This is a genomic window from Absicoccus sp. (assembly GCF_034090965.1).
Classification (GTDB): Bacteria; Bacillota_I; Bacilli_A; order Erysipelotrichales; family Erysipelotrichaceae; genus Absicoccus; species Absicoccus intestinalis.
Map to the genome: position 1 here is coordinate 1 of NZ_JAXDRQ010000034.1, position 43113 is coordinate 43113.

The 43113-nt window shown below is 38.7% G+C and carries 43 protein-coding genes, 1 rRNA gene and 1 pseudogene; 33 read left to right on the forward strand and 12 right to left on the reverse strand.

What is annotated here, in order from left to right:
• From rrf to hcp, 5 genes are all read left to right on the forward strand, one after another.
• A 5S ribosomal RNA gene (gene rrf, locus SOS22_RS04730) occupies positions 1-110 on the forward strand; the annotation flags it as partial.
• A gap of 94 nt (positions 111-204) precedes the next feature.
• Positions 205-2037: a 1,4-alpha-glucan branching protein GlgB gene (gene glgB / locus SOS22_RS04735; RefSeq protein WP_320596491.1), complete on the forward strand. Its 1833-nt coding sequence runs from the start codon at positions 205-207 to the stop codon at positions 2035-2037.
• 144 nt (positions 2038-2181) lie between these two features.
• Entirely contained in the window at positions 2182-2769 is a 588-nt protein-coding gene (locus SOS22_RS04740; RefSeq protein WP_320326352.1) for a class I SAM-dependent methyltransferase, read from the forward strand.
• On the forward strand, positions 2766-3446 hold the full coding sequence (locus SOS22_RS04745) for a YwaF family protein (protein ID WP_320326353.1): 681 nt from the start codon (positions 2766-2768) through the stop codon (positions 3444-3446). Before SOS22_RS04740 ends, SOS22_RS04745 begins: the two co-directional genes overlap by 4 nt.
• 89 nt (positions 3447-3535) lie before the next feature.
• On the forward strand, positions 3536-5077 hold the full coding sequence (gene hcp, locus SOS22_RS04750) for a hydroxylamine reductase (protein WP_320596492.1): 1542 nt from the start codon (positions 3536-3538) through the stop codon (positions 5075-5077).
• A 62-nt stretch (positions 5078-5139) separates the two neighbouring features.
• Here the strand turns inward: hcp and SOS22_RS04755 are convergent, their stop codons facing one another.
• Positions 5140-6120, reverse strand: coding sequence for a Gfo/Idh/MocA family protein (locus tag SOS22_RS04755; RefSeq protein WP_320326355.1), 981 nt, complete (start codon positions 6118-6120; stop codon positions 5140-5142).
• Positions 6121-6169: 49 nt separating this feature from the next.
• On the opposite strand from SOS22_RS04755, the gene SOS22_RS04760 reads away from it, so the two are divergent.
• The 5 genes from SOS22_RS04760 (at position 6170) to malQ (ending at position 11280) form a co-directional block, all read left to right on the forward strand.
• A complete protein-coding gene (locus SOS22_RS04760; RefSeq protein ID WP_320326356.1) occupies positions 6170-6859 on the forward strand; it encodes a GTP pyrophosphokinase family protein in 690 nt (229 codons plus the stop codon).
• A gap of 15 nt (positions 6860-6874) precedes the next feature.
• Positions 6875-8104 carry a hypothetical protein gene (locus SOS22_RS04765; RefSeq protein WP_320596493.1) on the forward strand — a complete coding sequence of 410 codons (1230 nt, stop codon included), beginning with the start codon at positions 6875-6877 and terminating at the stop codon, positions 8102-8104.
• Positions 8101-8940 (forward strand): pyridoxamine kinase, encoded by an 840-nt coding sequence (locus tag SOS22_RS04770; RefSeq protein WP_320326358.1) that lies wholly within the window; start codon positions 8101-8103, stop codon positions 8938-8940. The genes SOS22_RS04765 and SOS22_RS04770 overlap by 4 nt, the downstream gene beginning before the upstream one ends.
• A gap of 24 nt (positions 8941-8964) precedes the next feature.
• The gene (locus tag SOS22_RS04775; protein ID WP_320596494.1) at positions 8965-9717 is read left to right on the forward strand and encodes a formate/nitrite transporter family protein; all 753 of its coding nucleotides are present in this window, start codon (positions 8965-8967) and stop codon (positions 9715-9717) included.
• A gap of 84 nt (positions 9718-9801) precedes the next feature.
• Positions 9802-11280, forward strand: coding sequence for a 4-alpha-glucanotransferase (malQ, locus tag SOS22_RS04780; RefSeq protein ID WP_320326360.1), 1479 nt, complete (start codon positions 9802-9804; stop codon positions 11278-11280).
• A 25-nt stretch (positions 11281-11305) separates the two neighbouring features.
• On the opposite strand, the gene SOS22_RS04785 is transcribed toward malQ, so the two are convergent.
• Positions 11306-12175 carry a phosphoribosylaminoimidazolesuccinocarboxamide synthase gene (locus tag SOS22_RS04785; protein WP_320326361.1) on the reverse strand — a complete coding sequence of 290 codons (870 nt, stop codon included), beginning with the start codon at positions 12173-12175 and terminating at the stop codon, positions 11306-11308.
• Between the two features lie 175 nt (positions 12176-12350).
• Here SOS22_RS04785 and SOS22_RS04790 point away from each other — a divergent pair, with 175 nt between their 5' ends.
• Genes SOS22_RS04790 through SOS22_RS04810 form a run of 5 tightly spaced genes read left to right on the forward strand, consistent with a single transcriptional unit; the run spans position 12351 to position 18230 of the window.
• Positions 12351-12884, forward strand: coding sequence for a helix-turn-helix domain-containing protein (locus SOS22_RS04790; RefSeq protein WP_320326362.1), 534 nt, complete (start codon positions 12351-12353; stop codon positions 12882-12884).
• Positions 12885-12898: 14 nt separating this feature from the next.
• Positions 12899-14479, forward strand: coding sequence for an ABC transporter ATP-binding protein (locus tag SOS22_RS04795; RefSeq protein WP_320596495.1), 1581 nt, complete (start codon positions 12899-12901; stop codon positions 14477-14479).
• Entirely contained in the window at positions 14479-15315 is an 837-nt protein-coding gene (locus SOS22_RS04800; protein ID WP_320596496.1) for an ABC transporter permease, read from the forward strand. The genes SOS22_RS04795 and SOS22_RS04800 overlap by 1 nt, the downstream gene beginning before the upstream one ends.
• Entirely contained in the window at positions 15312-17204 is a 1893-nt protein-coding gene (locus SOS22_RS04805; protein WP_320596497.1) for an extracellular solute-binding protein, read from the forward strand. Before SOS22_RS04800 ends, SOS22_RS04805 begins: the two co-directional genes overlap by 4 nt.
• A gap of 9 nt (positions 17205-17213) precedes the next feature.
• Complete coding sequence (locus SOS22_RS04810; protein ID WP_320326366.1) at positions 17214-18230, forward strand: alpha-hydroxy-acid oxidizing protein; 1017 nt, start codon at positions 17214-17216, stop codon at positions 18228-18230.
• 85 nt (positions 18231-18315) lie between these two features.
• Here the strand turns inward: SOS22_RS04810 and SOS22_RS04815 are convergent, their stop codons facing one another.
• The 6 genes from SOS22_RS04815 to SOS22_RS04840 form a co-directional block, all read right to left on the reverse strand.
• On the reverse strand, positions 18316-18870 hold the full coding sequence (locus SOS22_RS04815) for a CD3072 family TudS-related putative desulfidase (RefSeq protein ID WP_320596498.1): 555 nt from the start codon (positions 18868-18870) through the stop codon (positions 18316-18318).
• Positions 18867-19670 (reverse strand): energy-coupling factor ABC transporter ATP-binding protein, encoded by an 804-nt coding sequence (locus tag SOS22_RS04820; protein ID WP_320326368.1) that lies wholly within the window; start codon positions 19668-19670, stop codon positions 18867-18869. Before SOS22_RS04820 ends, SOS22_RS04815 begins: the two co-directional genes overlap by 4 nt.
• Positions 19667-20497, reverse strand: a complete 831-nt coding sequence (locus SOS22_RS04825) for an energy-coupling factor ABC transporter ATP-binding protein (RefSeq protein WP_320596499.1) — start codon at positions 20495-20497, stop codon at positions 19667-19669. The genes SOS22_RS04820 and SOS22_RS04825 overlap by 4 nt, the downstream gene beginning before the upstream one ends.
• Entirely contained in the window at positions 20494-21276 is a 783-nt protein-coding gene (locus SOS22_RS04830; RefSeq protein WP_320596500.1) for an energy-coupling factor transporter transmembrane component T, read from the reverse strand. Before SOS22_RS04830 ends, SOS22_RS04825 begins: the two co-directional genes overlap by 4 nt.
• A gap of 16 nt (positions 21277-21292) precedes the next feature.
• Positions 21293-21901 (reverse strand): ECF transporter S component, encoded by a 609-nt coding sequence (locus SOS22_RS04835; RefSeq protein WP_320326371.1) that lies wholly within the window; start codon positions 21899-21901, stop codon positions 21293-21295.
• A 316-nt stretch (positions 21902-22217) separates the two neighbouring features.
• Entirely contained in the window at positions 22218-22886 is a 669-nt protein-coding gene (locus tag SOS22_RS04840) for a PrsW family glutamic-type intramembrane protease (protein WP_320326372.1), read from the reverse strand.
• Between the two features lie 52 nt (positions 22887-22938).
• Between SOS22_RS04840 and SOS22_RS04845 the strand changes: the two genes are divergently transcribed.
• From SOS22_RS04845 to SOS22_RS04860, 4 genes are read left to right on the forward strand one after another with little or no spacing between them, the layout of a single operon-like run.
• Positions 22939-25071 (forward strand): Tex family protein, encoded by a 2133-nt coding sequence (locus SOS22_RS04845; protein WP_320596501.1) that lies wholly within the window; start codon positions 22939-22941, stop codon positions 25069-25071.
• A complete protein-coding gene (locus tag SOS22_RS04850) occupies positions 25068-25634 on the forward strand; it encodes an HD domain-containing protein (protein WP_320596502.1) in 567 nt (188 codons plus the stop codon). Before SOS22_RS04845 ends, SOS22_RS04850 begins: the two co-directional genes overlap by 4 nt.
• A gap of 52 nt (positions 25635-25686) precedes the next feature.
• Positions 25687-26064, forward strand: coding sequence for a hypothetical protein (locus tag SOS22_RS04855; protein ID WP_320596503.1), 378 nt, complete (start codon positions 25687-25689; stop codon positions 26062-26064).
• Positions 26065-26066: 2 nt separating this feature from the next.
• Positions 26067-26675, forward strand: coding sequence for a hypothetical protein (locus tag SOS22_RS04860; protein ID WP_320596504.1), 609 nt, complete (start codon positions 26067-26069; stop codon positions 26673-26675).
• A 124-nt stretch (positions 26676-26799) separates the two neighbouring features.
• Here the strand turns inward: SOS22_RS04860 and SOS22_RS04865 are convergent, their stop codons facing one another.
• Positions 26800-27609: a hypothetical protein gene (locus tag SOS22_RS04865; RefSeq protein WP_320596505.1), complete on the reverse strand. Its 810-nt coding sequence runs from the start codon at positions 27607-27609 to the stop codon at positions 26800-26802.
• Between the two features lie 420 nt (positions 27610-28029).
• Between SOS22_RS04865 and SOS22_RS04870 the strand changes: the two genes are divergently transcribed.
• The 3 genes from SOS22_RS04870 to SOS22_RS04880 are packed head-to-tail and all read left to right on the forward strand — an operon-like array spanning position 28030 to position 31574.
• The gene (locus SOS22_RS04870; protein WP_320596506.1) at positions 28030-28326 is read left to right on the forward strand and encodes a metal-sensing transcriptional repressor; all 297 of its coding nucleotides are present in this window, start codon (positions 28030-28032) and stop codon (positions 28324-28326) included.
• 12 nt (positions 28327-28338) lie between these two features.
• Positions 28339-31104, forward strand: a complete 2766-nt coding sequence (locus tag SOS22_RS04875) for a heavy metal translocating P-type ATPase (RefSeq protein ID WP_320596507.1) — start codon at positions 28339-28341, stop codon at positions 31102-31104.
• Positions 31105-31106: 2 nt separating this feature from the next.
• On the forward strand, positions 31107-31574 hold the full coding sequence (locus tag SOS22_RS04880) for a copper ion binding protein (protein ID WP_320596508.1): 468 nt from the start codon (positions 31107-31109) through the stop codon (positions 31572-31574).
• Between the two features lie 58 nt (positions 31575-31632).
• On the opposite strand, the gene SOS22_RS04885 is transcribed toward SOS22_RS04880, so the two are convergent.
• The gene (locus SOS22_RS04885; protein WP_320596509.1) at positions 31633-31950 is read right to left on the reverse strand and encodes a hypothetical protein; all 318 of its coding nucleotides are present in this window, start codon (positions 31948-31950) and stop codon (positions 31633-31635) included.
• Between the two features lie 17 nt (positions 31951-31967).
• Positions 31968-32498: a hypothetical protein gene (locus SOS22_RS04890; protein WP_320596510.1), complete on the reverse strand. Its 531-nt coding sequence runs from the start codon at positions 32496-32498 to the stop codon at positions 31968-31970.
• 131 nt (positions 32499-32629) lie between these two features.
• Between SOS22_RS04890 and SOS22_RS04895 the strand changes: the two genes are divergently transcribed.
• Entirely contained in the window at positions 32630-34681 is a 2052-nt protein-coding gene (locus SOS22_RS04895) for a BglG family transcription antiterminator (protein WP_320596511.1), read from the forward strand.
• Here SOS22_RS04895 and SOS22_RS04900 read toward each other — a convergent pair.
• Positions 34678-35433: a DeoR/GlpR family DNA-binding transcription regulator gene (locus tag SOS22_RS04900; protein WP_320596512.1), complete on the reverse strand. Its 756-nt coding sequence runs from the start codon at positions 35431-35433 to the stop codon at positions 34678-34680. The two genes, SOS22_RS04895 and SOS22_RS04900, sit on opposite strands and share 4 nt — an antisense overlap.
• Positions 35434-35578: 145 nt before the next feature.
• Between SOS22_RS04900 and SOS22_RS04905 the strand changes: the two genes are divergently transcribed.
• The 10 genes and pseudogenes from SOS22_RS04905 to SOS22_RS04950 all read left to right on the forward strand — a co-directional run.
• Positions 35579-36607, forward strand: coding sequence for an NAD(P)-dependent oxidoreductase (locus SOS22_RS04905; RefSeq protein ID WP_320596513.1), 1029 nt, complete (start codon positions 35579-35581; stop codon positions 36605-36607).
• Positions 36608-36616: 9 nt separating this feature from the next.
• Positions 36617-37450 carry a rhamnulose-1-phosphate aldolase gene (gene rhaD, locus SOS22_RS04910; protein ID WP_320596514.1) on the forward strand — a complete coding sequence of 278 codons (834 nt, stop codon included), beginning with the start codon at positions 36617-36619 and terminating at the stop codon, positions 37448-37450.
• Between the two features lie 130 nt (positions 37451-37580).
• Positions 37581-39017 (forward strand): PTS galactitol transporter subunit IIC, encoded by a 1437-nt coding sequence (locus SOS22_RS04915; protein WP_320596515.1) that lies wholly within the window; start codon positions 37581-37583, stop codon positions 39015-39017.
• A gap of 46 nt (positions 39018-39063) precedes the next feature.
• A complete protein-coding gene (locus SOS22_RS04920; RefSeq protein ID WP_320596516.1) occupies positions 39064-39543 on the forward strand; it encodes a PTS sugar transporter subunit IIA in 480 nt (159 codons plus the stop codon).
• 2 nt (positions 39544-39545) lie between these two features.
• On the forward strand, positions 39546-39851 hold the full coding sequence (locus SOS22_RS04925; RefSeq protein WP_320596517.1) for a PTS sugar transporter subunit IIB: 306 nt from the start codon (positions 39546-39548) through the stop codon (positions 39849-39851).
• Positions 39852-39879: 28 nt separating this feature from the next.
• Positions 39880-41166, forward strand: coding sequence for a sn-glycerol-1-phosphate dehydrogenase (locus SOS22_RS04930; RefSeq protein WP_320596518.1), 1287 nt, complete (start codon positions 39880-39882; stop codon positions 41164-41166).
• 3 nt (positions 41167-41169) lie between these two features.
• Positions 41170-41871 (forward strand): L-ribulose-5-phosphate 4-epimerase, encoded by a 702-nt coding sequence (locus SOS22_RS04935; protein WP_320596519.1) that lies wholly within the window; start codon positions 41170-41172, stop codon positions 41869-41871.
• A gap of 52 nt (positions 41872-41923) precedes the next feature.
• On the forward strand, positions 41924-42220 hold the full coding sequence (locus SOS22_RS04940) for a rhodanese-like domain-containing protein (protein ID WP_320596520.1): 297 nt from the start codon (positions 41924-41926) through the stop codon (positions 42218-42220).
• Between the two features lie 27 nt (positions 42221-42247).
• Positions 42248-42820 carry a glycerol-3-phosphate responsive antiterminator gene (locus SOS22_RS04945; protein ID WP_320596521.1) on the forward strand — a complete coding sequence of 191 codons (573 nt, stop codon included), beginning with the start codon at positions 42248-42250 and terminating at the stop codon, positions 42818-42820.
• A 107-nt stretch (positions 42821-42927) separates the two neighbouring features.
• Positions 42928-43113, forward strand: a pseudogene (locus SOS22_RS04950) (HAD family hydrolase); the annotation flags it as partial.

The following is a 43113-nucleotide window of genomic DNA, read 5'->3' on the forward strand; positions in this document are numbered from 1 at the left end:
GTAGCGATAGCGGAGTGGATACACCTGTTGACATCCCGAACACAGAAGTTAAGCACTCCCGCGGCGAAGATAGTTGGGCCTGCCCCTGCGAACCTAGCACGCTGCCGGGTCTTTTTTTTGGATTTTTTGAAAAGATTAAGCCCTTTCATTATTTCAAAAAACTATCATTTATAATATAATAAATTTGTTTAAGGAGGACTTCTTATGGATCAAAAGAAAGTTCAGGCTTTTTTCGAGGGAAACGAAATCAAAGCATACCATATATTTGGTGCACATATAACGGATTCCGGCGTTCATTTTGCGGTATATGCACCAAATGCGAAGTCGATTTCAGTCATCGGTACCTTTAATAATTGGGATGACGAAAGCGATATCATGACTAAAGACCAACAAGGCATTTGGGAAGTGGATGTAGCCAATGCCAAACCTGGTCATTCTTATAAATACCGCATTACCCAAGCTACGGGCACCATTGTCGATAAGATGGATCCCTACGCTTTTTATAGCGAATTAAGACCCAATACGGCTAGTATCATTTCGGATCTATCCTATGATGAATGGAGCGATCAAAAATGGTTAAAACAAAGAAATAAAGGATTTGATTCACCGGTCAATATTTATGAGATCCATGTGGGCTCATGGAAAAAACCCGACGAAGATCCCGAAACGTTTGTTCATTATCATGAAATTGAACAAGATTTGATCGAGCATTGTAAAAAACATCATTTTACCCATGTCGAAATGATGCCATTGTGTGAATATCCATTTGATGGTTCATGGGGCTATCAATGTACTGGGTATTTTTCGAGCACGTCTCGTTATGGAACCAACCATGAACTCATGCATTTTGTGAATGCTTTACACAATGCCGGAATTGGCGTGATCATGGATTTTGTACCGGTTCATTTTGTGAAGGATAATTATGCTTTGGCCATGTATGATGGTACGCCACTATATGAATATGCCAAACCTGCTGATGCCTATTCGCAATGGGATACCTATAATTTTGATCTATGGAAAGAAGAAGTACGTAGTTTCTTGATGAGCGCTGCCAATTTCTGGATCGATGTCTATCATTTTGATGGTTTGCGTATGGATGCCATCTCCAATGCGATCTTCTGGCAAGGCGATAAGCGCAATGGTGTCAATGAAGGGGCTTGCAACTTCATGAAACGTATGAATTTCAATCTGCATAAAGAACATAATGGTAAGATCATGTTGATTGCCGAGGATTCTACTGATTTTCCAAATGTCACTCGATCTACTTTAGATGGTGGTTTAGGATTTGATTATAAATGGGATCTTGGATGGATGAACGATACTTTAAATTATTGTAAGAAGGATCCAATTTATCGTCAGTGGCATCAAAATTCCATTACTTTCTCTATGGCCTATTTCTATTCGGAACGATTTATGAATGTCTTCTCGCATGATGAAGTTGTCCATGGAAAAGCGACCATCGTGGATAAGATGTGGGGTAGTTATGAAGATAAATTTGCTCAAGCACGTGCCGTTTATACTTACATGTTTACGCATCCGGGCAAAAAATTAAATTTCATGGGAAATGAAATTGGTCAATTGCGTGAATGGGATGAAACAAAGAGTTGTGATTGGTTCTTATTGAAATATCCAATGCACGATGCCTTCAATCATTTATTCCAAGACTTGGCAAAGTTATATGTTGAAAATGATGCATTCTGGAAAAATGATTATTCCCCAGAATCGTTTGAATGGATCGATGCGGATAATGCCACCCATAATATGTTCTCTTATTTGCGTAAAGGTACGGATAAGGATTATGTCATCATTTTAAATTTCTCGACAAATCCATATGATCATCAACAATTTGGTGTGCCTTGTATGGGTGAATATCATGAAATTGTGAATACAGAATGGCCAAAATACAATGGCAACTACAAGGATGATACACCACAAAAATGTCATGCGGTTCGTTTATCGCGCAATGGCAAGCCATTCATGATCGAGTGTAATGTACCTAGTTTGGGTGCCACCATTTTTGAAGTGAAGAAAAAATAATGAGTAAGACCGAGAAATCGGTCTTTTTTAGTTACGTTTAGAAGATTGTTTATAGTATTTTCTTGGAAATATGTTATTTTTTGATTGGGATATGACTTTTGTGATGTGTTTGTAACAAATGTTTTATTCGTTTATAATGTACATATGGTACAGTATTTTGAAAATGATACATCGCAAAAAGATCAACCAAGCACATTCTCTTTTACGATACAAGATCATTCTTTTACACTGGAAACAAATAGTGGTGTATTTTCAAAAGAACGATTGGATACGGGCACACGTATTTTATTAGAGACCATTCTTGCGAATGAAGTTGTTTGTGAGCATGTATTGGATCTTGGTTGTGGAATTGGTCCAGTCAGTGTCGTATTAGGGACTTTCTGGCATTGTGATCTGACATGTGTCGATGTGAATGAAAAAGCTGTACAACTAACGCGTAGAAATCTTGAAAAGAATGGTTTATCGGGTCATGTATGTTGCGAAGATGGCGTACGATCGGGTTTATACGATTGTATTGTTTTAAATCCACCGATTCGTGCGGGAAAACAGACGATTTATCGATTGTTTGATGAAGCCATGGCGCATTGCACCAACCATCTATGGATCGTTATGCGAAAACAACATGGAGCAGAAAGTGCACAGAATTATTTGGCAAAGAAATATTCGGTCTCACGCATAAAACGTGAAAAAGGATATTGGGTGTTAAGGGTAAGTAGTGATGATGTAGTATGACAAAGAAACAAGTCCACTTCTTTCGTTTCAGTGCATGGATCTTGTGCGTACTGGAAATTTGGAAACAAATCTATTTGACATATGTGGTTGGTCATTATTTATGGTGGCATTTTCCTTTTCAAATTTGTAGTATACCGATGTATTTGTGCTTTGCGATTGGGTATGGTAAAACGAAATATCAAAATCGGATGTTGTGCTATTTGATGACCTATTCTACGGTCGGTGCATGGGCCGGATTATTGGGATGTCCTTTTTTAGTTTGGCCTCGGATCATTTTTAATATCCATTCGTATTTTTGGCATATTTATATTATTTTTGTTGGTTGGGTAGCCGGTCATATTTGGATGCAAACCCAAAAAGATTGGAATGATTTTAAACAATCTACGTATTTATATTTTGCGTTTTGTTTGATTGCTTACTTTATTAATCGAATTGTTTATCCTTTTGCCGGCATCAATTTATTTTATTTAAATCCCAAAGTGGAATTTAATTTACCTTTTTATCGAGCTTTGATTCCTTATATTGGGTATTCTTGGACCATTTTTGTGTATTTGACATCGGTTGTTTGTTTTTCGTTGATGACATTGAATATATGGTTTAATGCCAGTACTTGGTATAAACAAAAACACAAAGATCAGGAATCGAAAAATATGAAAACAGTGCATGAATCGGAATGATCATGCATTTTTTATATTTGTTGTAAAAACAACATACTTTCTATTCTTCCTTGTGTAAGATAAGTGTGAAAAACAGGGAGGAAATTCTAATGAATGAAATGTTTTGTTTTCAATGCGAACAAACTGCCGGATGTACAGGGTGTGTGGGTAGAGCCGGAGTTTGTGGAAAATCAGCCAAAGTAGCACGTTTACAAGATCAATTAACTGGTGCATTGATTGGTCTATCCAGTACGATCAAGGATCAAGAAAATGTTTCAGAAACGGTATGGAATACAGTGATCGATGGTTTATTTATGACCATCACCAATGTAAACTTTGATGCCGCATCGATTCAGGAACAAATTGAAAAAACCAATGCGCCATACATCTTTGATCTCAATCAAGTATGGAACGGAAATGAAGATATTCGCTCATTGAAATCTTTGATTTTATTTGGACTTCGTGGTATGGCAGCCTATGCTCATCATGCCGCCATGTTAGGATATCATGATGACGATGTAAATCACTTCTTTGCCGAAGGTCTTGCTGCAATTGGATCAGATCTAGGTGGAGATGAATTATTACCATTGGTATTAAAAACAGGAGAAATCAACTTAAAATGTATGGCTTTATTGGATCAAGCCAATACAGAAAGTTATGGAAATCCTGTACCTACGACGGTTCCATTGACCATTGAAAAAGGACCATTTATCGTTGTTACCGGTCATGATCTAAAAGATTTGAAATTATTATTGGAACAAACAAAAGATAAAGGAATTAATATTTATACACATGGAGAAATGTTGCCAGCTCATGCGTATCCAGAATTGAAAAAATATTCTCATTTAAAAGGAAATTTTGGTACGGCATGGCAGAATCAACAAAAAGAATTTGATCAAATTCCAGCTCCGATCCTATTTACAACCAACTGTTTGATGCCACCTCGACCATCTTACAAAGATCGTGTCTTTACAACCGATGTGGTATCATTCCCAGACTTGACTCATATCGATGAAAAGAAAGATTTCACGCCATTGATTGAAAAAGCCTTAGAATTGGGTGGTTATGAAGAAGACCATGAAATGACAGGTATCAATGGTGGTCATGAAGTAACAACTGGATTTGGCCATAATTTCGTATTGGATCATGCCGGTGAAATCGTTGAAGCCGTGAAAGCAGGAAAAATTAGTCATTTCTTCCTTGTAGGTGGATGTGATGGTGCGAAAGCCGGAAGAAACTATTACACGGAATTAGTAAAACAAACACCAAAAGATTCTATTGTCTTGACTTTGGCTTGTGGAAAATATCGTTTCAATGATTTAGATTTAGGAACAGTTGCTGGATTCCCACGCATCATGGATGTTGGTCAATGTAATGATGCATACAGTGCTATTCAAATTGCTGTTGCCTTAGCCAATGCCTTTGATTGTGATGTCAATGAGTTGCCACTTTCCTTCATCCTTTCTTGGTATGAACAAAAAGCTGTTTGTGTATTATTGACTTTACTTCATTTGGGCATCAAAAATATCTTGCTTGGACCAACTCTTCCAGCCTTTGTTTCTCCAAATGTATTACAGGTTTTAGTGGATCAATACCAAATTGGCCCAATCAGTACACCAGAAGAAGATTTGAAAAAACTTCTATCCAAATAGATAGATAATATGACAGGAGCAAATGCTCCTGTTTTTTTAAAAAAAGAACCGGAAATTCCGGTTCATTGTTTTCTTTGACCATAAGGAATGGTGGCAATGGCTTGATCTAAGGTCTCCATCACGTTTTGTGATATCTCTAAATAGCTTTCCATTTTTGTTACATTGTTTGTTTCTAACATCTCTTTGAAATCTAAGAATTCATGGGCCATCCAATTGGATTGGGTATTTAAATAGACATCTTGTATTTCTTGATTTCGAATGCATAAATGATAGCCTTGTATCAAATTGGCGCCGCCATCTAGATTGATTGTTCCATGATCGCCTTGTATGATCGCATAGGCTGGACTTTCAGCATCTTTTGCGCCGGTACAGACGGCATAAAAATCAGGATATGTAAGTAGGACGGTACCCGATGTATCGACCCCATTGAATCCTATATTCGCATGATAAGAAACGGTATCTGGTTTCCCAAATAAGGATACCACAAAGTTGAGATTGTAGACGTTGATGTCATACAAAGCGCCACCATAGAATTTTGGATCCAATGCCGGTAATACGTCTTGTTTTTTATATCTATCATAACGGGAAGAATACTGTGAGTAGTTACACTGGATACATTTGATTTGACCAATCTTATGAATATCTTCTCGAAGTTGTTGATAATTTGGGGTATGAAGAGGTCGTACGGCTTCAAACACAAAGACATGTTTTTGTTTTGCTAAAGTAATGATTTCCTTGGATTGTTTGGCATTGATACAAAATGGTTTTTCAATGATCACATGTTTATCAGCAAGCAAGGCTTTTTTGGCATAAGAATAATGAGCGGTATTGACTAAACCAATATAGATCACATCACAATCGGTTTCTTGTAGCAGTTGATCATAGTCGGAATAGACATGGGGAATTTGATATTGAGCTTGTAGTTGTTTGGCTGCTTGCAGATTATGTTTGGCATAAATAGCACCTACATCTATGGGTAAATCGTTGATACATTTCAGGGCTTCATGGACAATAAATCCCGTACCAATCATCGCAACCTTCATTTTCTGTCCTCCTTTTGTGTTACACTTATTATACAAGGAAGTTGGAAGTATGAATAATGAAAATAAACAAACACCGATATTGATCAATCAACAGGACAGTATTGATGAATTTTTACGTTTTGCGCATGAAAACTTGGATCCCGTCCAAGATTTTTTAACGAATTATGAATGCGCCATCATGGAAATTGAAACAAAATTCAATGTATTGAATGCCCGCTTTTCCATAAAATACGATGGCAATCCCATTGAATCGATCCATACTCGATTAAAATCTTGGGATAGTATCATTGGCAAATTAAATCGCAAACATTTACCCTTTTCACTGGAAAGCATTTCAAAGAATATTTTTGATGTAGCTGGCGTTCGTGTGGTTTGTTCCTTTGTGGATGATATCTATACGTTAGCGGATTGTCTTTTAAGTCAGGATGATATTCATTTGATCGAAAAGAAAGATTATATCAAACATCCCAAAGAAAATGGCTATCGTAGTTTGCATTTAATTGTTGAAGTACCTATTTTTACCGAAAACGGGCCAAAGAAGATGCCCGTTGAAATTCAATTGCGTACGATCGCAATGGATTTTTGGGCGAGCTTAGAACATAAATTACGCTACAAAAAGAATTTAAACGATGAGCAATTGAAGCGATTATCGAATGAAATGATGTATTGTGCGGATCGCAGTGCAGAATTGGATGATCGTATGAATCGTGTCCATGATGAATTAAAGAAGGAAAATTAGGAGGGGGCGCATACTGTGTTATTGGGAATCGCCAATGCGGATAAAAAAAGATTGGGTGTTTTTATTCGCTTTCAATTAAAGAATCGAATGCGACAGGATCCTGATTATACAGTGGATGAATTTGTGAGTGGCATTTGTTCCAAAACAAAATTCAAATTGTTGGTGCAAAATAAGGAATTGTTTGATAGTGACATCTATGAATTCTTTTTGCGCAAGTTGGGCTATGAATTCAATTATGATGATCGAATCCTGTCTCGTTGCTTAGCGGATAAACGGGATATCTTGCGACTGTTAGAAAGACAAAATATGCCTGCTTTTTATCAGGGAGTGCAAAAATATCTAAAAGACATGGAAGATGTGAAAGAATATGCATTGGAATCCATTGAATATGACTGTTTGAATTGGATATTGGATGTTGAACTGAATGCCGAAACGTTTGCCGCTTTGATTGTTCGTTTTCCCATGTTGGACAGTTATACACAAGAAATTTGTGGCTATTTCCTATTAAAATATATTCATGATCATATAGCCGATCGAATCGATGAAAAATGGTTGGAACGATATGGATTAAGGAACTTAAAAGCGCTACAAAATCAATTTTGGATCTTAAAATTATTGATTCAATGGGAAGACTATTATGATGCATCGGTGTATTGTCAAAGTGTGTTGGAGCAAGCCTATAAAAGAAAAAATGATCGCCTGCTTTTTCATACGCAGATCACGCGTTTGTTCATTGTGATGAAGATCCAACCATCGGCTTTTGAGAGGTATGCCAATCAAGTCTTAGAAAATCCCATCATTCAGGAAGATCACGAAGATGAATATGTGTATGAATTTTATCATGTGGTTGGTTTACATTATTTCATCCAAAAGAATTATGAACAGGCATGGCATTATTTTCGACGAGCTATGAATGATGATCTGTATTATTTCCCAGAAATCATCTTTTTAAATCATATGGCAACGATCACGCCGATGAAATTGCCGGCGGAATTAAAGGAACAAATTCAAGTGCCACAAGATCAAAAAATTTATCAACCTATTTATCGTTATTTTTGTTTAAAGAATAAAAAAGAATCTTATGATACGCTCGCAACCTATTTATGGGATCATTGTTGCAAAGGATTGGATCGTTTTTATCCATCATGGGTCATGAAAGATATCATCCAAACCGAATTTGAGTGGATTGCCAGCCAGACTGGTGATAAGAAATATTTAAATCGATTCTTAGAGGAAACCAAATGAAACGTGTACTAACCATTCAAGATATTTCATGTATTGGCAAATGCTCCATCACGATTGCGTTGCCGGTTTTATCGACCATGGGGGTGGAATGTGCCATCTTGCCGACAACTTTATTGTCGTGTCATACGGCTTTTCCAACGTTTAAAAGTTATGATCTGACCGATCATATGATGGCTATTGTCGATACGTGGAAGCAACAAGATATTCATTTTGATGCGATCTACACCGGGTATTTGGGTTCTTTTAAAGAAATTGAATTGGTCAAACAAATCATTCATTCATTTGAAGACGATGATCCATTGATCTTTATTGATCCGGTCATGGGTGATCATGGCAAATTATATGCTGGATTTGATGAGGCATATGTGCAAGAAAATACGACATTGTGTTCTTTAGCCGATATCATTGTGCCCAATGTAACGGAAGCGGCTTATATGACGCATATGCCCTATCAATCCAAATATGATGTTGGTTATATTCGATCGATGTTGGATCGATTGATTGAAATGGGAGCAAAACATGCAGTCATTACCGGGGTTTCGCTATCGCCAGGAAAAACAGGTGTCTATGGATTTGATGGTCATTCGTATTTTTCTTATCAAAACAAACACTACGATGCCATTTTTTATGGTACGGGCGATTTATTTGCGAGCACAACGGTGGGTGCTTTGGTACAAGGCTATGCCATGGAAGATGCGTTTCAATTGGCATCGGACCATACGGCGCATACGATCGATGTGACCATGCAAGATCCAGATCGAGTGTGGTATGGGGTTGATTTTGAATCGACACTATGTGATTTAGGCAACATAAAAAAAGGATGCAATCGAATATAATAAAGAAAAAAGAAAGAGGGAACAATGTTTAAAGAAGAATATGAAACAGTCGCAAACATTGCAGCGAACAAGATCCAGTTCTTGAAAAAGAATCCGATTGGCATGTTTGTGATGTCCATGATGGCTGGTGCTTTTATTGGCTTTGGGATTTTATTGAGTTTTACAGTTGGCGGTGCTTTGAACGGCTTACCAACACGATCATTGGTGATGGGTGCTTGTTTTGGATCGGCACTCAGTTTGGTCGTGATTGCGGGGGCTGAACTCTTTACCGGAAATAATTTGGTGCTGAGCGCCGGATTGCTCAAAAGAAAAGTATCTTTTCGAGATGTTGTGCGATTTTGGATCCTATGTTGGTTTGGCAACTTAGCGGGCGGCATGGTACTTGGTATCTTATTTCATCTGGCAGGCTTAAATACAGGTGCCACGGCACAAGCCTTTCAGGCAGCAGCCAGTCTTAAGACCCAAGCTCCTTGGCTTTCGTTATTTATGAAGGGCATATTGTGTAATACTTTAGTTTGTATTGCGACATGGTGTGGCATAAAATGCAAATCGGAATCGGGCAAGCTCATCATGATATTCTGGTGCTTGTTGATCTTCTTCACTTGTGGATTTGAACACAGTATCGCCAATATGACCGTCTTTATGGTTGCCTTATGCAGTAAGGGTGTTTTGTTGAGTGGCTGTATCTATAATCTATGTGTTGTGACTTTGGGCAACATGGTTGGTGGCATACTATTTGTGGCCATTCCTTATTATTTAGCTTCGAAAGAACGATAAACGTCAATCTTGTTGATATTGACGTTTTTTTATATGAAACCATCAACAAATATGATATAGTAGGATAAGAAAGAGCTTACAAATATGAAGGAACGTCAAGCAGGTATATTATGTCCACTATTTAGTGCCCCTGGCAATCAGGGAATTGGTGATCTTGGTGCCAAAACCAAGATGTTCATTGATGTCATTGCGGATGCCGGTTATACAGTTTGGCAAATCTTGCCCATTCAATATACCGGAAGATCGCATTCACCGTATCAATCGTATTCTAGTTTTGCGGGGGATCCTATCTATATCAATATTGATCGATTGTGTGAAGTTGGTTTATTGACACAAAGTTCCATCGTGAACTGCAACAAATTTAAAAATCGGGTGGAGTATGATAAAGTACGCGAATTTAAAGAAGTCTATTTTCGTCGTGCGTTTCGTGCGTTTAAAAAACATTTTGATGCATTCCGACAGGACTATGAACAATTTGAGAAAGAAGCTTTTTGGCTCAATGATTGGGCGCATTTCTATTTGTTTGCGACGATCCATCATACAACGCATTGGCAGGATTGGCCGGTAGCCTATCGGGATTGGTTTCAAGGTGAACATAGCATCGATTTGAGTGACTATGCGGATGAATTGGCATATATCAAATTTCTGCAATTTATGTTTTATCGCCAACTGAACGAATTATGTGTCTATGCACATCAAAAAGGGGTTTCCATCATGGGGGATGTTCCTTTCTATGTCGATTTGGATAGTGCCGATGTATGGAGCAATCGTGCTGATTTCATGTTGGATGAAAAAGGCAATCCTCAATTTGTAGCAGGATGTCCACCGGATTATTTTAGTGAAGATGGGCAACGATGGGGCATGCCTACGTATAATTTTGAACATATGAGCAAGAATGACTATGCATTCTGGGTCAAACGAATGTCGTGGATGCATCGTTGTTTTGATATCATTCGTATTGATCATTTTCGTGCTTTTGCGAATTATTGGCGGATCCCAGCGGATAGTGATACCGCCCGCATTGGCACTTGGATCGATGCACCGGGTGAAGACATATTAAAACGGATACGAACGGCTTGTCCCAATATACAATTGGTTGCGGAAGATCTAGGTGGCGACATTGTTTCCCGAGTTTATGATCTGGAAAAAGAATTTGATATTCCGGGCATGGAAGTCATAGTTTTCCAACTGGAAACAAAATTATTGCGTAAACCGATTCGTGAAAATGTCGTGTTATATTCGGGTACTCATGATAATGCCACGATCAATGAATCCTATGCGCATTTTTCCAACAATCATCGGATCAGTTTACGACGCTTCTTTAAAAAACGTGGATATACACATCGTAAATTTAACGATATGGTTTGTCACTTCCTATTGGATAGTGAAGCTGATCTGGTAATCTTGCCTATTTGGGATATTTGCGGATATAAAGAAGAAGCACGCATCAATGTACCGAGTACATTGAGCGATCAAAATTGGATCTGGAAATTAAAAGATTTTAAGACCTTTCCCGATGAGATCAAAAAGACAAAGGAATGGATCAAAAAGGCGAATCGATAAAAAAGTTGGAATTTCTTCCAACTTTTTATAATGTTTTGCCAGTTAATAAATGATAGGCTTCTTTGTATTTATCAATGGTCTTATCAATGACATCTTGTGGTAAATGATAATCACTATTTGGATTGGCTTTTAACCAATCGCGTACAAATTGCTTATCAAAAGAGGGTTGACTTTGTCCTGGTTGATAGCCTTCGACAGGCCAGAAACGAGAACTATCTGGTGTCAACATTTCATCTCCTAAAACAATGGTTCCTTTTTCATCCAATCCGAATTCAAACTTTGTATCCGCAATGATAATGCCTTTCGATAGGGCATAGTCGGCACAAGCTGTATACAATTTTAACGTATACTCCTTGATCTTTTTGGCATATTCCTGTCCATGTCCTGGAAAGGCTTTTTCTAATACATCGATACTTTGTTCGTAACTGATGTTTTCATCGTGATCGCCAAGATCCGCTTTCGTACTTGGGGTATAAATCGGTTCTGGCAGTTTATCGCATTCTTTTAATCCGGCTGGTAACTGGATCCCACATACGGTGCCATTCTTTTGATAGCTTGCCCAACCACTACCGGTAATATAACCACGAACGATGCATTCGATCGGAATCATTTTTAGTTTCTTGACTAACATGGAATTGCCATTGAATGCAGGTTGGGAGAAATAAGCTGGCATATCTTTTGGATCCACGGAGATCATATGATTGGGAACGATATCTTTTGTGTAGTCAAACCAAAATTTGGACATTTGTGTCAAAACGGTTCCTTTTTTGGTGATCTTATTCTTTAAAATAACGTCAAAGGCGGAAATTCGATCGGTCGCAACCATGATCAAGGAGTCGCCATTGTCGTAAATTTCACGTACTTTTCCTGCTTTTATAGGTTTGAATTCTTTCATGATGTTTATATCCTCCTGTCGTCTTTTATGATAGCGAAATGCATGAAAAACTTCAATGAGAGATTCTTCTCGTAAAGTTTTTATAAAGTTCTATCTTTTTTTCATTTCTTATATTATACTTCTTATGTTTAATTAATGAAACAATATGTTTAATTAAAGAAACAGGAGGGGATCTATGGAAATTGGTTCAAAATTGAAAGAATTACGACTCAAAAATGGGTTGACTCTTTCTGAATTGGCATCACGATCCGAAGTGACCAAGGGATTTTTATCACAGTTGGAAAGAGATCTGACCAGTCCCAATATCTCGACATTAGAAGATATCTTAGAAGCTTTGGGGACAAATTTACAGGAATTTTTTTCTGAACAGCCAGAGGAACAAATCGTCTTTCGCAAGGAAGATGTGTTTGTGGATGCACAAACCAATGAAACCATTCATTGGATCGTTCCCAATGCACAGAAGAATCAAATGGAGCCGGTACAGGTGGTGCTTCATCCGCATCAATGTACCCGTCAGATCGAATCACATGCCGGTGAAGAATTTGGCTATGTCTTATATGGACGTGTCAAGTTGCACTATGGCGATCGAATGGAAACGATCAAGCGGTATGAAACCTTCTATATTTCGGGTCAACATACCCATTATTTAGAAAATGCCACTGATCGAGATGCTGCCGTTTTATGGATCAGCACACCACCTATATTTTAAGAGGGAGAAAGTTTATGGAAGAGAAGAAGAAAATCATTGAATTTCGTCATATTGTGAAGAACTTTGATGATCAAGTCGTTTTAAAGGGAATCGACTTGGATATTTATGAAAATGAGTTTGTGACCTTGTTGGGGCCTTCAGGTTGTGGCAAGACCACTTTATTGCGTATCTTAGCGGGGTTTTTAGACCCCAATGAAGGATCCATCATCTTTAATGGGACCGATATCAAAGATCTACCACCGTATAAACGAGAATTAAATACGGTATTTCAAAAGTATGCCTTATTTCCACATATGAATGTGTATGACAATATTGCCTATGGTTTAAAAATTGCCAAAATGTCAAAAGATGTCATTGATCAAAAGGTCATGCGTATGTTGAAGTTGATTGGTTTGGAAGGCTTTGAAAAACGAGATGTGACCTTGTTGTCGGGTGGACAACAACAACGTGTTGCCATTGCCAGGGCCTTGGCCAATGAGCCACGGGTCTTGTTGTTGGATGAACCATTGAGTGCATTGGATATGAAATTGCGCAAAGAAATGCAGTATGAATTAAAAAATATTCAACAAGAAGTAGGAATCACTTTTATTTTTGTGACTCATGATCAAGAAGAAGCATTGACAATGTCCGATAAGATCGTGGTCATGAAAGAGGGCGAGATCCAACAGGTCGGTAGTCCCGAAGATGTCTACAATGAACCGGTCAATAAATATGTGGCCCAGTTTATTGGGGAATCCAATATTATGAATGGGGTCATGTTGGAAGATAAAAAAGTAAAATTTGATGATATCGTCTTTGATTGTGTCGATGTTGGTTTTAAACCCAATGAACCTGTTGATGTCGTGATTCGTCCTGAAGATATTGATATCGTGGATGTGGATCAAGGCAAGATGACAGGAACCATTGAATCGGTGCTGTTTAAGGGCGTGCATTATGAGATCATGGTTGAGACGGTACCAGGTACATCGGTCAATGTGAATATGCATGTGCAAAGTTTCAATGAAGTCACAAGCAGTGATGGCAAGGAAAAGATTTCTGCCAATGATTTTTATGTGGATCTGGAAGATATGAAAGATATAGATGAAAAAGAAATGATTGCGCGTGCAGATGCTCAAGCGTGGGATCCCGAAACCGATGAATTGATTTCCATCAATTCCGTGGAGACCAATCTTGAAAACAAGATAGGGGAATACACCATTACATTTTCAACGAGCAATAAAACATCGATTACACGTAAAATTTGGGTCATTGACCAACGAGTGGTGGAAAATAAAAAGGCCAATGAAGCCATTAGTGCCTTTAATTTCTTTAAGACCGCAGATGAGATCCAGGAAAGTCAAACATTGGATACCGATTTAAAAACATGGGCCAATGCCCAAGCATGGAAATTGGACAACGAAGAGGAAACGATTGATTTGTATGTGGATTATGATTTTGATCCCGAAAACATCAAAGAAGGCATCTATCGGGTGACATTCTCGACGGAAGGCCATGAATTTAAGATCCATACCACGGATTATGCACAGAAAGGGAAAGAAGTCGGTTTAACTTTCTATCCAGAAGATATCCATGTGATGGAGAAGATGGGATTCTAATGAAAAAGTTTCGTCAATTGGTCCTTCCATATTTGATTTGGAGCGTATTGATGCTGTTGGTACCGATGCTTCTGATTGCGATGTATTCGTTCATGTCAGATGGCAACAGTATCGTTCCTTTTCAGTTGACCATTCATCATTATGTTCGTTTTTTTACTGACCCTGACTTTGTCTTGATCTTGTGGCGTTCGTTGATCATTGCCCTAAAAACAACCATCATTTGTTTGTTGCTGGGGTATCCCATTGCGTACTACATTGCCAATAGTGAAGAAAAGAAACAAAATCTCTTGATTCTTTTGATCACTTTACCGATGTGGATCAATATGTTGGTTCGTACCTATGCCTGGATCGGTCTATTGGCTCCTGATGGTATCATTTCCTGGCTCTTGGGCTTGATTGGGATCCATACAGAACTTTTATATACGGAAAAAGCCGTTCTTTTAGGCATGGTTTATAACTTTTTGCCCTTTATGATCTTACAGATCCAGACCGCTTTATCCAAAATGGATAAGTCTTTATTGGAAGCCAGCAATGATCTTGGTGCCAATCAGGTGCAAACCTTTATCTATATCATTTTTCCATTATCCCTGAGTGGTGTAGTGAGTGGTATCACCTTGGTTTTCTTGCCGGCCGTATCGAGTTTCTTCATTCCAAAATTATTGGGAGGCGGCCAATTCTTCTTGATTGGTAATGTGATCGAAAATCAATTTATTACCGTTGGTGAATGGAATTTTGGATCTGCCATTAGTATGATCATGGCCGTGATCATGATGCTTCTGATGATGTTGGTTCGAAATATTGAGAAAAAAGGTGCTGTCCAAGGAGATCGTCTATGAAACAAAAGAAACGATATGTAGGCAAGATCTTATTGATCCTTTCATTGATCTTTTTCTATTTACCCATTGTATTCATGGTGATCTTCTCCTTTAATGACAGTAAGTCCTTGACGCACTTTACAGGATTTTCACTTCGTTGGTATCGGGCCATGCTGCAAAGTCACGGGATGATGTCCAGCTTGTATATCACCATTATTGTGGCGGTATTGGCTACCATCATTTCAACCATTATTGGCACGATGACAGCCATTGGCTTGTCGCAATCCACCAAACGCGTGCGACAATTTATCACACGGGTGGATGATTTTCCATTGATGAACCCTGATATCGTAACGGCCATTGGCTTGATGTTATTGTTTATCACATTTCGCGTGGAAAAAGGATTTGTGACCTTATTATTGGCACATATTGCGTTTTGTATTCCCTATGTGATCCTTTCTGTGATGCCGCGGATTCGCCAATTGGATCCCAATTTAGCGGATGCTGCCATGGACCTCGGGGCGACCCCATTTCAAGCTATTACCCAAGTAATCGTACCTCAGATCACACCGGGAATCGTTTCGGGAGCTTTGATCGCATTTACGATGTCCTTTGATGATTTTATCATTTCTTATTTTGTGACCGGAAAAGGCGTAAAGAACTTGAGTATCATGGTCTACACGATGTCCAAACGAGTCAATCCAAGTGTCAATGCGATTTCGACCATTGTGGTCATCTTGATTACGATCCTTTTGTTGATCATCAATATTGTGCCATTGGTTCGAAAAAAAGAGACGGAAACATCCATGACCATGCAGCCAAAGAAACGCTGGCCAAAATGGGTTGGTGCAGGTGTTGTGATCGTTGCTTTGGTGGTATCGTTGTTTGGTATGCATCGCGTTGGTAATCAACCGTATGCGGGACAAACGCTACATATCTATTTGCCAGGAGAATATATTAGTGATGAAATGGTGAGTGATTTTGAAGATCAAACTGGAGCCACGGTGGTGATGGACAATTTTGATTCCAACGAACAAATGTATATCAAAGTGGCCAACGGGGAAAACTATGATTTGTTGATTCCTAGTGACTATATGATCGAGCGATTGATCCAAGAAGATTTGTTGAAAAAAATTGATCAAAAGAAGATGAAATCAACATTTGAAAAGATCAATCCCGATATCTTACATGCATCTTTTGATCCAAACAATGACTATAGTGTTCCTTATTTCTGGGGCAGTGTCGGCATTAGTTATGATAAACGAAAAGTTAGTTTGGCAGACTTAGAATCGGAAGGCTATAATATTTTCTTAGATACGAAGTATAAAGGCGATATTTATCTTTATGATTCGGAACGTGATTCGGTCATGATGGCTTTGAAAGCATTGGGCTATTCCATGAACACAAAAGATACTTCACAACTCAATCAAGCCAAGGATTGGTTGAGTCAATGTGTGACGACCATGGAACCGGAAATTGTTACGGATGAGATCATCGATAATATGGCCAACGCTAGAAAAGCACTTGGCTTGGTCTATTCCGGTGATGCTGCTTATATCATGAGTGAAAATAAGAATATGGGATTCTTTATGCCAAAGGAAGGAACCAACATCTGGACCGATGCGATGGTCATTCCTAAAAATGCAAGTCATCCAAAGTTAGCCATGGAATTTATGAAGTTTGTTACGAATTATTCAGAAGCAAAGAAAAATTCCGAATTTGTGGGGTATACATCTCCGAATCTCAAAGTAGAAAATCACTTAGCGAAAACGACATTTAAGGGCATCAATGCGTATACACCGCGAACAAAGTATCCAAAAGATGAAGTGTTTGGGTATGATGCCAAGACACGCAAAGTCATTGCGGAACTATGGAGCGAGATCAAGGTCATTGCTTCCAATGCAGAATAAGAGGTTATTATGAAAGTAGAAGAAGTGTTAGAAAAAGCCCGTACTCAAATGGGAACCAAGTGTAAATCTTGTCCTGTTTGTGATGGCAGGGCTTGTCGAAATACGATGCCTGGACCCGGTGCGAAAGGGACAGGCAGGGTTGCCATGCATAATTATGAGGCATGGCAAAACATTGCGTTAAATATGGATACCTTATGTGAGAATGTTGAGGCCGATACGACCTTCTCTTTCTTTGGCAAGACATTTCAATATCCCATTTTTGCCGGTCCGGTTGGCCATGTAGAATTGCACTATGGGGATAAATACGATGATCAAGCTTACAATCATATTCTTGTTTCGGGTTGTCATCAAGCAGGCATTGCTGCCTTTACTGGCGATGGGATGAATGCGGATACGATGAAAGTGGCTTGCCAAAGCATCAAGGAAAATGATGGTATAGGCATACCTACGATCAAGCCTTGGAATGAGAAAGTCTATCTGGAAAAATTAGAGATGGTCAAAGAAGCAGGTGCATTTGCGGTAGCGATGGATGTAGATGCAGCTGGTTTACCCTTTTTAAAAGGAGTCGTACCACCAGCCGGACGAAAGACGGAACAAGAACTTCGATCCATTATTGAAAAAACACCGCTACCTTTCCTTGTCAAAGGCATCATGAGTGTGAAAGGGGCCTATAAAGCATGGCGTGCAGGGGCCAGTGCCATTGTGGTATCCAATCATGGTGGTCGTGTCTTGGATGGTTGTGCGCCAACGGCTGAAGTATTGCCCGAAATTGTGCGAGCCATCGATGGACGTATTCCCGTCTTAGTGGATGGCGGCATTCGTACGGGTGTCGATGTGTTCCGAGCTCTAGCCTTAGGTGCAGATGGTGTATTGATTGCACGACCATTTGTCAATATGGTCTATGGTGCCCAAGAAGAAGGCATCCAAGCCTTGGTTGATCAATTGGGGTCAGAATTAAAAGATACGATGGAAATGTGTGGTGCCAAAGATCTTAGCTCCATCCATGAAGACATGATTCGCCTTTAAAACAAGAAGGAAGGATTCAAGTTTTGGATAAAAATGCCAGATATCCTATGCATAAAGGGTATCTGGCATTTTCTCTGTGTAGTGATCATTCATCAAGCAAGGCAAACAAGCGTTCTTTTTCCGGTGCATAAAGACCAATGACAGGAAGCGATAGATCTTCTTCTTTTAATAATTGTTTCAATGCTTGCATATAGATGCCTTCTTTTTTGACCAATTTGACGGTACTTACTTTTTTTGCCCAGGTATTTCCATCTTGATACGAGCCACCCCATTGTCCGGAACAGGTGTATTTGACGCCACAGCTTGGACTACCATCGATTCCCACAAAGCCAAGAACTTGATATTTTCGTTTATCATTGAGATATTCTTTCGCTTGGAGGATATAGGGATATAAGAGTTCTTGGCAATGTTTGCGAAAAAAAGGATTATCGAATTGATTGGATACATGGCCCCATCGTTTGCATCCATACAAAGTAAATTCAGGACAAGGCAATTGAATGAATTGAACCCCTTGTTCTAAAGCTTTTTTAAGGAAGGCTAAGCGAACTTCTTCCTCTTGGCGTAAGGATACACGATCATCCATCACAACTTTGGATGCGGTATTTAAAATACAATGGGAAACAAAAAGGATCTTTTTCATTGGATCTCCTTTCCAAAATAGGCTTGGGCTTGATCAATGGTGATGATTTTTTGATCAACGGCTAAAGCTTGCATGAGGCGAACGATCAATGGCGGTTCGATATGTGCTTCCTTTAATAATTTTTCATCATAGAAGAAATCGGTTGGATGGCCTTCAAATACAATTTGGCCATGCGCCATTACGAGAATATCATTAAATTGGTTGGCGACAAAATCCATATCGTGCGTGATCGTCAATGTCGTGACTTGTTTGTCGTGGAGAACATCTAAGATATGAGCCAATAAAGCTCTTTCTTTTTGATCTAAGCCGGCTGTCGGTTCATCAAGGATGATCGTGTTAGGATGCATCGCAACGATGGCGGCAATACATACAAATTTACGCATCGTGATGGATAGATCATACGGATGTTGTTGGGCAACCGCTGTCAATTGACAAAGTTCCAATGCGGCTTGTGTGCGTTCTTGGATTTCACCTTCGGGTAACTTTTGGCGATACAAAGCATATTGAATTTCTTTTTCGACACGATTATTAAACAATTGATCGTTGGGATTTTGGAAGATATAGCCCACCTTTTGAGAAACTTGGGCGATGGTCGCATGGTGCGTGGATTGCCCATCAATGAGCACAGTACCACTTTGCGGCTGACACAACCGATTGATGTTTTTTGCCAAGGTGGTTTTCCCTGATCCATTTTGACCCAGGATCGCAATTTTTGCCCCGGAAGCAATGGTATGATCAATATTTTTTAAGACAGGATGAACCCCATCATAGGCATAATTCACATGATTGATCTGGATCATAAATACTCCTTTCTAAACAACTGGACAGCTTGTTCAAAAGTAACGGGATACGTATTTTTTTCTAAATGAAGGGCCTGTGCCAATTGTGTCATGGTTGGATAGGCTAAGCCTTCAATCTCTTGGGAATAAATATCTTTGGGTGCGCCTTGGGCAATGATCTGACCAGCTTGTAAGACGATGATTTCATCACTAAATTGAGCCATTAAATCTGCATCGTGATCGATACATACAATGGTTTGGACTTCTTTTTTTAATGTGTGAATGATTTGATAAACTTCTTGTCGGCCAAGCGGATCAATTTGACTGGTTGGGTCATCGAAGATCAAGATGCGAGGATGTAAAGCCAAGGCAGAGGCAATGGCCAATCGTTGTTGCTGACCACCCGATAAATCATAGGGATGATGAAAAGCTAGATCCCGTAGATTGGTTTTGGTGAGGGCTTCATCGATGCGTGCATCAATTTCGGTGGGGTCCAGGCCAAAATTTTCAAGTGCAAACGCAATTTCTTCAATAACAGTTTCGGTTACGGCACTGATTTGATTGAAAGGATCTTGAAAAACATAGCCAATTTCTAAGGATAATTCATGTATATCTTTTTCATTGGCAGGGATGCCATCATAAAAGACTTCACCCTCAAAGCAACCTTTCGCAAAAGTAGGAATGAAACCACGCAGAATGGAGGCCAATGTGGATTTTCCTGAACCATTCAATCCGGTAATGGCATAGAATTGGTGTTCATATAGAGATAAATCAACATGGGCAATCGCGTATTGTTGGCTAAAAGGATATTGATAACTGACATTTTTTAATTGAATACATGGTTTCATAAGAAAATCACCACCCCGCATACAAGACATAGATATAGGCATCCCCCCAACAAAAGATATTTTTCATATCCATTTTTTCGGATCACGATGATCTGGGTATGGGGACCTTGATAATGAAATCCTTTGGCTTCCAGACATAAGACCCGATCGCCATTATCGGATAAAGCGCTAAGGATAATGGGAATCAAGCTGGGTAAAAACGCTTTGGCGCGTTGGATCAAAGAACCATGAATTTCTAAGCCACGTGCTTGTTGGGCTTCCAAGATCCGGGTGGAGCGTAGTCGTAATTGTTGGATGGTTTGAAATGTGGATAATAACACAAAAGATATTTTTCGATTCATGCCTTTTTCTTCCAATGCATAGATCCATTCTTCATTTTGTGTGGTCAAGAAAAACCACAATAAGATACCAGAAATATTTAATAGGCTCAAAGATAAAGTGAACCCTTTTCTTATGCTTTCGAAATAAATCGTAAAAATAAAAAAATGACCAATGGGTGTTTGTCCACGAATCAAAAGGGTTTGCGATAGTAAGATGATCAAAACGAGAAAATAGATGGGTCCACTTTTTTTGATAAAAAGTGGACCAATGGCGGACAAAAAGACAAGAATAAGGAGGAAACCATAAGAAACAAGGCCGCCAAGAGGTAAGGTGTTCGTGTGGATCGTCATCAGCAGCAAATAAGCGAGAATATAGATAGCAACGATCCATAATTTCGTAAGCGGGTGGCTACCCGCAATTCGATTCTTTTTATGTATTTGTACTTGTTCGATCCACATAAAATCCTCTCCTTTTCTATTTGATATATTTTTCGCCAAGCTGGAATTGAATCAGTGTTTTCTTTGGCAATACACGAATGATCGCAAAGACTACCAAGATGGAAAGAATGCGATCCAAAAAGTTAAATACACCATTGGTACCAATCACGGCAGTCCAAATATTTTGGCCAGAAGCCAATAAGACCGAAGCAATGACACTGGCTCCATTTCCGGTCAGGCCACCAAAAGCAAATACAAGAATGGGAGCGGAAACGATAATGGAAACCAAAGTAATGATGACAATCGAGATAGCGATTTTCAATGGTGTTAAAAAGAAGTCTTTTTTGGATAAGTAACCTGCAATCAAGCCGACAACTAAGTTAACGGGAATAAAGGCAAAATTGACTGGATTGATGATACCAGCCACAATATTGGTCAAGACCCCGGTCGTAAGGCCGACAATGGGACCGGCTAAGATGGCTGATAATAAGGTACCAATCGTATCTAAATAAAGGGGTAGTTTTAATAGGTCATTGAGTTGGCCGCCAATAAAGTTGATGGCTACACCAACAGGAATCAAAAGTAGGGCATAGGTTGAAAAGGCAGATGTATTCGTTTGACGTTGAATTGTGTTTGTGGTTGACATAGTATTTCTCTCTTTCTATTTTTTCTATTTATTTGTTTGTATGGAACAACAACACATCCAACAATTGGTCGCATGACGATAGTTAAAGATCATTTGATTGAGTGCTCCTTTCTAGTATGGTTCTCATCTTAATCATTGATTGGGACTTCGTCAATTGTTTGGATATAGTAGTTTTTTAATGGAATTATAGTCAAAAATTATACATATAAATAAATTTTTTATCAAAAACGAAAAAAACAGATTGGATATCTTCTATATATAAATAATTTTTATAACTTAAAGGCTAAAAAAAAACGATGGCTGATTGCCATCGGACTTAAATATATTGATCGTTTTGCGATTGATGAATGACCAAACGATAACTGATGAAGAATAAAAGAATGATAAATAAGAAGAACCAGTAATTATCGGATGTAGCCAGATAATCATAAGTTCCATGAATCAATACAGGAACAAGGAAGGCTAGAATTCGATAAAGCGTGGCTTGCGCATATTGGGCGCGGCCTTCGGCTTTCTTTGCCATGCCGTACCAAACCCCCATGAAGATGCCGAAACAAGCATGTCCGGGAATGGCGGTCAGAGCGCGTACAAATGCCACATTCAAGCCATAATTGAAGACATAGAGAATGTTTTCCATCAGGGCAAAGCCTAAAGAAACGGAAATACAATAAACAATGCCATCAAACATGCAATTGAATTCGCGCGATTTCCATGTACCCCGGTTCACAAAGAGATATTTTAAGCCTTCTTCGGTACAACCAACTACACCAAAATAGGCAATGAATTTTGAAGTTGCCTGATTCATGAGTACATCTTCAATCAATGCTGCCAAGGCGGTCGCTACCATGCCATACACAACCAATTGGATGATCAAGTCAAGAGGTTCTCGTTCCATGCGATCCAGTTGATAGACTTTGATCAATAAGAAAATGGCAGGCACGACAGCGGCAAATAATAGGATTCTTGGGCCATAAAATAAAAACATAAAATCACCTGGATTTATTATATAATAAAGTGCAGAAAATGGAGAATAGAATATGGATATAAAAATTATCGAGGCGATTGCTTCTCAATTGGATATTCAACCCAAACAAGTGGAAGCCGTCTTGTCCTTGTTGGAAGAAGGCAGTACGGTTCCCTTTATTGCGCGATACCGTAAAGAAAGAACGGGAAACTTGGATGAGGAACAAATTCGTGTCATCGAAGAACAATATACCTATCGTCAAAATGTGGAAAAGCGGAAAGATGAAGTTTTGCATCGGATCGAGACGGTGGGCTCATTGAGTCCGGAAATCAAGGCTTCCGTCTTGGCTTGTACCAAACTAGCTGAGCTTGAAGAAATTTATCGTCCTTATAAACAAAAGAAAAAAACGCGGGCAGGCATAGCGATTTCACGTGGTTTACAACCATTGGCCCAACGTATTTTAGCTTGTCCGAAAGACTGGCAGGAACAAGAAATTGATGCGTATCTGAATGAGGAAATACCGGATCGGCAAACGGCTTTGCAGGGAGCTATGGATATCTTGGCGCAACAATTCAGTGAAGATCGTGCGCTTCGCGATACCATTTTTACTTCCATGATGAAATATGGTCGAATCGAAACGCAAATGAAAAAAGATGCCGAAGATGAGAAAAAGGTCTATCGTATGTATTATGATTTTTCAAGTCGGATCGATCGCATCGCCAATCATCAGATCATGGCAATCAATCGAGCGGAAAAAGAAAAAGTCATCACGGTGCATGTGACTTGTAACGAAGACTATATCCAAAATTGGGCGAATCGTCATTTTGTACGCTATCCTCATAATCCTTGTGCTATATATATAGAACAAGCCATTCAAGATAGTTTAAAACGATTGACACTTCCATCCCTGGAGCGGTTGGTTCGTTCGCAATTGAGTGAAAAAGCACAAACCAGTTCCATGGATGTGTTTTCGATGAATTTAGAAAAGCTATTGCTTCAGGCTCCGTTAAAAGATAAGACCATCATGGGGTTTGATCCAGCTTTTCGTACAGGTTGTAAATTGGCCATCATTGATGCTTCAGGAAAAGCTTTGTGTGTTGATGTGATCTATCCTCACAAACCCAATCAAAAACTATCCGAAGCCAAGCGAAAGTTTGTGCAATTATGTACGAATTATCATGTCGATATCGTGGCCATTGGCAATGGCACAGCTTCTAGAGAAAGTGAAGCGTTTGTGGCCAATGTCATCAAAGAATATCATTTGCCCGTGGTGTATTCGATCGTTTCGGAAGCGGGGGCGAGTGTATATAGTGCTTCCAAATTGGCCATCGAAGAATTTCCAGATCTGCATGTGGAACAGCGAAGTGCCATTTCCATTGCGCGGCGTTTGTTGGATCCATTATCGGAATTGATCAAAATTGATCCACAATCCATTGGGGTTGGTCAGTATCAACATGATTTGCCTCAAAAAGAATTGAAGGAGCGTCTGCATTTTGTCGTTGAAAAAGCCGTCAATCGAGTGGGCGTGAACATCAATACGGCCAGTGTATCGTTATTAGAAAATGTGTCGGGTTTATCCCATGCCATGGCTGAAAGCATCGTTTCGTATCGCGAAGAAAATGGGAAGATCAACAGTCGAGATCAAATCAAAAAAATTCCGAAGATTGGTCCGAAATCATTTGAACAAAGTGCAGGTTTTTTACGAATCGAAGATAGCAAGGAACCATTGGATCGTACCAGCATCCATCCGGAATCCTATGATTTGGCTCGTCAATTGTTGAAGCAATTGAAATTGACAACATCCGATATGGGTACACCTAAAGCTAAAGAAGCCATAGAAAAGGCAAATGCTTCTTTAAAAGGCGACGATTATACGCTGCGAGATATTTGTGATGCGATTCAGCAACCCTTGCGTGATTATCGAGAAAATAGTACCGGCCCCATCTTAAAGAAAGACGTATTGACCATGGAAGACCTTCATGTAGGCGATCAATTGGAAGGGGTCGTGCGCAATGTCGTTGATTTTGGTGCTTTTGTGGATATTGGTCTGCATGAAGATGGTTTGATCCATATTTCTAAGATGGCCAATCATCGTATTCATCATCCCAGTGAAGTGGTTGCGGTTGGTGATATTGTGACGGTGTGGGTCTATCGGATCGACGAAGAAAAAGGCAAAGTACAACTTTCTTTGGTGCAACCACGATGAAACCCGAAGAATTGATTGCGATCCTCCAGGTAGCAGGTCGTTTAAAAGAGACGACGCGACATTGTTTCTTCGAAACGGGTCGACAAGAAAGTGTGGCTGAACATAGTTGGCGAATGGCCTTGATGGCCCTGCTTTTGGAAGATGAGTTGGCTTGTGATATGGATCGAGTCATTCGTATGTGTTTGATTCATGATCTTGGTGAGGCTTTTACTGGGGATATTCCTACCTTTCAGAAAACGAATGATCAGAGACAAACGGAAAAAAATCGCTATCAAGCTTGGATCGATACATTTCCAAAAAAAGAAAAGCAGATGTTTCAGGATCTGATCAGCGAAATGGAAGCGCAACAAAGCGTGGAAGCCAAACTGTATAAAGCATTGGATCGCTTAGAAGCGGTGATCAGTCATAATGAAAGTTCCATTGAAACATGGTTGCCATTGGAATATGATCTACAATATACATATGGCCAAAAAGAAGTTCAATTTTCTGCGTATTTAAAGGATCTCAAAGCTTGCATTGATCAATGGACCACGGAAAAAATTGAAACCAATCAATCAGAATAAATTCATGTTTATAAAATTGGATTGTTCATAGGAACAGTTAGGGGGATTATGTATGTTGCATCGATATATGTTGTATTTGACCATTTATTTGATTGTATTTGTAGGATTGTTGCTTTTATTGATTTTCTTTCGAAAAGCCAAACGTGTCTATCCCATTGTTTTTGGATGTGCATTGGTTTTGGAAGTCATTTTTATGCATAATTATATATTCGATATGCCACAAGCTTTTTCGCAAAACTATGAAGTTAAAACAGGAACCATACAATCTGTGACGGGAACGGATTTTAAAGTAGGTGGTGTTCTATATCGTGGGGATACCAATGGCTTGAAAAAAGGAGATAGCGTATCGTTTGAATATTTATCGCATACGCATTATGCCGCAATTCGTACGGTCAATGATCAAAAGCCGGCCATAAAGGATGAGGGATAAAAATGAAACCACAAAAGTTTGAAGTGCTGTTTGATGGTGCCTATTTATGTTTTGCGCTCCTTGCGGGTGTGTTGTTTTTATGTCGTGGCCAAATATTGTGTGCCATTTGGGCTTGGATCCTATGTTTCGGGGATGCGTTTCATTTGCTTCCCAGGATGCAAAGCTTATTGAAAACACCGGATGATACGGTGAATCAAAGAATGAATCGAGGCTTACAGATTTCATCGATTACCATGACTGTTTTCTATATTCTTTTGTATTATATATGGCAAGAAACCTATGCTTTAACGGTTTCTCATTGGATCCTTGTTTTGATTTGGATCACGGCCATTTTACGTATCGTGATTTGTTTGTTGCCCCAAAACCAATGGGGACAACCCGATGCACCAATGACATTGTCTTTACTTCGAAATGGTATTTTCCTCATTACCGGTTTATTGGTCGTTTATGTATTTGCGAAAGTATCCAATTGGTACATGGTGGTATCCATTTTGATTTCCTTTGGTTGTTACTTACCTGTTACGATAGGATCACATAAACATCCAATGATTGGCATGTTGATGGTACCAAAGACATGTGCCTACATTGCCATGTTGTTGTATTTTTTATAAAGTTCGAAGAGTAGATATAAATGGGGGAATAACCGAATATCAAAATTTCGGATAACCGTAAAAAAAGTTGTAACGAATAGATACTTGATCATTCCGTTACAACTGCTTTTTTTATTATTTATTTTTATTGTTCAACATTCACTTGGATTTCAAAATTAATTTCATCAAAATTGGCATCAGTATATCCATCTGCTAATAAAGTAAAATTATTTTGATCCATTTTAGGAAATACTAAAATTCCAGAATTAGTAATACCATTTAGAATTTCATAGGATAATTGCGGATAGTCTCCTTCGTACTCTGATAAACTACTGTTATCCTGCTCAATTTGAGTTCCATTCATTGTTAGCTTGATATCATAATTATTCAAATCAAAAGTATCTCCACTGTTGTTTACCACAGTGACGTATACACGTGTTTCTTCTTCAGCATATTCAATTTTATCAATTGTCAACTTAATACCGTTAATTTCTTGGCTAGCATTTGGTGAGATTGTTTTTTTAGCAGGAACAACTAAATCTATATAACTGCTTTTTTTGACTTTAGCAGAAGATATTTCTGGCATAGTAATTTTATTACCTAAATTATTTTCTGCTTCAAGAGTACCATTGATCATTCCGTCAACTGTAACATAATCATCATTATTGAATTTTGGAGTGCTTTTCAAGGATACAAAAAAATCTTGATTGTTATTTTTGATATCGTAACAAATTTGGTAACCATTTAATCCTCCGTCTTTTTTCTTCACATTAAATATTTTTCCAGATAATTTGATATATTTACCACTGTATGAATCCGGATCTTCAAAAACATTGCTGATTTCATCTTTACTTACATATTCCTTTTTTTTGGATTGTGAAGATGTGTTACTACAAGCAACAACGGATACTAGTAAAAATGCAGAAATAAATAATGTAAAAAATTTCTTGAACATAGAACGTAAAACCTCCCTTTCTCTCTCTGCTCTTGTTAACCCTATTATAACAATGCCAATACTTTTACAAAAGAAAAATTAAACATATTAGAATCAATAAAATTGAATGGCACTCCTTTTTTTAATATAAACTTGTGAATGCTTTTGTATTTTTTATAAAATTGAAAGATTCTATAGCTTGTTTAGAAGGGATATAATTTCATTGAAGAGAAGATAAGTGATTGAATTGAGACATCCGTAAGGTAAGCTCGTAAACAACGATTTATGGCTATGACTATTTATGTATCGTTGTTCTTCTCTTCGTTCATAAACAAATGGATTAGAAGTTACACATTGTTAACTTCTGATCTTTTTTTATGGTGTTTTGTTTGACATATACCCCCACAGGGTATAATATAAGCGTGCACAGGAGGTAAAAAGATGACTTGTTGTGAACCAAAACATAAACATGTACCACGTTCGGAAGCGGATCTAAAACAATTAAAAAACCGGATTCATCGAATCGTGGGTCAATTAAATGGGATTGAATCGATGTTAGAGGATAACCGATATTGCGGTGATGTATTGATTCAGATTGCTGCCGTCGAAAAAGCACTCCAATCCTTTGGATACACAATTCTTCAGGAACATTTGGAAACGTGTGTGACGGAAGACATAAAAGAAGGAAATACCGAAATCATGGACGAAGTCATGAATTTGGTGAAGCGTTTAAAATAAGGAAGTGATGGAATGAAAGAGATATTTGATGTAACTGGGATGAGTTGTGCAGCTTGTCAAGCCAATGTCACCAAGGCGGTTGCCAAGTTGGATGGTGTACAAACTGTTGATGTTTCTTTATTGGCCAATCGGATGAATGTGGAATATGATGAATCGGTGGTCAATGAAAAACAGATTTGTGATGCGGTTGCACATATTGGGTATGGAGCCAGTCTAAAGGTGCAAAAAGAAGTAGGTAAGTCTTCAATGAAGTCGGATTGGGAAGCGCGTCAAGCACGTGTGGAAGCACAGAGTCAAGCGGCTAAAAAACGGTTGATCCAATCCATCGTATTGATGATCGTTTTGATGTATATTGCGATGGGAGAGATGCTTCATTTACCGATGCCGGATTTTTTATCGGGTCCCAAAAATGCCATGATCACAACGATCATCCAGGCCTTATTGGCAACCTATGTCATCTTTATTCAAAGACATTTTTATATGGATGGATTTAAAGGATTGATTCGAAAAGCACCCAATATGGATACATTGGTGGCGTTGGGTTCGAGTGCGAGTTATGTCTATGCCTTGGCTATGACGTTTATCATGGCATATGGTTTTGGACATGGCCAAAGGATGTTGGTGGAACAAGCTCGACATGCCTTATATTTTGATTCTTCCGCAATGATCTTAACGTTGGTTTCAATTGGTAAATATTTGGAATCGAAATCCAAAGCAAAAACGGGGGATGCGTTAGGCAAATTAATGGATCTGACACCCAAAAATGCCATTGTGCTTCGAAATGGACAAGAAGTAGAAGTGGCGAGTGATTCCATTGTGGCAGGCGATATCGTTGTTGTAAAACCAGGACAACGAGTACCAGTGGACGGTACGATCATTCAAGGTGTTGGTTATTTGAATCAAAGTGCTATCACTGGAGAAAGTATTCCAGTGGAAAAACAAGTGGGGGATGATGTCATCTCGGCTACCATCAATGAAAATGGTACGTTTCAATTTCGTGCCAACCGAGTGGGTGATGATACGACATTGGCTCAAATTGTGCGATTGGTTGATGAAGCGGGTACGTCCAAAGCGCCAATTGCGCGTATTGCGGATAAAGTAGCGGGTATCTTTGTACCTGTGGTCATGGGTATTGCCCTTTTGACCTTTGTTGGGTGGATGATCTATTCGCGTGATTTCCAACATGCACTCAATAATGGCATCAGTGTATTGGTCATTAGTTGTCCTTGTGCCTTGGGTTTGGCCACGCCAATGGCAATCATGGTGGGTACCGAAAAAGCAGCTCGTTATGGCATCTTGTTGAAATCGGCCGTCAGTTTAGAAAATCTACATAACATCGATACGATTGTTTTGGATAAGACAGGTACGATCACGGAAGGCAAGCCTACGTTACAAGATCTGAAAAACTTCTCCCATCGGAAAGATGAGGCCTTGTTACAATTGAGTGCTTCCATTGAAAATGGATCCATGCATCCTTTGGGACAAGCCATTGTACAAGCGGCCAAAGAAAAAGGATTATCTTTGGATACGGTGACAAATTTTGTGAATGTGACCGGTCGAGGCGTAAAGGGAACGATTCAAGGAAAGTCGTATCGAATTGGCAATGTTGCTTTTATGAAAGAAGAACAGATTGCTTTTGATGAAAAAGTGACAGAAACTTTATCGGCATTCGCCAATGAAGGCAAGACACCTATGATCGTTGCTGATGATAATGTCGTTTTAGGTATCTTAGCGGTAGCGGATACCGTTCGTACGACATCTTTACAAGCGATTCAAGCCTTTCAAGAAAAAGGTATTCATGTGGTGATGTTAACTGGTGACAACAAACAAACAGCACAAGCCGTGGCAAAACGTTTGGGTGTCGATGAAGTTATCAGTGATGTCTTACCACAAGATAAAGAAGCAAAAGTACGTGCGTTACATGATCAAGGTCGTTTTGTAGCTATGGTTGGTGACGGCATCAACGATGCTCCAGCTTTGGTTCGTGCAGATGTGGGAATTGCGATTGGTGCAGGTACAGACATTGCGGTGGATTCTGCCGATGTGATCTTAATGAAGAATAGCCTATTGGATGTCAATACGGCTATTGATCTTTCCCAGGCAACGATTCGCAATGTGCATCAAAACTTATTTTGGGCCTTCTTCTATAATGTGATTTGTATTCCAATGGCAATGGGCATTGCCGGATGGACCATGAGTCCAATGTTTGGTGCGTTGGCTATGTCATTGAGTTCCGTTTGTGTATGTACAAATGCATGGCGATTGCGTTTCTTTAAGGAAAAGGTCGTTGCCAAAGAAGAAGCACCAAAACCAATCCAAGCAGAGGTTGAACCGATTGTGAATGAACCACATGGACAACCCGTTACAATGAGAATCAATGGTATGATGTGTGATCATTGTAAAGCTAGAGTTACCCAAGCTTTAGAAAGTGTTTCGGGGGTATCTCATGTTTGTGTGGATGTCGAAGCCAACAAAGCTGCATTTAAAGTGGATGATACAGTGACTGACAAGGAATTAAATACAGTGATCACCGAAGCTGGATATGAACCTGTATCGATTGAGCGTTCAACAGAAACCGTTGTATTGCCAATCGAAGGAATGATGTGTGAACATTGTGTAAAACGAGTGAATGATGCATTGACATCGGTAGTTGGTGTTAATCATGTACATGTCGATTTAGATAAGGCACAAGCAGAAGTTACCATGGAAAAAGATACGAAAATCGATGCTTTAAAAACAGCGGTTGAAAAGGCAGGATATACAATGAAGGAGGCATAGTTATGGGATTGTTTGGTAAAAAGAAAAAGAATACAGAAGAAACGAATGAAAAATTAGTGAATAAAACCATGTTGATTGAAGGAATGGCTTGTAACCATTGTGCGGCAACGGTTCACCATGCCTTGGTTCGTGTACCGGGTGTCAAAGAAGCCAATGTGGATATCACAAAGGGAACCGCTGCGATCCAAATGGCAGAAGGAACCAGTTTGGTCGAATTGAAACAAGCCGTCAGTGATGCTGGATATGAACCAGTCGGTTGGCAAGGCCAAGACCAGAAGCATTCTTTACAAGTACCAGATATGATGTGCGAACATTGTGTAGCAACCATCACCGAAGCAGTAAAAAATGTAGAGGGTACATCCAATGTACAAGTCGATCTGGATACAAAGACAGTTAGCTTTAATGCCAACAAACCAACATTCAGCAAAGCCGTAGAAGCAATCATTGCAGCGGGATATCATCCAGAATAAAACATACAAAAGCCGATGGAATTTTCCATCGGTCTTTTGATATGGAGAGAAAAAATAGTTAAGAACGAATGGAGGAAGGCTCACTGATCCGTTTTTGATGTTTTTCTTTTAAACGTAAGAGAATATGTTTCCAGTTCGGCATATAAACACCTTCATCTGCAGGTTGTTCTTTGATGGCTGCTTTCCGTTGTTGTTTATCTTTTTTCTGGATCCAAGATTTCACAAAACGAATAAATTCTTCTGGATGACCTAAGCTAAAATCGCCATGGGTGTAGTTCATTAACATGAAAATGTGACTGTCTGGCACTTGTTCATGAAGCAGATCCGCACTATGTTTATAGGCTTTACGAACACGCTGGCCAACCATGATTGCCATTTGACAAGTTGTCTTGTCTAGGTTTTTGGCATGGTAAAAGAATAGGTTGCTTCGAGTTGATTTTTTATCGATTCTTTCGACAATTGTTTAAAGTTTTGATAATATTCTTTTTCAGCAAAGTCTTTATTGAATTTCGTATAATACATAAACGAATTAAAGAGTTTATTTTGAGCCAGTGGATTGGCATAGACAGCCACCAGATCTGACCAGTTACGAATCTTCATTGGTTCCATGCGTGCTTCTTCGATAATGGCATGATCACAAAGGTCGGGTCGTTTGCTTAAGATGTTGATGGCGATTTGACCTCCCAATGAAAAGCCCGATAATACGGCAATATGGCCTTTGAATTTTTTATCGATGAAAGCAATGATTTCATCGGCAGCACTGTCGATGTCTTTAAAGTCATTTCCTAAAACGGGCAGAATAACTGTAAAATCTTTTTTGAGTTCTTTGGTTTCAATTTTAAAGCTAAATGTGGATAAACATTCACCGTGGATATACATGAACACGGGTTTGTTTCGTTTATTGATATATTGTTTAAACTCCATGTGTATCCCTCTTTCTTTATTTAGTATACTGCATAATTCAATATGCAGATGTTCAACTTTTTGCGAATGTTTTTGCAAATATTCATACTAGATGCTAATTTTTATGATGTTATAGTAAATTAGGGGGCCTTATGAATAAACGACATAGAGAAATTATTTTATATATTGAAGATTGCCAAAAATATAAAAGGAAATGCTCTTTAAATCGTTTGATCGATCATTTTCATGTTTCGGAGCGAACCATTCGATATGATCTTGATGAGATCTCTCGTTTTTTCACAAACAAACATTTGCCATCCCTCTTAATTGATGAAGATGGGAATATCACTTTTTTGGCTAATCATGAAGAAATTGCACAAGTCCTACAAAATAATGATTTTTATTCGTTTAAATTGAATAAAAATGAACGTGCCGCTATGATTTCTTATCTATTGCTGGAATCACCGGGTACGATGACTTTACAAGAACTAGCTGATGTTCTTTTAGTTTCTCGATCGACCATCATTCATGATGTCAATAATGCGCGGAAAATCATCTCACCTTATGATCTAGAAATTGTTCCTTTGTCTAAAGGCTTACAAATTGTTGGAAAAGAAAGTAATCGTCGCATTGTATTGATGAATATTTCCAATCAAATGAAAGTATTGGACTATTATCAAGGTCAAACCAATGATCAATTATCGGAAACAGATATACAGATCTTAGGCCAAATCATCCGGGATAATGAGTTACGATTCCATATGTTTTTGACCGATCGCTCTTTTTCTGAATTGTTACAATATTTAAAGATCATGATGCGTGAGATCAATAAAGGACGAAGTGTTGAGATTGATTATGTTTTACAACATCCATCGATGGCTGTATTGGCCGATCATATCCTTGATGCGATTGCTTGTACGTATGGCATAAAAATGATGTTGACTGAAAAATATCTACTTAGTGATATTTTATATAATTTTAAATATATAAAACGCAATGATATTGATGATCAATTGATGCGGATCCAGATCATTGCGAAAGAATTTATCGATCATTTAAATCAAGATATTCATGTGAATATCAAAAATGATTTTCAGTTTTATCAGAACTTAGTGAATCATCTTCAATCTACCTTTCAAGATATTCAAGTGAATACGAATATTGATAGAGGGCTTTTACGTACTGTCATTCAAAACAATCCACAAACTGTCAAGGCCATCAAGAAAAACATGGGGCCGTTAGAAGAAGTGGCTGGACGTAAGATTTCCGAAGAAGAAATTGCGTATATAACCATTCATGTGCAAGCAGCCATTGAAAGAAGCCGAGAACATAAGAACTCGATCTCGGTTTTATTGGTAAGTGATACAGGCTTAGGAGAAGTTACATTTTTAATTTCTAAATTACGCCGATTTTTCAACTTCAATATTGTTGGTGTGATTCCGCAACATGCTCTATCATTATATGATTTGAAAAATGTGGATCTGATTTTGACAACCGTTCCCATTCAAGAAACACGTTGTGAAAGCATTTTGGTCACACCGGATCTGAATGATGAAGAATGTATTGTTTTAGGTGATCGCATTGAGCAGATTCGATCGAAGAAGAAACATTCCGATGTGGATGAGAACTTTCGAAAACTGCAGATTCAATTGGCCAATGCCATTCAAGAATCCCCATTGGATAAAGAAACCATCTATAAAAATATCATTAGTGTATTGCGACAATTTGTATATCCAGATTCCAATCAAAATATTCAAGCCATTTTATCTTATTTGTTGAAAGGACATATTGAAATTGATGTGGAAGTAAAGGACTGGCAAGAGGCGATTCGTAAGAGTGCAAGAGTCTTGTTGGAAGAAAAATACATCAATGAAGTGTATGTTGATCAAATGATCGCAAATGTTGAAAAAGATGGACCTTACATTGTTTTATCACAAGGAGTAGCCGTTCCTCATGCTTCTCCCTATACGGGAGGATATAAATTAGGTATGTATTTGATTCGATTGAAAGAGCCTGTGTTATTTGGTGATAAAGCAGTACGTTATGTGTTCTGTTTATCTACGGTCGATAAGGACAGTCATTTAAAACCCATGTTTCATTTAATGAATTTATTAGCCAATCCCGAATTTATCCCTACCTTGGATCAATCAAAAAATCCAGACGAAATTTACTCGGTGATTCGTGATTATGAAGAAATGCTTTAGAGCACATTGATGCCGTGTTCAAGATAATTGGCTTTCAAAGCGACAGGAATAGAATCCGTTATCAGAGTGTAGGGTGAGCGTAGATCCACTTTGATGAAGTCGATCTTATCAAGCTTGGAGGCATCCGCCAAAACATAGAGAGGATGAATCGATGTGGATAGATATTCCAACAATTGGGTTTCTACCACACTGGATGTATAAATATGACCTTGTGCATCGATGGCATTGATGCCAATAAACGCTTTGTTGAGTTGAAGTTGTTTTAAGACATTGATGGCGATGGGGCCTGTCATGGACATAGATTTTTCACGAAGTTCTCCACCGACCAAATAAATTTTGATGTTTTTCTTTTGGGATAAACGCAATACGACATTGATAGAGTTAGTGACCACTTCTAAAGGAATATTGTTTGGAATTTCTTCCGCAAAGAGTTCTATGGTTGATCCACTCGCAATGAAAATGTGGTCATTGGCATTTAATTGCGTCAAGGCCTTTTTTGCGATTTGACATTTAATTTCAGTATTTACTTTTAATCGTTTATAGATCGTTGTTGATGTATCATATGTTTGTTTCGATTTTAATATGGCACCCCCATGCGTTCGTATGAGGATGCCTTTTTTTTCGAGTTCTGCCAAATCACGACGGACCGTCATAGGCGCGATATGGAACTTTTGACTCATAGTGGAAACACGAACAGAGTCATTTTGTTTCAATAATTGAATGATAGCTTGTTGACGTTGTTGCTTTTTCATACATTTATCATACGAAAAATGTTCGAAACAAACAATAATTCTTTCGAAATGTGGAAATTGGAACAAAATACACTAAAAAATTAGGTAAAAAAGATTCTTGTTTTCTATTCTGAGTGTACGAAAAGATACATTTGGAGGTAGAAACATGAAATGTGTAGCGATTGGCGATATGTTTCTAAATGAAGAGGCATTTCGCGAAGAAATCAATAAGTCTGGCTTATTTGATTCTTATCAAGGATTTACTTGGAAAGGCGATTTGGATCGTGTAGCAACACGAACATTGATTCGCAAGATTGAAACCGAAGGAAGTGAAGCGTATCCACTACCAGAAGACATTTTTAAAGCGGTAGTCGATGCAGATGTTGTTTTTGTTCACTTATGTCCCATTGGTCAAGAAGTGATCCAGCAGGCCAAACATCTGCAATATATCGTTTCTGCACGTGGAGGATTGGAAAATATTGCGGTTATGCAAGCGCAAGCCAAAGGCATTCATATCATTCATTGTCCAGCGCATAATGCCCATGCGGTCGCAGAATTGACGGTAGGTTTAATGATTTGTGAAACGCGAAATGTTGCCCGTGCCAATTATGCTTTGAAACAAGGAGAATGGCGTGAAAGCTATCCAAATTCTGGAAACATTCGTGAATTACGAAGCAGTCGTATTGGCATCATTGGTTTTGGTACGATTGGTCGTTTGGTTGCGGAACTTTTACAACCTTTCCATACAACGATTTTTGTTAGTGATCCATTCGTAGATGCAAAGGAAATCCAAGCAGCTGGATGCATACCGGTTTCCAAAGAAGAACTTTTAAAAGAAGCGGATATTGTAACGTTACATGGCCGCATTGGTCCCAATGATCCACCAATCATTGGCAAAAAAGAATTGGCATCTATGAAGTCCAGTGCATATTTGATCAATACGGCACGTGCCGTGTTGGTGGATATGGACGCCTTGGTTCATAGTCTAGAAACCCATCAAATCATGGGTGCTGCTATCGATGTCTTCCCTAAAGAACCTTTAGAAGCCAATGATCCAATCACAAAATTAGATAATATTACGATCACGAACCATCGTGGTGGCGATACAGTGGACTCGTGTATACGAAGCCCAGAACTATTGATTTCGTATGTAGAAGAAGCATTTAAAACGGGTAAAACGCGTTATATGTTGTAGGAGGCTTTTATGAAAGTAACAGATGCAAAATTTGTTCAGGATTATATAGCGATGGCCATGCATGGAGATGCCTTGGGGTGGCATGAACGGAATGGTGGTAATTTTACATATTGGCTGCAAGATGAAGATGTAGAGTCGATCAAAGAAGAGCTACAAGATTCGAATACGTGGTTTCCCATTGGTACAAGTGTTTCGTATCTAGCGAATGATTACTTTTTGATCAGTGGAACCGGTCAATTTTTTCACAATATGGAGAAAGATCCTGAACATACGATGGGGATCATTCAAGTCGACAAGACAGGTCAAAACTATCGCATTCTATGGGGATTGGCAGATGGTGGTAAACCAACCAGTGAATTACCCACTCATTTGATGAATATGGCAGTCAAAGGCAAACAGACAAAAGATAAAAATCGTGTGATCTATCATTGCCATTGTCCTAATGTGATTGCGCTTACGTTCATCCTACCTTTAGAAAGTGAAGTGTTTACACGCGAATTGTGGGAAATTATGACCGAATGTCCGGTGATTTTTCCAGAAGGTGTGGGTGTCGTGGAATGGATGGTACCCGGGGGACAATCCATAGCCATTCAGACGAGTAAAGAAATGGAAGAACATGGCTATAATGCGGTGATTTGGGCCCATCATGGCATGTTTTGTTCGGGTACGGATTTTGATCAGACGTTTGGTTTGATGCATACGATTGAAAAAGCAGCTGAAATTTGGTTGAAAGTTCACAGTGTTGTCCAGGTGCCTAGACAGAGCATTCCTTTGCAGGGATTGAAAGATGTGGGAGAAGCCTTTCATGTCACATTGAATCCAAATGCGTTATATACGAAATAGAGGGGGGTATACTTTTTTTCAAAATTGTTTGAAAAAGTCTACTCTGTTGGAATTGCAATTTTTCGTTTATATTGTAACCGTATACAAAAGGTTGCAACTTAATACTTTACGTAGAAGGAGGAAATGTGAAGTGGTAATTCTTGAATTTTTAAAATCATTGATCGATAACTTTGGAGCAGCTATCATTGTTCCTATTATTATCGGTATCATTGCTTTGATTTTCCGTGTAAAACCGCAAAAAGCATTCTTGTCAGCTTTATATGCCGGTGTTTCATTGGAAGGTATCTCATTGATGGTTGGTGCCTTTACACCAATTATTACGCCATTAGTACAAAATATGTCCGTGGTCATGAAAGGATTGACCGGTGTTAATTTAAGGGTTTTCGATGTTGGTTGGCAAGCGACCAGCTTGGTAGCATTCTCGACAAGCGCGGGTATGATTTATCTAGGACTAGGAATCGTCTTGCAGACAGTCTTATTCTTGATCAAATGGACAAAATGTTTCCAACCATCCGATTTGTGGAATAACTATTCCTATATGGTTTGGGGTGCCATGGTCATTGCCGTTACAGGTAATTTCCCATTAGGTATTGCCTGCATGGTTTTATGCAACTTATATAGTTTATTGGTTGCCGATATGTTGGCCAATCGTTGGTCCAATTATTACCAATATCCAAACTGTACGATCATTGCGATGCATAATATTGAACCAGGTATCTTCGCTATCGTATTGGATCCCGTCTTAAATTTGATTGGTATGAACAAGATCAAATTGAATCCACAATCTATTCAGGAAAAAATTGGTTGGTTAGGTGAACCAATGACAATTGGTTTTATCTTAGGTTTCATCATTGGTCTTTTAGGAAACATTAATAAGCTAGCTACAATGCAAGCTTGGGGCTCTATCTTTACAGCTGCTGTTGCTACGGCTGCTGTCATGGCTATTTTCCCATCCATTACGGGTTTCTTTGCCCAAGCGTTTGCCCCAATTACAGAAGGAGCACGTCAATTCATGGGTGATACCAACGACCGTGAATGGTTTATTGCCGTCAATGATGCTGTTGGATATGGTGAACCAGCTACATTAACTTGTGGATTGTTGTTGATGCCAATTATGGTCATCATTGCTTTCTTCCTACCAGGAAACCAAACATTACCAGTTGTTGACTTGGTTGCCATTCCTTATATGGTTGAAGGCTTGGTTGCTGTCTATAATGGAAATATGGCGAAAGTCATTGTTACGGGTATGATTTGGTTTAGCATTGGCTTGTTGATGTGTTCGGCAACGGCTCCAATCTTTACCGAAGTAGCGAAAGATGCAGGCTATGCGATTCCAGCTGGAGCCGCAATGATTACCTCATTTAATATCTTAGGAAAACCATTGGTTGGCTTAGTATTCTTTGCATTCTTGTCCAATAACCCAGTTATGATAGGTTTGGCTGTTGTCATTTATGCAGTAGCTTATATCGTTTATCGTACACATGCAAAAGGTATCGAAGCACACTTGGAAAAGATGGCTATGAAGAATGCCGGTTCTCCAGGAACGGAGGATTTAGCAGAAGCTTAAAAGAGTGTGAGAAATCACACTCTTATTTATAGGAAGGGTGCTACGTATGATTTGGGAAGATTTGAATAAGAAATTAATGATATTACATGCGGATGCCAAAACAACCAATGATGTTTTTGAACAATTGGGTACAAAATTTATCCAAGAAGGATTTTGTAAAGACAATTATGTGGAGGAATTGAAAAAAAGAGAAAAAGATTATCCCACAGGATTGGCAATCAATGGTTTTGGGATTGCGATTCCGCATACTGAAGCGGCCAATGTTCTCCATGAAGCCGAAGGTATCATGACATTAAATGAGCCAGTACACTTTGTGCAAATGGGAACCACGGATACGATCATCGATGTAAAAGTCGTTATGATGTTGGCCATTGAAAATCCAAAAGAACATATCAAAAAACTACAACGAATCATCACAATCATTCAAGATATGAATGTGTTAAATGAAATTTATCAAGCAAATACAGAGGATGAGATCATCCAAGTGATAAAAGAAAAAGAAAGAAAAATCGAGGAGGCTATTTAATCATGGCAAAATCAGTTAGAATTTTATCCATTTGTGGATCAGGTACAGTTACCAGTAGTATGGTGGCTTCAAAATTAAAAGAATATTTACAAGGTCAAGGGTATTCTGTAACATCTACCGAAGCAAAACCACAACAAGCTTTACAATTAGCACAATCGGGTCGCTTTGATATTATTGCCCACACCAGTCCGTTACCACGTGGTGACTATGGTATTCCTTGTGTGAATGCATTTGCTTGCATTACCGGTATGGGTGAAGATAAATTCTTTAAAGATTTTATGGATGCTTTAAAATCCGTTGGTAAGTAAATAGAAAAAATTAAAGGGGCAAAATCTTATGAATATTGATATAGAAAAAGTGAGAGGTTTATGTGATGCATCTCGAAATCAACAGATTTATGTAGATGACATCGTCATCGAGAAGGGAGCAATCCGTCGATTGCCTGAGATTCTCCAACAAAAATATGGCCAATATAAAAAGATTGCGATGGTTTGTGACGATAACACCTATGAAGCCGCTGGAAAAACAGTGGAAGAATTGGTTCCTTCAATCACGACCATTAAATTGGATCCCCATGGATTGCATGCAGATGAACATGGCGTAGGGGCCATGGACAAAGCCATGGAAGACCATAAAGATGTAGATTTTTTAATTGCGTGTGGTTCGGGAACGGTACACGATATCACCCGATATTATGCATACAATAATCATTTGCAGTTCTTGTCCATTCCTACTGCTGCATCGGTTGATGGCTTTGTTTCTACCGTGGCTGCGATGACATGGCACGGTTTTAAGAAAAGCTTTACAGCTGTTAGTCCTTGTTTCGTTTTGGCAGATAGTGAGATTTTCTCCAAAGCACCAAGCCGTTTAACGGCAAGTGGTGTTGGTGATTTAATTGGTAAGTTCACAAGTATTTGTGATTGGAAGATTTCCCATGCGATAACGGGTGAATATATCAGTATGCCCGTTGTGGAATGGGAACAAGATATCCTAAAAGCATTGATCGATAATTTGGATGGCATTGGTTCGGGTGATTTTGAAGCCTATGAAAATTTGATGTATGGCTTATTACTAAGTGGATTAGCTATGCAGATGATTGGTAACTCGCGTCCTGCGTCAGGAGCCGAACATCATTGCTCCCATTTGTGGGAAATGGCTACGATCAATGAACCAATTGATTTCTATCATGGAGAAAAAGTTGGCGTTGGACTTTGCATGGTCAGTGCTGTGTATAAAAAAGCACTTGAGAAAATCAAATCAGGTAATTACACAGTAAAAGATCATATGGATGTGGAAACAGACTTTATCAAGAAATATTTTAAGGAAAGTTTGGTGGATTCTATTTTGAAAGAAAATACACCAAATATCATGGCCGATATCAGTGGTGATTTATTGAAATCCAAAGAAGAGGAGATCATTGCCATTTTGGAAGAACTACCTAGTTCCGAACAAATTATCAGTTGGATGAATAAGGTACATGCCTTCACAACAATCACCGATTTGACATTACCAGAATCGTTGCGTCCATTGACATTGAAATTGAGTCCTTATGTCCGTCAAAGACTTACGTTCATGCGTTTGTTGAAGTTCTATGATTTCTATGATGAAATCATTGGAGAATAGCCCATGTTAGAAGATCTAAAACAAAAAGTTTTGGAAGCCAATAAGTTGTTGCCTGCCTATGGATTGGTTACTTTTACATGGGGTAATGTATCTCAGATCGATCGTGAAAAAGGAATTGTAGCCATTAAACCGAGTGGTGTTCCTTATGATGAACTCAAAAGAGATGATATTGTGCTAACCGATTTGGATGGCAATATTGTGGAAGGTGAGTTGAATCCAAGCAGTGATCTAGAGACCCATTTGGAATTCTATCGAAATTGGCCAAATATTGGTGGGGTTGTCCATACGCATTCCCAATGGGCAACGAGTTTTGCCCAAGCTGGATTGGATCTAAAAGCTTTAGGAACGACGCATGCAGACTATTTCTATGGCGATGTTCCTTGTACGCGGAAGATGACGGATGAAGAAATCCAAGGCGATTACGAATTAGAAACCGGTAAGGTGATCGTAGAGGAGTTCAAGACAAGAGGCATTGATCCCGATGAGATACCGGCGGTTTTGGTTCATTCACATGGTCCATTTGTTTGGGGCAAGGATGCCCAAAAAGCCGTGGAAAATTCTGTAGTTTTAGAAGAAGTTGCGAAAATGAATGCAACGGCAACGTTGCTTCAAAATAATCAGATTGATTCTATGCAACAAGTTCTCTTGGATAAACATTTTAAACGTAAACATGGTCCCAATGCCTATTATGGTCAAGGTAAATAGGGTAGATATTTAGACCTAAGCGGGGGAAATCCCGCTTTTTAAGGTGATACATATGTTGTTTGATTGGAAAAGAAAAGATCCCTATAAAGGTCTTGAAAAATTATCACAGGATCCCGATGGTATATTGGTGGATGTTCGAATTCCGGAAGAATATCATTTGAAACATTTAGAGGGTGCTATCAATATTCCGTTGGCAGATATCAAAACGTATCAAAACTATAAGGATAAACATTGGTATGTCTATTGTTTGGATGGATTTCGTGCGGAAATTGCCATGCATCGTTTACGCGATAAAGGCATCCAGGCTACAAATATCGGTGGAATTGCTCGTTATCGTTTTGACTCATGATACAATGTCTATGAGGTGTGAAATTTTATGGACAGACATTTTATAGAAGTACTTGAAGATAATCCAATTGTTGCTGCTATTAAAGATGAGGCTGGCTTGGAGGCAGCATTACGTACCGAAGTAGGCATTATCTTTATTTTACATGGGAATATTTGTTCTTTACCAAAATTAGTGGAGCGGATCAAATTGAATGGTCGTTTGGCCATTGTACATGTGGATTTGATCGATGGTTTATCCAATGATGATTCGGTATTGGATTATATTAAAAATGTGGCACATGCCGATGGAATCATCACAACCAAATTGAATTTGATCCAATATGGCAAAAAGATTGGGTTGTATACGATCCATCGATATTTTGTGCTCGATAGCATGGCTTTACAAAATATCATCAAACAGTCGCATACACGTGTACAGCCAGATGCGATCGAAATCTTACCGGGTGTCTTACAGCCAAAGATTATTCGTTATATCACAAAACATTCAACCGTTCCGGTTATGTGTGGTGGTTTGGTCACAGTCAAAGAAGATGTGATCAACTCATTACGCAATGGTGCCATTGCGGTATCGACCACTCGTCAAGATATATGGGATATGTAATACTTTTACAAAATAAAATAAAAAGCAATAAAAATATCATTGACAACCAAATATAATGCTTTATATAATCAATTTGGAAAAATAAATAAATATTGGAGGAACTGCTTATGGCAATGACCGATTTAAAAGAGATCCAAGAAAAGATGAAAGAGATCAAGACTTTCATTTTGGATATGGATGGAACCATCTATCTAGGAAATGATTTATTCCCTTATACACATAAATTCTTAGATAAAGTGGAAGATACAAGTCGTAATTATTATTTCTTTACGAATAATTCATCCAAGGATTTG

What these genes read in the sequence shown, in the direction of transcription:
- SOS22_RS04830 (WP_320596500.1), bottom strand. Translation starts at nt 21,276, where the DNA reads ATGTGGATCGAACAAGTACAAATACATAAAAAGAATCGAATTGCGGGT.
- malQ (WP_320326360.1), top strand. Translation starts at nt 9,802, where the DNA reads ATGAAGGAACGTCAAGCAGGTATATTATGTCCACTATTTAGTGCCCCT.
- SOS22_RS04805 (WP_320596497.1), top strand. Translation starts at nt 15,312, where the DNA reads ATGAAACAAAAGAAACGATATGTAGGCAAGATCTTATTGATCCTTTCA.
- SOS22_RS04905 (WP_320596513.1), top strand. Translation starts at nt 35,579, where the DNA reads ATGAAATGTGTAGCGATTGGCGATATGTTTCTAAATGAAGAGGCATTT.
- SOS22_RS04840 (WP_320326372.1), bottom strand. Translation starts at nt 22,886, where the DNA reads ATGTTTTTATTTTATGGCCCAAGAATCCTATTATTTGCCGCTGTCGTG.
- SOS22_RS04870 (WP_320596506.1), top strand. Translation starts at nt 28,030, where the DNA reads ATGACTTGTTGTGAACCAAAACATAAACATGTACCACGTTCGGAAGCG.
- SOS22_RS04770 (WP_320326358.1), top strand. Translation starts at nt 8,101, where the DNA reads ATGAAACGTGTACTAACCATTCAAGATATTTCATGTATTGGCAAATGC.
- SOS22_RS04880 (WP_320596508.1), top strand. Translation starts at nt 31,107, where the DNA reads ATGGGATTGTTTGGTAAAAAGAAAAAGAATACAGAAGAAACGAATGAA.
- SOS22_RS04945 (WP_320596521.1), top strand. Translation starts at nt 42,248, where the DNA reads ATGGACAGACATTTTATAGAAGTACTTGAAGATAATCCAATTGTTGCT.
- SOS22_RS04745 (WP_320326353.1), top strand. Translation starts at nt 2,766, where the DNA reads ATGACAAAGAAACAAGTCCACTTCTTTCGTTTCAGTGCATGGATCTTG.
- SOS22_RS04890 (WP_320596510.1), bottom strand. Translation starts at nt 32,498, where the DNA reads ATGGAGTTTAAACAATATATCAATAAACGAAACAAACCCGTGTTCATG.
- SOS22_RS04810 (WP_320326366.1), top strand. Translation starts at nt 17,214, where the DNA reads ATGAAAGTAGAAGAAGTGTTAGAAAAAGCCCGTACTCAAATGGGAACC.
- SOS22_RS04775 (WP_320596494.1), top strand. Translation starts at nt 8,965, where the DNA reads ATGTTTAAAGAAGAATATGAAACAGTCGCAAACATTGCAGCGAACAAG.
- SOS22_RS04885 (WP_320596509.1), bottom strand. Translation starts at nt 31,950, where the DNA reads ATGGCAATCATGGTTGGCCAGCGTGTTCGTAAAGCCTATAAACATAGT.
- SOS22_RS04920 (WP_320596516.1), top strand. Translation starts at nt 39,064, where the DNA reads ATGATTTGGGAAGATTTGAATAAGAAATTAATGATATTACATGCGGAT.
- SOS22_RS04760 (WP_320326356.1), top strand. Translation starts at nt 6,170, where the DNA reads ATGAATAATGAAAATAAACAAACACCGATATTGATCAATCAACAGGAC.
- SOS22_RS04875 (WP_320596507.1), top strand. Translation starts at nt 28,339, where the DNA reads ATGAAAGAGATATTTGATGTAACTGGGATGAGTTGTGCAGCTTGTCAA.
- SOS22_RS04795 (WP_320596495.1), top strand. Translation starts at nt 12,899, where the DNA reads ATGGAAGAGAAGAAGAAAATCATTGAATTTCGTCATATTGTGAAGAAC.
- SOS22_RS04900 (WP_320596512.1), bottom strand. Translation starts at nt 35,433, where the DNA reads ATGAAAAAGCAACAACGTCAACAAGCTATCATTCAATTATTGAAACAA.
- SOS22_RS04935 (WP_320596519.1), top strand. Translation starts at nt 41,170, where the DNA reads ATGTTAGAAGATCTAAAACAAAAAGTTTTGGAAGCCAATAAGTTGTTG.
- SOS22_RS04820 (WP_320326368.1), bottom strand. Translation starts at nt 19,670, where the DNA reads ATGATCCAGATCAATCATGTGAATTATGCCTATGATGGGGTTCATCCT.
- SOS22_RS04860 (WP_320596504.1), top strand. Translation starts at nt 26,067, where the DNA reads ATGAAACCACAAAAGTTTGAAGTGCTGTTTGATGGTGCCTATTTATGT.
- SOS22_RS04790 (WP_320326362.1), top strand. Translation starts at nt 12,351, where the DNA reads ATGGAAATTGGTTCAAAATTGAAAGAATTACGACTCAAAAATGGGTTG.
- SOS22_RS04850 (WP_320596502.1), top strand. Translation starts at nt 25,068, where the DNA reads ATGAAACCCGAAGAATTGATTGCGATCCTCCAGGTAGCAGGTCGTTTA.
- SOS22_RS04785 (WP_320326361.1), bottom strand. Translation starts at nt 12,175, where the DNA reads ATGAAAGAATTCAAACCTATAAAAGCAGGAAAAGTACGTGAAATTTAC.
- SOS22_RS04895 (WP_320596511.1), top strand. Translation starts at nt 32,630, where the DNA reads ATGAATAAACGACATAGAGAAATTATTTTATATATTGAAGATTGCCAA.
- SOS22_RS04815 (WP_320596498.1), bottom strand. Translation starts at nt 18,870, where the DNA reads ATGAAAAAGATCCTTTTTGTTTCCCATTGTATTTTAAATACCGCATCC.
- SOS22_RS04940 (WP_320596520.1), top strand. Translation starts at nt 41,924, where the DNA reads ATGTTGTTTGATTGGAAAAGAAAAGATCCCTATAAAGGTCTTGAAAAA.
- SOS22_RS04800 (WP_320596496.1), top strand. Translation starts at nt 14,479, where the DNA reads ATGAAAAAGTTTCGTCAATTGGTCCTTCCATATTTGATTTGGAGCGTA.
- SOS22_RS04855 (WP_320596503.1), top strand. Translation starts at nt 25,687, where the DNA reads ATGTTGCATCGATATATGTTGTATTTGACCATTTATTTGATTGTATTT.
- SOS22_RS04740 (WP_320326352.1), top strand. Translation starts at nt 2,182, where the DNA reads ATGGTACAGTATTTTGAAAATGATACATCGCAAAAAGATCAACCAAGC.
- rhaD (WP_320596514.1), top strand. Translation starts at nt 36,617, where the DNA reads ATGAAAGTAACAGATGCAAAATTTGTTCAGGATTATATAGCGATGGCC.
- SOS22_RS04865 (WP_320596505.1), bottom strand. Translation starts at nt 27,609, where the DNA reads ATGTTCAAGAAATTTTTTACATTATTTATTTCTGCATTTTTACTAGTA.
- SOS22_RS04925 (WP_320596517.1), top strand. Translation starts at nt 39,546, where the DNA reads ATGGCAAAATCAGTTAGAATTTTATCCATTTGTGGATCAGGTACAGTT.
- glgB (WP_320596491.1), top strand. Translation starts at nt 205, where the DNA reads ATGGATCAAAAGAAAGTTCAGGCTTTTTTCGAGGGAAACGAAATCAAA.
- SOS22_RS04930 (WP_320596518.1), top strand. Translation starts at nt 39,880, where the DNA reads ATGAATATTGATATAGAAAAAGTGAGAGGTTTATGTGATGCATCTCGA.
- SOS22_RS04845 (WP_320596501.1), top strand. Translation starts at nt 22,939, where the DNA reads ATGGATATAAAAATTATCGAGGCGATTGCTTCTCAATTGGATATTCAA.
- hcp (WP_320596492.1), top strand. Translation starts at nt 3,536, where the DNA reads ATGAATGAAATGTTTTGTTTTCAATGCGAACAAACTGCCGGATGTACA.
- SOS22_RS04825 (WP_320596499.1), bottom strand. Translation starts at nt 20,497, where the DNA reads ATGAAACCATGTATTCAATTAAAAAATGTCAGTTATCAATATCCTTTT.
- SOS22_RS04835 (WP_320326371.1), bottom strand. Translation starts at nt 21,901, where the DNA reads ATGTCAACCACAAACACAATTCAACGTCAAACGAATACATCTGCCTTT.
- SOS22_RS04755 (WP_320326355.1), bottom strand. Translation starts at nt 6,120, where the DNA reads ATGAAGGTTGCGATGATTGGTACGGGATTTATTGTCCATGAAGCCCTG.